General features: G+C 33.3%; 51 protein-coding genes and 3 tRNA genes (1 of these 54 only partly in view). 21 read left to right on the forward strand and 33 right to left on the reverse strand.

Annotation, left to right across the window (positions count from 1 at the left end; genetic code table 11):
- Both capA and HQN62_RS10340 read left to right on the forward strand, forming a co-directional pair.
- Positions 1-299 carry the end of a cysteate synthase gene (gene capA, locus HQN62_RS10335; RefSeq protein WP_116795323.1) on the forward strand. It extends 742 nt beyond the left edge of the window, so 299 of the gene's 1041 nt are visible here — the last part of the coding sequence; its start codon lies off the left edge, out of view; its stop codon occupies positions 297-299.
- 415 nt (positions 300-714) lie between these two features.
- Positions 715-1830 (forward strand): LamG domain-containing protein, encoded by a 1116-nt coding sequence (locus tag HQN62_RS10340; protein WP_173504309.1) that lies wholly within the window; start codon positions 715-717, stop codon positions 1828-1830.
- A gap of 193 nt (positions 1831-2023) precedes the next feature.
- Here HQN62_RS10340 and HQN62_RS10345 read toward each other — a convergent pair whose 3' ends face one another.
- From HQN62_RS10345 to HQN62_RS10375, 7 genes are all read right to left on the reverse strand, one after another.
- Complete coding sequence (locus tag HQN62_RS10345; protein WP_111410375.1) at positions 2024-2734, reverse strand: YebC/PmpR family DNA-binding transcriptional regulator; 711 nt, start codon at positions 2732-2734, stop codon at positions 2024-2026.
- Positions 2735-2822: 88 nt separating this feature from the next.
- Entirely contained in the window at positions 2823-4868 is a 2046-nt protein-coding gene (locus HQN62_RS10350) for a S41 family peptidase (protein ID WP_173504310.1), read from the reverse strand.
- 8 nt (positions 4869-4876) lie between these two features.
- Positions 4877-5959, reverse strand: coding sequence for a glycine cleavage system aminomethyltransferase GcvT (gene gcvT / locus HQN62_RS10355; RefSeq protein ID WP_173504311.1), 1083 nt, complete (start codon positions 5957-5959; stop codon positions 4877-4879).
- Positions 5960-6276: 317 nt separating this feature from the next.
- Positions 6277-6987, reverse strand: a complete 711-nt coding sequence (locus tag HQN62_RS10360) for a hypothetical protein (protein WP_173504312.1) — start codon at positions 6985-6987, stop codon at positions 6277-6279.
- Positions 6988-7707: 720 nt separating this feature from the next.
- Positions 7708-8172, reverse strand: a complete 465-nt coding sequence (locus tag HQN62_RS10365; RefSeq protein WP_173504313.1) for a DinB family protein — start codon at positions 8170-8172, stop codon at positions 7708-7710.
- 154 nt (positions 8173-8326) lie between these two features.
- Positions 8327-8809, reverse strand: coding sequence for an HD domain-containing protein (locus HQN62_RS10370; protein ID WP_173504314.1), 483 nt, complete (start codon positions 8807-8809; stop codon positions 8327-8329).
- Positions 8810-8920: 111 nt separating this feature from the next.
- Positions 8921-9808: a YitT family protein gene (locus HQN62_RS10375; protein ID WP_173504315.1), complete on the reverse strand. Its 888-nt coding sequence runs from the start codon at positions 9806-9808 to the stop codon at positions 8921-8923.
- A gap of 313 nt (positions 9809-10121) precedes the next feature.
- Between HQN62_RS10375 and HQN62_RS10380 the strand changes: the two genes are divergently transcribed.
- The 3 genes from HQN62_RS10380 (at position 10122) to HQN62_RS10390 (ending at position 13132) form a co-directional block, all read left to right on the forward strand.
- The gene (locus tag HQN62_RS10380) at positions 10122-10574 is read left to right on the forward strand and encodes a hypothetical protein (protein WP_173504316.1); all 453 of its coding nucleotides are present in this window, start codon (positions 10122-10124) and stop codon (positions 10572-10574) included.
- A 174-nt stretch (positions 10575-10748) separates the two neighbouring features.
- Entirely contained in the window at positions 10749-11282 is a 534-nt protein-coding gene (locus HQN62_RS10385) for a hypothetical protein (protein ID WP_173504317.1), read from the forward strand.
- The gene (locus HQN62_RS10390; RefSeq protein WP_254454428.1) at positions 11279-13132 is read left to right on the forward strand and encodes an adenylate/guanylate cyclase domain-containing protein; all 1854 of its coding nucleotides are present in this window, start codon (positions 11279-11281) and stop codon (positions 13130-13132) included. Before HQN62_RS10385 ends, HQN62_RS10390 begins: the two co-directional genes overlap by 4 nt.
- A 43-nt stretch (positions 13133-13175) precedes the next feature.
- Here HQN62_RS10390 and HQN62_RS10395 read toward each other — a convergent pair whose 3' ends face one another.
- The 11 genes from HQN62_RS10395 to HQN62_RS10445 all read right to left on the reverse strand — a co-directional run bounded on the left by HQN62_RS10395 (position 13176) and on the right by HQN62_RS10445 (position 24333).
- A complete protein-coding gene (locus HQN62_RS10395) occupies positions 13176-14126 on the reverse strand; it encodes an NmrA/HSCARG family protein (RefSeq protein ID WP_173504318.1) in 951 nt (316 codons plus the stop codon).
- A gap of 167 nt (positions 14127-14293) precedes the next feature.
- Complete coding sequence (locus HQN62_RS10400) at positions 14294-14593, reverse strand: PAAR domain-containing protein (RefSeq protein WP_173504319.1); 300 nt, start codon at positions 14591-14593, stop codon at positions 14294-14296.
- 5 nt (positions 14594-14598) lie between these two features.
- Complete coding sequence (gene vgrG / locus HQN62_RS10405; protein ID WP_173504320.1) at positions 14599-16398, reverse strand: type VI secretion system tip protein VgrG; 1800 nt, start codon at positions 16396-16398, stop codon at positions 14599-14601.
- 98 nt (positions 16399-16496) lie between these two features.
- Positions 16497-16961, reverse strand: a complete 465-nt coding sequence (locus HQN62_RS10410; RefSeq protein WP_116795306.1) for a phage tail protein — start codon at positions 16959-16961, stop codon at positions 16497-16499.
- A 30-nt stretch (positions 16962-16991) separates the two neighbouring features.
- Positions 16992-18569, reverse strand: a complete 1578-nt coding sequence (locus HQN62_RS10415) for a phage tail sheath family protein (protein WP_173504321.1) — start codon at positions 18567-18569, stop codon at positions 16992-16994.
- Between the two features lie 325 nt (positions 18570-18894).
- Complete coding sequence (locus HQN62_RS10420) at positions 18895-19359, reverse strand: Mpo1 family 2-hydroxy fatty acid dioxygenase (RefSeq protein WP_173504322.1); 465 nt, start codon at positions 19357-19359, stop codon at positions 18895-18897.
- Positions 19360-19413: 54 nt separating this feature from the next.
- Complete coding sequence (locus HQN62_RS10425) at positions 19414-19920, reverse strand: GNAT family N-acetyltransferase (protein WP_173504323.1); 507 nt, start codon at positions 19918-19920, stop codon at positions 19414-19416.
- Between the two features lie 63 nt (positions 19921-19983).
- A complete protein-coding gene (locus tag HQN62_RS10430; RefSeq protein ID WP_217362486.1) occupies positions 19984-20562 on the reverse strand; it encodes a peptidylprolyl isomerase in 579 nt (192 codons plus the stop codon).
- Between the two features lie 235 nt (positions 20563-20797).
- Entirely contained in the window at positions 20798-21373 is a 576-nt protein-coding gene (locus HQN62_RS10435) for a DJ-1/PfpI family protein (protein WP_173504324.1), read from the reverse strand.
- Positions 21374-21717: 344 nt separating this feature from the next.
- Positions 21718-22308 carry a hypothetical protein gene (locus HQN62_RS18940; protein ID WP_243412016.1) on the reverse strand — a complete coding sequence of 197 codons (591 nt, stop codon included), beginning with the start codon at positions 22306-22308 and terminating at the stop codon, positions 21718-21720.
- A gap of 165 nt (positions 22309-22473) precedes the next feature.
- Entirely contained in the window at positions 22474-24333 is a 1860-nt protein-coding gene (locus HQN62_RS10445; protein ID WP_173504325.1) for a peptidase U32 family protein, read from the reverse strand.
- Between the two features lie 454 nt (positions 24334-24787).
- Here HQN62_RS10445 and HQN62_RS10450 point away from each other — a divergent pair, with 454 nt between their 5' ends.
- Positions 24788-25384, forward strand: a complete 597-nt coding sequence (locus tag HQN62_RS10450; RefSeq protein WP_116795300.1) for a hypothetical protein — start codon at positions 24788-24790, stop codon at positions 25382-25384.
- A 204-nt stretch (positions 25385-25588) separates the two neighbouring features.
- Here the strand turns inward: HQN62_RS10450 and HQN62_RS10455 are convergent, their stop codons facing one another.
- Positions 25589-26170 (reverse strand): hypothetical protein, encoded by a 582-nt coding sequence (locus tag HQN62_RS10455; RefSeq protein WP_173504326.1) that lies wholly within the window; start codon positions 26168-26170, stop codon positions 25589-25591.
- A gap of 209 nt (positions 26171-26379) precedes the next feature.
- Between HQN62_RS10455 and HQN62_RS10460 the strand changes: the two genes are divergently transcribed.
- The gene (locus tag HQN62_RS10460) at positions 26380-27228 is read left to right on the forward strand and encodes an NAD(P)H-hydrate dehydratase (protein WP_173504327.1); all 849 of its coding nucleotides are present in this window, start codon (positions 26380-26382) and stop codon (positions 27226-27228) included.
- 80 nt (positions 27229-27308) lie between these two features.
- Here the strand turns inward: HQN62_RS10460 and HQN62_RS10465 are convergent, their stop codons facing one another.
- Both HQN62_RS10465 and HQN62_RS10470 read right to left on the reverse strand, forming a co-directional pair.
- Positions 27309-27788 carry a hypothetical protein gene (locus HQN62_RS10465; RefSeq protein ID WP_173504328.1) on the reverse strand — a complete coding sequence of 160 codons (480 nt, stop codon included), beginning with the start codon at positions 27786-27788 and terminating at the stop codon, positions 27309-27311.
- 67 nt (positions 27789-27855) lie between these two features.
- Entirely contained in the window at positions 27856-28173 is a 318-nt protein-coding gene (locus tag HQN62_RS10470; protein ID WP_116795296.1) for a hypothetical protein, read from the reverse strand.
- Between the two features lie 379 nt (positions 28174-28552).
- Between HQN62_RS10470 and HQN62_RS10475 the strand changes: the two genes are divergently transcribed.
- The 3 genes from HQN62_RS10475 (at position 28553) to HQN62_RS10485 (ending at position 30269) form a co-directional block, all read left to right on the forward strand.
- The gene (locus HQN62_RS10475; protein WP_173504329.1) at positions 28553-29005 is read left to right on the forward strand and encodes a hypothetical protein; all 453 of its coding nucleotides are present in this window, start codon (positions 28553-28555) and stop codon (positions 29003-29005) included.
- A gap of 108 nt (positions 29006-29113) precedes the next feature.
- Entirely contained in the window at positions 29114-29908 is a 795-nt protein-coding gene (locus HQN62_RS10480) for a HipA family kinase (protein WP_173504330.1), read from the forward strand.
- Positions 29886-30269, forward strand: a complete 384-nt coding sequence (locus HQN62_RS10485) for a DUF3037 domain-containing protein (RefSeq protein WP_116795292.1) — start codon at positions 29886-29888, stop codon at positions 30267-30269. Before HQN62_RS10480 ends, HQN62_RS10485 begins: the two co-directional genes overlap by 23 nt.
- A 104-nt stretch (positions 30270-30373) precedes the next feature.
- Here the strand turns inward: HQN62_RS10485 and HQN62_RS10490 are convergent, their stop codons facing one another.
- The 7 genes from HQN62_RS10490 to thrA all read right to left on the reverse strand — a co-directional run bounded on the left by HQN62_RS10490 (position 30374) and on the right by thrA (position 37043).
- Entirely contained in the window at positions 30374-30658 is a 285-nt protein-coding gene (locus tag HQN62_RS10490) for a YciI family protein (RefSeq protein WP_173504331.1), read from the reverse strand.
- A 36-nt stretch (positions 30659-30694) separates the two neighbouring features.
- Entirely contained in the window at positions 30695-30892 is a 198-nt protein-coding gene (locus tag HQN62_RS10495) for a YqaE/Pmp3 family membrane protein (RefSeq protein WP_116795290.1), read from the reverse strand.
- A 51-nt stretch (positions 30893-30943) separates the two neighbouring features.
- Positions 30944-31351, reverse strand: a complete 408-nt coding sequence (locus HQN62_RS10500) for a VOC family protein (protein WP_116795289.1) — start codon at positions 31349-31351, stop codon at positions 30944-30946.
- A 26-nt stretch (positions 31352-31377) separates the two neighbouring features.
- Positions 31378-31827, reverse strand: a complete 450-nt coding sequence (locus HQN62_RS10505; RefSeq protein ID WP_173504332.1) for an SRPBCC family protein — start codon at positions 31825-31827, stop codon at positions 31378-31380.
- 329 nt (positions 31828-32156) lie between these two features.
- A complete protein-coding gene (thrC, locus tag HQN62_RS10510) occupies positions 32157-33452 on the reverse strand; it encodes a threonine synthase (RefSeq protein WP_173504333.1) in 1296 nt (431 codons plus the stop codon).
- Between the two features lie 122 nt (positions 33453-33574).
- The gene (locus HQN62_RS10515) at positions 33575-34498 is read right to left on the reverse strand and encodes a homoserine kinase (protein WP_173504334.1); all 924 of its coding nucleotides are present in this window, start codon (positions 34496-34498) and stop codon (positions 33575-33577) included.
- 97 nt (positions 34499-34595) lie between these two features.
- Positions 34596-37043, reverse strand: coding sequence for a bifunctional aspartate kinase/homoserine dehydrogenase I (gene thrA / locus HQN62_RS10520; RefSeq protein ID WP_173504335.1), 2448 nt, complete (start codon positions 37041-37043; stop codon positions 34596-34598).
- 731 nt (positions 37044-37774) lie between these two features.
- Between thrA and HQN62_RS10525 the strand changes: the two genes are divergently transcribed.
- The 4 genes from HQN62_RS10525 (at position 37775) to HQN62_RS10540 (ending at position 42655) form a co-directional block, all read left to right on the forward strand.
- Positions 37775-38860, forward strand: a complete 1086-nt coding sequence (locus HQN62_RS10525) for a hypothetical protein (RefSeq protein WP_173504336.1) — start codon at positions 37775-37777, stop codon at positions 38858-38860.
- Between the two features lie 207 nt (positions 38861-39067).
- Positions 39068-40582, forward strand: coding sequence for a histidine ammonia-lyase (gene hutH, locus HQN62_RS10530; RefSeq protein ID WP_173504337.1), 1515 nt, complete (start codon positions 39068-39070; stop codon positions 40580-40582).
- A gap of 49 nt (positions 40583-40631) precedes the next feature.
- Entirely contained in the window at positions 40632-41276 is a 645-nt protein-coding gene (locus HQN62_RS10535; protein ID WP_116795284.1) for a DUF47 domain-containing protein, read from the forward strand.
- A gap of 29 nt (positions 41277-41305) precedes the next feature.
- Positions 41306-42655, forward strand: a complete 1350-nt coding sequence (locus HQN62_RS10540) for an inorganic phosphate transporter (protein ID WP_116795283.1) — start codon at positions 41306-41308, stop codon at positions 42653-42655.
- A 313-nt stretch (positions 42656-42968) separates the two neighbouring features.
- Here the strand turns inward: HQN62_RS10540 and HQN62_RS10545 are convergent, their stop codons facing one another.
- The 3 genes from HQN62_RS10545 to HQN62_RS10555 form a co-directional block, all read right to left on the reverse strand.
- Complete coding sequence (locus HQN62_RS10545) at positions 42969-43484, reverse strand: DUF421 domain-containing protein (RefSeq protein WP_116795282.1); 516 nt, start codon at positions 43482-43484, stop codon at positions 42969-42971.
- A 97-nt stretch (positions 43485-43581) separates the two neighbouring features.
- A complete protein-coding gene (gene rimK / locus HQN62_RS10550) occupies positions 43582-44952 on the reverse strand; it encodes a 30S ribosomal protein S6--L-glutamate ligase (RefSeq protein ID WP_173504338.1) in 1371 nt (456 codons plus the stop codon).
- A gap of 139 nt (positions 44953-45091) precedes the next feature.
- Positions 45092-47659, reverse strand: a complete 2568-nt coding sequence (locus tag HQN62_RS10555) for an ATP-dependent Clp protease ATP-binding subunit (RefSeq protein ID WP_116795279.1) — start codon at positions 47657-47659, stop codon at positions 45092-45094.
- 260 nt (positions 47660-47919) lie between these two features.
- Between HQN62_RS10555 and gyrA the strand changes: the two genes are divergently transcribed.
- The 3 genes from gyrA (at position 47920) to HQN62_RS10570 (ending at position 53667) form a co-directional block, all read left to right on the forward strand.
- Positions 47920-50538 (forward strand): DNA gyrase subunit A, encoded by a 2619-nt coding sequence (gene gyrA / locus HQN62_RS10560; RefSeq protein WP_116795278.1) that lies wholly within the window; start codon positions 47920-47922, stop codon positions 50536-50538.
- Between the two features lie 40 nt (positions 50539-50578).
- The gene (locus tag HQN62_RS10565; protein WP_116795277.1) at positions 50579-51847 is read left to right on the forward strand and encodes a tetratricopeptide repeat protein; all 1269 of its coding nucleotides are present in this window, start codon (positions 50579-50581) and stop codon (positions 51845-51847) included.
- A 755-nt stretch (positions 51848-52602) separates the two neighbouring features.
- Positions 52603-53667, forward strand: coding sequence for a tetratricopeptide repeat protein (locus HQN62_RS10570; protein ID WP_165818075.1), 1065 nt, complete (start codon positions 52603-52605; stop codon positions 53665-53667).
- A gap of 54 nt (positions 53668-53721) precedes the next feature.
- Here HQN62_RS10570 and HQN62_RS10575 read toward each other — a convergent pair whose 3' ends face one another.
- A complete protein-coding gene (locus HQN62_RS10575) occupies positions 53722-54483 on the reverse strand; it encodes a C40 family peptidase (RefSeq protein WP_116795275.1) in 762 nt (253 codons plus the stop codon).
- A 103-nt stretch (positions 54484-54586) separates the two neighbouring features.
- Positions 54587-55771: an acetyl-CoA C-acyltransferase gene (locus tag HQN62_RS10580; protein ID WP_173504339.1), complete on the reverse strand. Its 1185-nt coding sequence runs from the start codon at positions 55769-55771 to the stop codon at positions 54587-54589.
- 523 nt (positions 55772-56294) lie between these two features.
- On the opposite strand from HQN62_RS10580, the gene HQN62_RS10585 reads away from it, so the two are divergent.
- The 4 genes from HQN62_RS10585 to HQN62_RS10600 all read left to right on the forward strand — a co-directional run bounded on the left by HQN62_RS10585 (position 56295) and on the right by HQN62_RS10600 (position 57369).
- A tRNA-Ser gene (locus tag HQN62_RS10585) sits at positions 56295-56378 on the forward strand.
- Positions 56379-56455: 77 nt separating this feature from the next.
- Positions 56456-56530: transfer RNA gene (locus HQN62_RS10590), tRNA-Pro, on the forward strand.
- A gap of 14 nt (positions 56531-56544) precedes the next feature.
- Positions 56545-56618: transfer RNA gene (locus HQN62_RS10595), tRNA-Arg, on the forward strand.
- A gap of 97 nt (positions 56619-56715) precedes the next feature.
- Entirely contained in the window at positions 56716-57369 is a 654-nt protein-coding gene (locus HQN62_RS10600) for a M15 family metallopeptidase (RefSeq protein ID WP_173504340.1), read from the forward strand.
- Positions 57370-57671 lie beyond the last annotated feature (302 nt).

A 57671-nucleotide genomic window follows, 5' to 3' on the forward strand; every position in this document is an offset into this window, starting at 1 on the left:
ATTTTGATATTATAGATAAATTTATCAAAGTATCCGACGAGGAAAGTGCTCACTCTGCAAGAGAGATCACCAGAAAAGAGGGTTTATTTGTTGGTTATACTTCAGGTGCAGTAATGCAGGCAATAAAGCAATATGCTGAAGAAGGAGAGTTTGACGAAAATAGTAATGTTGTTGCTATTTTTCCTGATCATGGTTCTCGTTATATGAGTAAAGTGTTTAGTGATGAATGGATGAATGACCAAGGATTTTTTGACAGTATTAATGAAGAAGAAGTACAGAAAGTTGAATTTATAAAATAAGAATCAACTTATTCAATATAAAAACTCCGGTTTAGAAATAGCTGGAGTTTTTTTGTGGCTATTAGTGATCTATTTAAAAGACGTTTTTTTTAGAGAAATTTATTTATACCAAAATCCGGACTAAAGATTTATTTTTCAAAAGAATGGACAAGGAAGAACATCTTTAGCGCTAAAATTTTATTTAATCAATAGTTGCAATAATGTTATTTTTTATGTTTAAATAATTCATATATTTCTTTTAAATTTGATAAAAAAATGTAATAATTATAAGTCTTTTTGTTTGTTTTGTGGATTTTAAACGATTTTTTTAACATTTTATCGGGATATTTAGGCTCTTGCTAGATCAATCCTTAGATTTGAGATTAATAAATGATAATCGCAATTATTTATTCCGCAAATTCTAAACCTACAACTTATGAAAAAAATGACACTTCTTACAGTAGTGTTTGTATTTACTTTCTCAATCAACGCCCAAACAGCAATCCAAGAGTTTGATTTTAATGGTACCCTTAGCAATACAAAAAATGAAATTTCATTTTCGGGTAAAGCTACGTTTGTAAATGATAGAGCTGGTGTTCCTAATAGTGCAATACGTCTTTCAAATAGTTATATCGAAGCAATGGTGCTTAATTTACCGCCAGCCAATTCCTCAAGAACAGTTTCCATTTGGGTAAAATATAATGACGTAACAAAAGCAAATTATATTTGGGGCTATGGTTCCTTATATAACGCACGTTATTTTGGTTTATTACAACAAATCGCAACGGATTCTAAATCGGATTTAAATCTCGCTGGATGTGGAGATGAAAACGATGTTATTGTGTCCACCGCAGTTTCTTCAAATATTTGGTACAATTACATAGTAACTTATGATGGGTTTACTTCAAAGATTTATAGAAATGGGGAACTGATTAAGTCCTCCATAAGTCCTAGAAAATTGACTTCAGGTATTGTTTTTTCAATTGGTAAAAAGGGTCCATCTGTAAGTATTAATGCTGATATTGATGATTTAAAAATATATGATGTTGCCTTGTCAGACGAACAAATTGTTACGTTATACAAAGGCAATTCTTCTTTGATAACAAAAAATGTTGCAACAACTAGTATAACCTCCGTAGTAGGAGAAACAAAAACAGTATTGGCTGTCCCGGTAACAGAAAGTAAAATCAGGTCTTCTGAAATTTATTCAATAAAAGGTATAAAAGTATTTGCTGGCAATACTAATGTAATTGACATCAGTTCAATTCTAGATGGAACTTATTTGTTGGAAATCGCTAATAAAACACAAAGTTTAGCTGATAAAAAAATAAGCTCAAATTTGCACAAAATGGAAGAGGCAAAGACTGTATTAACTGTTCCTTTAACAGAAGGAGGAATCAAGTCTTTTGAAATATACTCGCCTAAAGGAGCAAAGGTATTTGCAGCTAATGCAAGTGTAATTGATATTAGTTCGATTCCAGAAGGAACTTATTCGTTGAAAATTAGGAATACAGGACAAAGCCCAAATGATAAAATAATATCGTCTAATTGATTTGATTCGGATCAAAATAATTTAGAGTAGACATAATTAAAAAAGGTTGATGTAGTTATTGCATCAACCTTTTTTTGAAACTTGTCGAATGTAATCTGCCTTTTCTTTGATTAATTAGGTGATTACTTTATGGTAAAAAAAAAAACTCTAGAGAGATTCTAGAGTTTTATAAGTTTTTTATTAGATGAATTTATTATTCTTCCATAGTATGATAAACGTTCATAACGTCATCGTCTTCTTCCATTTTTTCAATTAATTTCTCAACATCGGCCATTTCGGCTTCTGTTAATTTTTTAGTAATCTGTGGAATTCTTTCAAAACCAGAGGACAATATTTCTAATTTTCTGCTTTCTAATTCTTTTTGGATAGTTCCAAAACTTCCAAAAGGAGCGTAAATTAAAATTCCGTCTTCGTCTTCGAAAACTTCTTCAGCTCCAAAATCAATTAGTTCAAGTTCTAATTCTTCTGGATCAATACCTTCTTTTGGGATTCTAAAATTACAAGTATGGTCAAACATGAATTCTACAGAACCTTGAGTTCCCATAGTTCCATTGCATTTGTTGAAATAACTTCTAACGTTTGCAACAGTCCTATTGTTGTTATCCGTAGCAGTTTCAATTAAAAGTGCAATTCCGTGAGGAGCATAACCTTCAAATAATACTTCTTTATAGTTGGCAGTGTCTTTATCGGTAGCTTTTTTGATAGCGCGTTCGACATTTTCTTTAGGCATGTTGGCTGCCTTGGCATTTTGAATTACGGCTCTTAGTCTTGAATTGGCTTCAGGATTTGGACCACCTTCTTTTACCGCCATTACAATATCTTTACCAATTCTGGTAAAGGCTTTGGCCATTGCAGACCAACGTTTCATTTTTCTACCTTTTCGGAACTCAAATGCTCTTCCCATTTCTTATTGTTATTTTGAATTGCAAAAATACAGCTATTCCTTATTTATCCAAAAGCCTATGGAAAATCTTTTGCAAAATAGTGTGTAATTAATTCGGTTTATTTTGTTTTAATGTTTTGTAATCAGCTATAATGGCTATCGCTTCGTTAAGATAGTGATTGGATTTTAAATTATCAAGTTGCATTTTGTTGTACTCGATAAGTGAAGGATAAATTTCAAGTAATGATTTGTTGTATTCTGAATTGGATACATTTAAATTCAAATCATCTGCTTTGAAATTATTGATTTCTTCGGATAAATTGTTAATGTTATTTTGGTTTTCAAAAACTGCTTCCAATGTCATTGGAATTTCAAATTTGGATTTCTTTATTACGGCATCAATCTTCGAATTTAGAGCAATAATGGAATTGAAATAAGGGTCTTGAGCTACTCTAATTCTACTTTTTTGGGCAAGAGATTCAATTAGCTCATTACTTACATAGGGTGTAAAGCGAATTCTTGAATTTAAGCTTTCATTTTTTAAAGCTGTTGGAAATCCGCTTTCTTTTTGAAAAACATCTTGATAGATTGTTGGAATTTGCACATCTGGTATAACTCCAACGGCTTGATGACTTTTTCCGGTGATTCTGTAAAATTTACTGATGGTCAGTTTTACAAAATGTTGATCGTCATTTTTTTCCAAAGGAACAATAGTTTGCATGGTAGCTTTTCCTAGGGAAGTGCTTCCTATCAAAAGTGCTCGGTTGTAATCTTGCATGATTGAGGCAAAAAACTCGCTTGCTGAGGCTGAATTTCCATTAATGATAATAACAATTGAACCTTTGTAAATAACACCTCTATACGGGTCATTTATCACAGATAGTTCTTTTTTATTGTCAACGACTATAGATATTGGTCCGTAGTCAATAAATAAGCCGGCTAATTTTACAGCTTCTTCCATAGATCCACCTCCATTGTCCGTCAAATCAAGAACCAATCCTTTGATATTGTCTTTCATTAATTTAATGGTTTCTTTGGCAACATCTTGGGCACAGCCTTTACTGTTTCCTCCTTCAAAATTTGAGTAGAAACTAGGTATTTTTATGTAACCTATTTTGGAGTCTTTATCAATTATGAAGCTATATACTGTATTTTCTTCGTCTTTTAGAACTTGTTTTTCAATATTTACCTTGAAACTCTTTCCAGAATTTCGTTTGATGGTTAATGTTATATTGGTATTCAATTCTGATGACATTAGAGTAGCTATGGATTCCAGAGAGGAACAGGAAACTTCAAGTGTTTCTTTTTGATTGGAAACTGCAATAATTTGATCTCCTTTTTTGATTTTTCCAGTTCTAAATGCTGGTCCATTAGGGTCTATTTCGTCTACAATAATTTCATTTTTATCATTTAGACTGACGTCCAATCCTAATGAAAGTCTTTCTTTGGATAAAGTAGATACAAAACTTGATTTAGTGTCGTTACTGAAATAATTGGTATGAGGGTCAAAATAGTTGCAAAAAATATTAAAAAGATTGTCTTCGAATGATTTGCCATCGGAAAGTAAAGCATTGATTTTGCAAAGTTCATTTTCGATAATACTCTTTTTGGATGTATGACTCATCGAATTAAAATTGAGTTTCAACGAATCTAAGTTTTTGCTTTTTTCAGAGATATCATTGAATACTTCAAACCTGATTTTTTTATTTAAGGCTTTTTCAACGTCGTTCTCTTTCAAATAAAAATTAAAGTCTCTTTGTTTGAATCGAATCGTATCTTTTATATTGAAATCAATAGTTTCTCGGTTGAGTTTTTCTAAAATGGATTTATTTCTCAGCAGTGATTTTTTATACTCATTTTTTATATCCGTTATAAAAAAGCAATCTTTCTTCAAGATGAGATTATCCAGATTGAGTTTGTATTTCTTGGACAGTGTATCAACCTGTGATTTTAAAAAAATGTTTCTGGAGGGATCTAATTCATCAAATAGTTCATCAAAAAGATAAGCCGATAAACTGTCGTTTACCGGCTTTGGACTAAAGTGCTCTTTTTGGAGTAATTTATTTATTTTGAATAAAATGTCACAACTTGTATCACTATTTTGCGCAAATAGAGAGAATGTAGAAAACAGAAACACAAATGTGATTTTTTTCATAGAAATATTTATTTTTTATAGAAAGGGAGTTTTACCACTTTGGCAGGAACATCATTTTTTCTGATTCGGATATAAATATCACTATCAACTGTACTATTGGCTGTTGTAACATAACCCAAACCAATTCCTTTGTTCATAGAAGGAGACATAGTTCCAGATGTTACAATTCCAATTACAGCTCCAGAACCATCAACTATTTCATAGTCATGTCTTGGTACTGCACGCTCTTGCATTTCGAAAGCTACTAATTTTTTGGTTACACCTTCTTCTTTTTGTTTTTTTAAATTATCAGAATTAGTGAATTCTTTGTTGAATTTGGTAATCCATCCTAAACCAGCTTCTAGAGGTGATGTTGTATCGTTGATATCGTTACCATATAAACAGAATCCCATTTCCAATCGCAAAGTATCTCTTGCTGCCAAACCAATAGGTTTAATATCATAAGCAGCTCCAGCCTCAAAAACTTTGTTCCAAATTGTTTCTACTTGGTCGTTCATGCAATAGATTTCAAATCCACCAGAACCTGTATAACCAGTTGCCGATATGATAACATTAGGGAAACCTGCAAAATCAGCTACTTCAAAATGGTAATAAGCAATGGCTGATAAATCTATAGACGATAAAGATTGCATCGCTTCAACCGCTTTTGGTCCTTGAATTGCCAATAAAGAATAATCATCTGATAGATTTTTCATTTCTACTCCCAAATCATTGTGAGCTGAAATCCAATCCCAATCTTTGTCAATGTTAGATGCATTTACAACCAATAAATATTGTTCTTCTTTCATTTTATAGATAATCAAATCATCTACAATTCCACCTTCATTATTAGGTAAACAAGAATATTGGGCTCTTCCAATAGTCAAAGTCGCAGCATCATTTGAAGTTACTTTTTGGATCAAAGCCAAAGCATTTGGACCCGAGAGTATAAACTCTCCCATGTGCGACACATCAAAAACACCTACTGCATTTCGAACCGTTTCGTGTTCAGCATTTACCCCTTCATAAAGAATAGGCATATTGTATCCAGCAAACGGTAGCATTTTCGCTCCCAAACCCTCATGTATGTGCGTTAAAGCAGTATTTTTCATTGTTTTTTTTATATAATTATTAAAGTGCTAATTTATAGTTTTTATTTTGCGTGGCAAAGCCTATAAACGTTGAAATACTTTACATTCTATAAAGCGTGATTAATAAACGATAATCTGCAATTACGATATTGATTTTGGCGTAACTTTACAGTTGAAAATTGCAGTCGTCTCTCCATAATTTTCAACTATGGAGTTGGGTTTTAGGATTTATCCACGCCCAAAAGCGTGGGATATAGCTTCAATCTCTTACGCAAAAAGGCCAAACAAACTTAAATGATATAAAATAAGTTTGTTTGGCTTTCTTGAATGTGTTTTTTTTATTCTACCGCATTATAGAAAGTCACTTCGGGTTTGCCTATCACACCGGCATCTGTCATAATTTTTTGTAAAGCGGGGTCTTTTAGCCTCGCTTTAGCTTTCTCTAAATCACTTATGGCAAAAGTTACATAAACCATGTTGGGATCATCAATGCTTCTGGAGATGGCTCTGTCTACTAATCCATTCGCCATTCTGGTTTCTTTGCCTTCGGCATCATATACTTTTAACCAAGCATCAAAATCTTTTACTTTATGTCCAACCCGCACTCTTCCTTTTAATGTAGCGGGAGATTCTTCAAACCTTATTACATCGGCATATATGAATTCAGGAGCACTGGTTACACCTCCTTTTTTCATTCGTTCTTTTAATTCAGGATTGGCGGCAAAATCTTTGGCTTTTTGCAAATCTTCCAGATTCAAAAAGACATAAACTTTATTAGGGTTATCCATATCTCTTCCCAAGGCTCTTAATGTTAATCCACTTGCGGTTCTGACACTTTCGTGTTCGTCAAATGCTTTTTTCCAAGTATCAAAATCTTTTACGGTATGGGTTATAACCATAACTTTAAAAGGTTCAAAAACAGGTTCTTCTTTTACTGCTACTTTTTCTGGGGAGCTTTCGGCTGGAATTACTTCTTTATCACTTTCTTTTTTGCAGGAAGTGAAACTTAAGGCTAGCATTGCCACAAACATTGTCAAAATTGTTTTCATCTTTTTTTATTTAATTGGTTGAACTTTAATTACTTTTTTGTAAAATCAAAAATATTTTTAAATAGGACAGAAAGTTGTTTTAGATTAAAACTGAAAATAGATAAAGGAACGTCCGCTTTCTTGGGACCATATCTGTAATAACATTATTGTGGACCCTGCAATTCCAATAAATTAAGATTGTTGTTTGGTTATATTCTTAAAATCATCATGTAAATTGATAATCGTGTTTATGATTTATCAAAGTGCATATTATATAAGAGGAAGGGGAGTCCTTAAAAAATCAATCTTTTTGATTCATCTCGTTTGGGTAGAAATGGTTATTTTAATAAATGTTTTAACAAAAATAATGAAAATAAATTACACAAAAGTATAAATACATGATTTTTAGCTAATTAGAGTTTTGTTTATGAAGTAAGATGCAGGGAAATAACAAAAAAAATGATCTTGTATCGGTGTTAATTATTGCATCGGGATTTAAAAGCTGGGTAAGTAACGAGTTTTTTATCCTAACAGATTTGGAAGACTGTTAGGAATTTCTAGCTAATTATTAGTAAGGAAAGATTGTTTGTTTTAATAAAAAAATATAGATTATTTTAGTTTCTATTTATTTTAAAATGAATAAAATGGATATTGCTTTTTAGAGTAATAGTTTAATATTAAAACATTCAAATACGATTAGTAATTTGAAGAGAAAAATTATTTGTTTTAGTATTTTTTATTTTAACTTTTACTTTCAATAATCTCTTTTATAATATTAATATGGTGATTAGTATGGATTTTAATAAAACGAATTGTTGGCTTCAAATTCAATTGTCCCATAAAAGGATGTTCAAAATAATTGTTAGCAGAAAGAGTGCTTAATTTTTCGAGGTTCATTTTTACTTTTTCAAGATGACTTTTTAATGAATCGGTTGTAAAATTCTCTTCAGGTCTAACCATTCGGGGCGCTTTGACTTTTCCTCTTGGAATTTTATTTAGTGTAAATACTAGAAAACGATTAAGGTTGAAAGTTCTTTTGTAATTCTCGGGATTCGATTTATGAATAGATTCGAGGACTAAGTTCATAGTAAGTAAAGTATGTTCAATATGCCAACCTACAGAAGATTTAGAAACCAATGGATTGAGTAATTCTTGATTAGGTATTTTGTTTTCTAACTCAGTCATTAGTTTTTTTAGTTCTTCCATAATTTTTTGAAATTTAATATGTTTTAGAAAATAATGTCAGAATGCATAATCTGATACGCATTTTGGTTGTGAAAAGTAAATGTAATGGATTTTATCAAATCTACTTAGTTGCATTAAAAAATAAAGAGAATAGAGTTTGATTCATCTTAGCAAACTAACTTTCATTTTTCTGCTCAATAAGTAATTCAAGGTTTTTTTGTTTGGTGGGGTTTCTATATTGAATGCAATACGGAGTGTGGTATTGGTGACTTTGGAGGAACTTAATTTGTATATCATTCCATTCGCTTATGCTGAGATTTGGGTTTGTATGTTTTATTTCAAAATATAGATTGGTTCCTATTCGTTCAAAATTATCAGTACCGAGATATTCCAAGTCGGCATCAGCGAGTATGGATTCTAATTTTGTTTTAGGCTCTTGAGGAATAGAGGTCGCCTGAATCATACCTGCAATGGCCTTAATTTCATTTTTAGTGTATCCAAACTGAGGCAATCTATCTTGAGCCATTAGAATGCTTGCTTCTTCATGTCCATCAGCAACAGAGTTTATAAATCCAGCATCATGAAATAGGGCTGCCGTTTTTATTAATACAACGTCTTCTTCAAGCATGTTTTCTTTGCGCGCAATATATTCGGCCATTCTTATAACATGTTCAGTATGTTTCCAATCATGATAGGTTAAGAATGGCGCTAAGTTCGCTTTTAATATATTAATGACTGTATGACACAATAAATCCCAGTTTTTCATATCCTAATGCTTGGCCTTGTTTCTTAAAATACCCCCTCTTGCTTCTTTGATGTATTGAATGTACATAAAGGCATGCGGATCCAATTGGCTAACTTCTTCCTTTATCCTCAGTAATTCTAATCGGGTTACAACAGTTATTATAATGTCACAATCTGTTTTTTCATGAAAAGCATGCGGCAAATAACCTCTTTCTCCCTTAATAACTGTAATTCCTTTACCAAATTGTTGTACGATTAATGATTTTATCGCCTCACTTTGGGATGAAATAATATGTAAAGATGTGTATTGTTCTATTCCATGGGCTATATAATCAAGGCATTTTATAGCCGAAAAATAAGTAACTATAGAGTATAAAGCGGTACTTATGCCAAATGACCATGCAGCACAAAGAAATAGTGTTGAGTTGATTCCAAAAATAACTTCCGACACGTTAAGACCAATTTTTCGGGTAGTAAATAAGGCGAGTATTTCTATTCCGTCTGCCGCTGCGCCACTTCGAATGACAAATCCCATTCCCATACCAATCAAGCAACCTCCAAATAATGCAATCAATAAACGGTCGGATGTTACGGGCTGAATGTCAATAAATGTCATACTGGCTGCTATCATTAAAAAGGTGATTAAACTTTGTATGGCAAAAGTTTTACCTAGTACAGTTTTACCAATAAATAAAAAAGGGATATTCAATACGAGCACTAAAACACCAAATGGTACATGTGAGATTTCGTGAATGAGTATTGAAGCTCCTATAACTCCTCCGTCCAAAAATTTATTGGGAATCATAAAACCTTTTAAAGCTAATGTAATTAATGCTACTCCAACCAAATTAAGAATGATATTTTTCAGTTCGAATATTTCTCTCCAGTCTATAGGTTCTTGGTTGAATTTCATATTATCTTTGGTTTTAAGAGTGAAGTTGGTATGAAAAATATTTGTACTTAACTAAAATACAATTAGTTATTGTTGTAAATTTAAGAAAAATACTTCTTTTGAATTATTATTTTTTATTTATTTTTTACAAATGCATTTTTTAGCTCTTTTGGTTTTATATTTTCTTGTTATTTGTTAATTTTTAATTTAAAAAGCATTAAATTTGATTATACTTTGATTAAAAATAGTAAAAATCTAATTTTTGCTTCCCTTAAATCGACTTTTTAACCTATAAATTTTATTGGAATTAATTAATCTTTTAAATCTAAAATTTATGAGTAAAAATGTTCAGATAGTTTTGACTGTTGATGCCAGCAGTCTCTATCAAATGTCAAATCCATCCCAAGAAGAAATTGATACTGTGAGTACTTTATCTGATGATAATGATGGCATTTCTGAAAATGGAAAAGTGCAAGGCTTTTTATCAAATGTTTATCTTGGACATAACGTAGAATGGATAGGCTCAACCACAGATGATGGTTATTCTGTGGCAATAGACCGAATCGTTTATGATTTTGATTTGAATGACCCTAATGATAAGTGCTTTTTGGAAGATGACATTACTATCATGGGAACAGGAGGCTGTAATAGCAAAGTTGTAGCGACTATCAAAGACCAAATTGAAATGGCTAAAACACAAAATATTTATAAAATAGAATTTAGTATTCATTACAATAATGTGGCTAAAACCTATTTAATAGACCCTAAACTAATAGCGAATACATAATATTAATAAGGATTCTATTTTGTCGTTTTATGTAAAACCACATTTGGTTTTTATGTTAAGACTAATTTTAAAATTTCTTTTTTAAAAGCTTTTACTCCCAAAATCTGCCATTTTTTAATTTGTTATAATTTTTATGGTTAATAAATATTTATAAACCTGAAATAATAAATTACAATGGACAGAAAACTAAAATTTTACTTGACAGAAAAAGGATTTTTAAAAATACGTTTGTCTAAGGGAGGAAAAGTAAAAATCACCTTAGAAGTTAAAGCCAAAAAACTGTACGAATATTTGAATACAATTATACAGCCAATAGAACCTGCTCAAGATGAAGTTGACCGCCTTTGTAAATTAACGGATGACAATTTTGGAAAAACAAATGATAGTAAAGTGATCGATTTTGTGTCTCATGTTTATCTTCATAAAAATGTAAAATGGGTGGGTAAATCTAATGATAAAGAGTATTCAATTGCTATTGATAGTATTGTATATCATTCAAAAGATAAAGACCAAAATGATGTTGATTTTTTTCATGACACAACTATTATGGGAAGCGGAGGACCAAATAGTTTTGTCGAAGCGAGGGTCAAAGAGGATTTAAGATTGATCAACAAAGAAGATGTATATTCAATGCATTGTAGTATTTATAAGAATGGTTCACATAAAAAAAGTTTTCATATTGATCCAAAATTGATAGGGAATATATGATGGTAAAAAGGTTATTTAGCTATTTCAATAAAATCACAATTTATTTAATGCTATTGTTTTTTCAGCAAATTGTTGTTTTTGCTCAAGATCAAAAAGTAGCGGATAGTCTTGTGAAAATTTATAAAACAAAGAAACTTAATAATTCTGAAAAAATGGAATTGCTAAGAAATTTGTCTTTTAATGAAAGTAACAACCTTGAATTATCATTAAAATTTGCTGAGGAGCTCATTGCTTTATCCAAGGCTGAAAAGAACTATTTATATTTATATAGAGGATATAGTCAAAAGGGTAATAAAAACAGATTATCGGGAAATTTTAATATAGCCTTAGATTCCTATTTTAAAAGTATTGATGCGGCAGTAAAAGCTGACTATGCTCCGGGAGAAGGAAACTCTTATATGTGTATTGCCGATGTGTATTCCAACATGGGCAATAAAGAGAATGCTGAATTGTACTATGACAAGGCTATTCAAATTTTAAGAAAAACGACTAATAGGCTTTCATTGGCGATTGCTTTACTAAATGCCGGAGATGAATATTCGAAGAATTTAAAATTCAATTTGGCCTTAAATTATTTTAATGAGGCCGGTACAATATTCAAGAAGGAAAATTATCTCATTGGTATTGCCTATACTTTAGGGAATAAAGGGATGGTCTTTGCTAAACAAGGAAATGATGAATTGGCAATCAAAAACATAAGTGAAGCTATTTCAATTTTAGAAAAGCAGGAAGACTACTATGGCATATCAGATTACCTTCTCTATATGTCAGATATTTATTTTAAGCGAAAAGAATGGAAATCTGCTCTTGATTACGCAAAAAGAAGTTTGGATATTGCACAAAAACAAGGATTGAAGGATCAAGTCCAAAAGTCAAGTTTAATACTTTCTGAATTGTATCAACAAGCAGGAAACATACCTGAATCATTTACCTATTATAAAAAATACATTACTTATCGAGACAGTGTCAGAAATCTTGAAGAAGTCGAGAAAATGGGGAATTTGAGAACCAATTTTGAGGTTTCAAAGAAGCAGGCAGAAGTCGATTTGATGATTCAACAAAAGCGGACCCAAAAAATAATTGCCATTTCTTCTATCGTTTCATTAGTTCTTGTTTTCTTGCTGGCGATTGGTTTATTTAGAAGATATCGTTTTATCAAGAAAACGAACATTATCATTGAAGAAGAAAGAAAAAGATCAGACACTTTATTATTGAATATTCTTCCGGAAGAAACGGCTCTTGAACTAAAAGAAAGTGGTAAAGTAGTAGCCAAAAGATTTGAATCCGTTACTGTTTTATTTACCGATTTTGAAGGATTTACACAATATGCCGAAAACTTGTCACCGGAAAAACTGGTGGAAAGTGTCGATTATTATTTTTCAAAATTTGATGCGATTATCGAAAAGTATGATTTAGAAAAAATAAAAACATTGGGAGATTCCTATATGTGTGCCGGAGGATTGCCTTTCCCTACAGAAGATCATGCTTATAAAATGATTTTGGTTGCCCAGGAAATTTTAGAATTTGTGCAACATTCCAATCTGGAAAACCCACTCAATCATACTCGTTTTAACATCCGTATCGGTATTAATACTGGGCCTGTAGTTGCCGGAGTAGTGGGAACCAAGAAATTTGCCTATGACATTTGGGGCGATACTGTAAATATTGCTTCTAGAATGGAATCGAATTCAGCTCGGGGGAAAATTAATATTTCTGAAAATACATTTGCAATTATAAAAGACTCTTTTGATTGTGAGTACAGGGGAGAGGTAGAAGTCAAAAACAGGGGGATGATGAAAATGTATTTTGTAAATGGTGCAAATCATATTGATGAAAAACCTAAATTTTAGGAGACAAAAAAAAGACGTTTTCATCTCCTAAATGCATTACAATCTATTCTATTGGTATTTTTGAAGCATTGACGGAAAGCCACATATCAAAATTTTGAAGTTCAGGGTTTAATTCTTTTGCAAAATTTTCATTTCTAGCGCCATTAAAGTCATCGTTAAAATCTCTTTTAAACTGAAACATATTTCCCAGATCATCGGCGCCCGGAAATCCAAAATTGCGGTATGCTTCTGGAGTAACGGGATTAAAAAGTACTTTTTTGTCTAACACTTTTGAAAGTTTTTCGGCCATTTCATTTCCATTTAGTTTTTCTCCTGCAATACCAACGGTTTTTCCGATCAACTCTTTTCCTTTTTTGAAAATTCCATATGCACATTTACCAATATCTTCTGCTGCTATGGCTGGCAATTTTTTGTCATCCATCGGGAATGCGATATAATAATTGCCGTCTTCTCCTTTTTGGGGTCCCATGCCAAAGTGAATGAAATTGTCCCAGTAGAATGAGGTTCTCAAAAAAGTGGTGGGCAGTTCGGCTTCTCTAAAATAGTGATCCGCTTCTCCTTTTCCGTCAAAATGAGGTACTTTGTATTTGCCATGTAGTGTTGGCATTCTGTCATCATCCAATTTCATCCAGTTTCTGGTGTCTTCCAATGTTGACCAAATGATGTGCTGCAAATGAGATTCCCTTGCAGCTTCAATAAAATTGTTCACTTCCTGCAGTTCTTTGTCCACGGAGAAATGTTCCCAGAAAAAAGTAACAAAATATGCTCCATAGGCTCCATCAATTGCCTTTTTAATGCTTTGGATATCATCGATGTTGGCCTCAACTACTTCGGCACCTAATTTAGCGAATGCTTTGGATTTTTCTGAATTAGCATCTCTGGTTACAACTCTTACAGCAAACTCACTGTTTTTGTCTGCCAAAATTGCTCTGGCAAGTCCGCCGCCTTGTGCTCCTGTGGCACCAAACACGGAAATTATTTTTTTATTTTCCATTTTGATTATCTTTTATATTATGAATATAAAATTAATAAAAAATGAATTAATTATCTGATTTTTAGCAATTTGTATTTTGTTTGTGATTTTATTTTATCGATTGCATTAATTACTACGTTTTATTATGTGGTAAGAAGTTGTATTGTAATTGATGTTTTTTCAATTTTCTACCCACCAATCATAACATTAAATGCTCCTAGTACAATTGATCCCCCGTGAGCAGTTTGATCTCCCATTCTTGCTGCAGGAACTCCACCGATCATTACAGTTGATGAACCTCCTATAATTGAATCTGGCGGGCCAACGCAAACTAGCATATCACCAACTCTGGCAGCGGGTAATCCTCCAATTATAACGGTTGGTTCACCTGGACCAATTATTGGCCCACCAACATGAGGAATAGGAGGTAATCCTGATATTACCATTGGGCATTCATGAAAATCTGTAAGTCTTGCTGCTGCTGGCATAGTTATTAGTTTATCATTACCATCGCGCCTTTCAGCGTTAATTCCGCTCCTCCAGATACTTGGGCTGTTGCTCCGCCATTAGCGGTATATTGCATAGTTGCGGTTTCTTTTATATTCATTCCTTTTGTTTCAACATCACCGCCATTGGATTCTATTGAGATACCCATAGTGCCTTTGATGGTGACTTTTTCTTGGGACGAAATGTTTATATTGTTGGGACTCGACATATCAATACCATTACTGGACATTACGATGCTGTTTTGATTTTCATCTTTAATTGTGATTTGCTTGTCTTTATCGCTAATGATGATAGTATTTTTATTAGGCGTGGCAACCGTCCAAATTTTATTTTCATCATCAAATTCAACTGAAATTCCAGATTTGGAAACAATGGCTTTTATTGAATTTTTTTCATTGGGCTCCAATCCTGCAAAAGGTTTTATTTTTGAATTGCTGTACAAACTCCCTAATATTACGGGGAAGCGCGGGTCTTCGTTTAAAAAACCAAGTATCACTTCATCTCCAACCTCGGGTAAAAAAAAGGCACCTGCTCCATTTGTGGAATAAAAATTGGAAAGTCTGGCCCAAATACCAGCTCCATTGGTATTGAATAATGGAACATCTACTAGAATTCGATATTGAGAATCAGGGTCGCCAAATATTTGTTTAACTGTTCCGTTCAAAAGGCCTCTTGCCCCTGGTAATAGACCAGAAGCTGGTGGAGCCATTACATCGGGTTCTTCTGTAAACCATATCGGCGAAAGTCCAAGATTTACCTCGGATATCCAATTACCTTGTGACAGATTATGAACAACACCCGAAATTAGATAATCTCCATTAAAACGATCTCCAAGACCATTAAAAGTCATGTATTTTCCAGGATCAATCAGATTTGTTCCTTGAAATTTGGCTTCGCCTATTATTTTAGAATATTCGCTTTTTACTATTTGTGCCTTGGACCAATTGTTTAAATCAGTTGTTTCCAGTGCAGCCGAAGTTTGCAATTGAAATGTAGAAAGACCAATAACCTCTGACAGTTTTTTTGTCGAAAGGTTTCCGGATCCGGCAATATTAGGGATTGCCTGACTCTTTACTATTTGTTGATTTTTATAATCCCAAGAAGAAGATGTTACATTACCCAGTTGCGTATTGGAATTCAATTTTGCATTAAACTCCATCAGGTTATCTCCATAAGTGACTTTCAAAACAGATGAAGTATTGCTGTCAGGACTATTAACCGTAATCGTGCCATTCAAAGTTGTGACGATTAGTCCATTTGCTTCTGCAAGCGCCAGGATATAATCCCAATCCGTTACATAATATTGTACCTGTTCCGGCCATGTTGTATTTGTTGCCGTCACATCCGACGTTAATCCCGAATAGCTTCCTATAATGGATGAAATGATTTCACTGTCTTTTTTATTGGCATAAGTAAGGCTTTTTCGACCCACAATCATTTTTACTGCTGCATCCCGACATTCAATTTCCAGTGCAGACCCAACTAAATCATCTATTAAAAGTGATTGACTGGTAATTATTCCTTTAAAAATTATTTCGTTTTTAGAATCATATCCCGCTTCAATACTAATAGTAACACCTGGCAGAAAAGTACTTGATGAACTAGCTTCAAATTGTCCCGTATTAGGCTCTCCATCCAAAATTACTATTTTGGCAATTGGGATTCGATTTATTTTCTTTTCAATATGAATTGAGAACACACTCAATTCGTCAGGGATAGTTTCTCCATTAACTTTGATAGAAAACGTTACAATTCCACCGTAAGATATCTCACTTGTTGTACTCATTTAGTTTAGATTTTATATTATTGGATGGAATATTAATTTGTTGAGATTACCTCTAGGTTTAGAGAAGAAAATGCTAAGAGAAAAATATATGATAATCATTATCCATTTGAAATAATTAATTGTTCATGTGCAATTTCTATCATATCAATGGCGACCTCATTTCCGTCTGATTTTAGATCGGTGCTGGTAATTTTTGTTGGCCAAGCGTTGTTTAATGTCCACTGCATAGTTACATTTCCATTTTCGTCCAATAATTTTATTACAATCGTTCTTCTTTTAATTGTATTCATTACTACTTGCTGATGCCAATTCCAAAAAGTATTGTCATTTACAAAAAGACCCCGCTTCATAGTAATATTTCCGTATTTGATAATTCCTGGCATTTTTTCTACAGAGAAAAGCGGGCTGTCATTTTTACGATATTCTATTATTTGGTTTTCAACATCCATTCCTGTTACTTCCTGGAAAGCCACTTTTGCAAGTTCGGTTCCAAAGTCTACTTCAAATCTAAATTTTGGCATTGGCCATGAAGTATCTTCAATGCTGTTATTGTTTGTATCCATAAAAGTATTTTAAAACTTTAAAAAGATTGATTAAGAGGCAGATTCCATTTTTTGTTGCAAAGTAATAAGTATAAACTCTGCAGGATGTGCAACTGCAACTTTTATACTGATAGTCATATAACCATTTAAAATATCTTCTCCTGTCATCGTTGTTCCCAGACCACAATCAACAGAAAATGCATCTGATGCACTTGCACCCTGCAATCCTCCTTGTTTCCAAACATCAGTTAGGAAATTTGCAATGGTCAATTTTACAGCCTCCCAAGTGTTCTTGTCATTGGGTTGGAAAATATAGGCCTGAGCAGCTAATTTACAGGACTGTTCTATGAAAATCATTGTTCTTCTTACAGGAATATATTTCCAATCCTGACTGTTTCCATCAAGTGTTCTTGCTCCCCAAATTAGTATGCCAAGCTCATTGAACACTCGTATTGCATTTATTGATTTTCCAGAAACTACATCAACATTTAAGTTGGCTTGTTGGCTTTCTGATATTTTTATGGGTAATGAAATTGCACCAAAAATTGATTTATTTGCGGGAGCTTGCCACGGACCTTCTTGATTATCGGTCATTGAAATTACACCAGCTATTGCACCACTTGCTGGAAGTATACTTGCAATTCGTTCCACTTCTTTTATAATGTACGAATATTCTAAACTGGCATTCAAGAGCGCATTATTGTTTTGAGTTGTAGTTAATGTACTTGCTGGATTTTGAATGTTTGCAATAATTGCCGCAATATTAGGGTTTGGATTACTCGCAGGATTAATGACAGAACCTAATTGTTTTACGTCTCCACCAAATAAGTTGGTATAATCAATATCCTGTTTCTGCATTATATCGGTTCCAATAAAAGGATAATAAGCCATACCATAATTTAATCCAACCGAACCTGTATTTATTCTAAAATTTGAAATGTCCTGTGTGTATAATACTGGATCAGGATCATTACCTCCAATAATATCAAAAATCGACATAGCGGTTTGCATTTGAGTGCATTGAAGTAACATACTTTCCATAAGTTCTCCATTCTCTGAAAGACTAAGTAAAGTGGCTTCTGGACAAATGTAAAGTGTAGGTTCAGGTTCGTGTACTAATAATTGCAAGCCTTCAAGTAAATCATTTAATACTACATTTGGATTTACTATTTGGGTGTCAATATCCATCGGTTTCTTAGAAGACGGTCCATAAGTACCGACGGATACAATATATGCTTCACCACCACCATTTTCATAAAAAAGTTTCACACTATTATAAAGGTAATAAATGGTGTAAGGGTCGGGTACTATAGAATAATAGGCTTCGAAAATCAACATAAAATCTCCTTTCTCAGGTTGACTTTTTTGTTGAACTAAATAATATTCCGGACTGTACTGTTTAGTTGGACTTGCAGGAAGGGGATGATCAGGTAGGCAAAATATGTCCTGAAAATCGGCGAAAGAAGTGATTTTTACGGGTACATTTAAATATGATTTTCCTTCGTGTAGGGCCTGAGGAGTGTATCCTATGAATGCTGGTATTGCTGTGGGTACTCCAACCGCAGAATTCTGAAATGCATTTATTTCATTAATGAAAACTCCTGGTGTTGGTCTGTTTGTTAAGTCCATTGGTTTTGTTTTTGGTTAACGCTATTAATTAATAAGAAATTTAGTTGTCTAAAACCTTATTATTAATTGATTAGATTGAGTTTATATTTCAATGCGGGGTGAGTAAAAGTAATAATTTATTTACTATAACAAAATGACTTCTCTAAGTTTTTGCGATTTTTTATTTTTTAAAGTATTGTAATCTAGTAAGTTATTTGGAGGTAAGCTTTTTTTAATCTTTAAAAATGATTTCTGTTAAAATTTATTTTTAAAAAAAAGTCCTAAAACAATGAATTGTTAAAGGACTACTATAAGGAATTTTTTTTTTTGAAGATATGTGAAACGGCTATTTTTTAGAAAATAAATTTTGCACAACCCAAGCTGGACCAATCATCAAAAATTGGATATCTTTCAGAAATGATGGTTTTTTGCCTTCGATGTTATGACCATAAAACTGTCCAATCCAAGCCACAACAAAAACACCAATTGAGAATGCCCAAAGAGGGACGAATTGCCCGATGTAATAATTTAGTACCAAACAAAGTAAAGAGAAAACGATAATCTTGATAGCCATAGACACTGACAATCTGATGTAAAAGATAGAAATAAATATTAAAGCTACAAATCCCCAGTTTTCAATAATAGGTTGGTTTAAATGAAAAATAGAATTCAATATTCCACTTGGGATACTCATCAATAAACCCAATACAGAAAAGAATATAGCAGGAACACAAATATAGTGTATAGCCTTGTTTTTTGGATTTTGGTGACTTACCGCATATTCTTCAAACCATTGGTCTAATGTTTTCATAATTCGTATTTTTTCTACTAATTTATAAAATAATAATTAATAGAGATAAATGCACTAAAGTATTTTTTCTAAGACCATAAATTCCAAATGTTGGTCTGTAATAATAGCATCATAATCATTGAGTAGGAAAGGTTCTCTAACGCCAGTATCTACATATCCATAACGGTTGTACCATTCAATCAATTTTTCCCTAATGGTAATAACGGTCATTACAATTTTGGTTAAGCCCAAGGATAATGCATGAACTTCGGCTTCTTGTAATAGTTTTTTTCCAAGGCCTCTATTTTGCAATTCAGGTGAAATGGCTAGCATTCCCAAATAGAGTTTATTTCCTTTATTAGAAAGCAAAACGGATCCAATGATTTGATTATTTTCAGTATATTTTAAAATCGTATTGTCTTTGTTTTTAATTATTTTCTCTAACTCATCTAAAGTGATTCTTTTGCCTTCTAAAAGATTCGCTTCGGTGGCCCATCCTTTTTTGGAAGTTTCACCACGGTAGGCAGAGTTAATTAATTTTTCTAAAGCAGATGCGTCTTCTAGTGTTGCAATTGTAATCATAGCGCTAATATATTCTGGTGTTTTTATTATAAATAATTGAAAATTTAAACAGTATTCAATATCTTATTTCTTTCTTGTTATGGAGACAATCCGTATTTCGGGTTTGAAATATTGATCCTGCTCGGGATGAAGTCGCTGAATCTTTTTTACGATTTCCATGCCCTTTATAACCGAACCAAAAGCGGCAAATCCTTGTCCATCTTTGTTTCTTTTTCCAGCATAATCTAAAGAAGGTTGATCATTTATGCAAATAAAAAAATTAGTGGTAGCCGAATTGGGTTTGTCTCTTGCCATAGAAAGGGTCCCGTTTTTATGACTTATTCCCGTTTGCTTTGTAGTTTCAAGCGGGATAGGTGCAAACACTTTTGTAGAATCAATTTCACCTCCCTGTATAACTTCAATTTTTATCGAATCTTTGGGTTGATTATTTAACGTCACGGCTCGAAAGAAGCTGCAGTTGTCGTATAAATGTGCATCAACATATTTTAAAAAATTGGCAACCGTAATCGGAGCTTTTTCGGGATATAATTCTACCGTGATTTCACCTAACGAAGTGGTAATGTTGCATACTTCCTTTTTTTGTGCCGAAACCGACAAGATCACAAAAAGCATTACAATAATGGTTAGGGAAATTCCTTTCATTTTCTGTAGTATGTTTATATTTTACTTTTTTAAGCTATTTGCAATAGTTTCCAAAGATAAAAAAAGTGTACTATAAAAATGAATTACTCAGTTTATTGTAGCGGTTTTATCCCTGTAGCATCATTTAAAAATGAAAGAGCTACAACAAAATAAACTCTTGCTGTAGCTTTTATATGGTATTATTTAAACTAACTATTTAATTCCTTTCTTTGAAAACTTAATTGGTAGGAAAAAATTAAATTACAATTTTGGTTCCCATAACTTTTAAAAATTCTCTGATGAAACTTGGGTGTGCGGGCCAAGCGGGTGAAGTAACCAGATTTCCGTCTACATAGGCTCCATCTACAGGAATGGATTGAAATATTCCACCGGCCAATGTTACTTCGGGACCTACGGCTGGATAAGCGGTTAGTTTTCGTCCTTTCACTACATCGGCAGCAGTTAAAATCTGAATACCATGACAAATGGCCGCGACTGGTTTATTGGTGGAGAAAAAATGCTTAGTGATTTCAATCACTTTTTCGTTCAATCTTAAATATTCTGGAGCTCTTCCTCCTGCAATAACCAATCCATCATAATCATTCACTTTTATGTCACTAAAGCTATAATTCAATGTGAAGTTGTGTCCCGGTTTTTCGGTATAGGTTTGGTCTCCTTCAAAATCATGGATGGCCGTTTTTATGGTGTCTCCCTTTTTTTTGTCGGGACAAACGGTGTGAACGGTGTAGCCAACCATTTCTAACATTTGAAAGGGAACCATAGTTTCATAATCTTCGGTGAAATCGCCTGTCAAGAACAATACTTTTTTCATTTTACACTATTTTAAAGTTTAATAAAAATTTTTGACGAACAAAAAATAGATTGGGTTATACTGTTTTTTGTATAAGTAGAATCTGATTTTTTTGCTCTTATAAAGTTAAGAAAAAAATGTATTTAGTTATTTGGTTTTTAGTTATTTAAATTAAATAATGTCATGGTATTTCTTTCGACTGATCTTTGATTATAAAAAAGAATCAATTAATCCGGATGCTCGTGTTTTGCGTGAGTGATGGAAGTGGAGCTCTTTTTTTGTCCTGTTTTTTTACGGGACAAAAAAAAGCGGGAACGTACAGCACGACCCGCAGTTTTTACGAAGGGACACGCCCAAATAAAATTTTATTGACCAGAAACAGTTGCGGGCGGAGTAGTTTCTGTAGGAGTTGAAGCAGGAGTCTCGGTTGTTGTAGGTGGGGAAACAATGTAATTTGGAGCTCCTTGTGGACTTGCGGGTTTAGCGGTAGCTACCGGAGAATTTAATGGTGATCCTACTGGAATATCACAACGGTGTCCTGGCTGACCGTGAGGAGGATTCATACCTTTCGCTGTAGTCAAAGATTGCCCCGAAGTTGAAACGACTTGTGGAGTTGTTGAATTAGTGGCAACCGGAGAATTTAAAGGTGCGCCTACAGGAATGTCACAACGGTGACCTGGCTGACCATGGGAAGGATTCATTCCCTTGGCAACTTTTACAGGAGCAGCTACAGTTTGTGTTTGAGTTTGAGTTTGTATCTGATTTGCTGTGTTTTTATTTACACCATTTTGCTGATAAAGTGCACTGGGTTGGGGAGCAGTTGCCGTTTGATTTTGTTGCTGATTGGCAACTTGATAAAATGGAACAATTACTTTAGGGGCTTTGTTTTCAGCTTCATTTTTGCAAGAAATCAATACGAATGCTATAATGAATAGGGGAGTTAACAGATTTTTCATGGTTTGATTTATTGGTTTTGACAAATTTAGGATTTTAAATAATGCGCTCCTTAATTGAAGTTTGCTTTTTAAAAAGAATTCAAAATGTGGTCATAAAAAAACTACAAAATAAAGGTCACTTTACTCTGTAGTTTTTTATTGAAAATAAATCTAGAAAATAGTACTTTAATCTTCTTCGATTTCAAATTCGGCGTCTTTTTCCCAAATTTCCATTTCGCAGGGCTTGCAGTTGAATTTTAGTTTGTATTCCAATTCCCCCTGTTTCAATACCAAAGGCTCTTTCAATTTACCTTCCATAGTGTCTTTATGGTATTTTGGACATTTGGCCAACTCGTATTTGATGCAGTATTTGGTAGTCATCACACGCGATTTTCCTGGATCCCATTGCAATTCGAATGCTTTCTCGATTTCGGTCACTCCATGTCGCTCATAAAACTTACGGGCCAATTTATTGGAAACATTATACATGAAATCCAATTTGGTTTCTGGGTAGAGATGAGATGTTTTTTCGATTTTACGTTCTTCGCGTTTGTAATTTTTCAAACGGATTTCAGATAGTTGTTCGTAAACTGTTCTGCGCATTTCATTGATTTTTGAAATAGGTAAAAACCAATTATCCGTAAACTGAACGGTTATTTCATCGGCGGTGTAAGGCGTAAATCCTGTTTTGGCCAATTGCGCTTTGATGTTTTCCTCGATGGATTGATTATTTTTGGTTTGTTCTTTTGGATGAACCAATTGAACAGTACTCACGTTTCCATCTTCATCTGTTGCAAGTAACTCAAAACCAGTTTCGTTTTCGTATAATAACAATGAAGTACTTATTTTTCTAACGGCACTATCTTCTCGTTCTACGATTTTGATAAAAGCGGCATCATTGTTTCGATAAATGAAAGTACCTTCTTTTACTTCTTTCAATACATTTGGATAAGCCAAACCATTTTCGACTTTATTTACGTAAATACCGTCGGCTTCGTTATTTTCATTGATGTAGCACAAACCGTCACCATTGTTCAATACATGGCCATTTTCAATTTCATAGGCATTTCCAACGGTTCGGATTAATTTACCGATGTATTGTCCTTTAGATTTTGGACTTTCCCAAGAACCAATAGTGGCGTGACGCTCGTTAACAAAATAATCGGTATAACCGCGGTTGAAAGTACGATTCAAAGCTGAATCAAAAGTGTAGGTGCATTTTCCCGATGAAGCTTTGGTGTATTTGTCATTATCAGCCAAGAAAGCATCCAGTTTTTGTCTAAGGTAAGAGACGTTGTTTTTTACATAAACGATATCTTTTAAACGTCCTTCAATTTTGAAGGAACAAACTCCAGCTTCCACTAAATTTGGAATTTCGTTTGAAACATCAAAATCTTTGATTGAAAGTAAGTGAGTGTTTTTAATTAGCGTTTCTCCATGACCATCAATTAAGTTGTATGGTAAACGACAGTTTTGGGCACAAGAACCACGATTGGCGCTACGTTCTCCGTTAGCAACACTCATATAACAGTTACCGCTGAAAGAAACACATAAAGCTCCGGTAACAAAGAATTCTAACTCCACATCAGTTGCGTTGCTGATTTCTTTGATTTGGTGTAAATTCAATTCACGAGCCAAAACCACACGTTTGATTCCGGCATCGGCCAAAAATTTCATCTTGTCGGCATCTCTGTTGTTGGCTTGCGTACTGGCATGTAAAATGATAGGAGGTAAGTCCATTTCCATAATAGCCATATCCTGAATGATAAGAGCATCAACTCCAATATCATACAATTTCCAAATCATCTGACGGCAAGTTTCCAATTCGTTATCGTACAGGATAGTATTCATAACCACAAAAACAGGAACATTGTATAAATGGGCATATTGCACCAAGGCTGCAACATCTTCAATAGAGTTGGTGGCATTGGAACGGGCACCAAATTGGGGAGCTCCAACATAAACGGCATCGGCACCACTGTTAATGGCTGCTATACCATGAATTAAATCTTTTGCGGGGGCTAAAATTTCTATTTTCTTCTTCATCAGTTGATGATCATTTTATAATTTCTAAAAAGCTATTTGCTTGTGTGTTCACAAAAAGCGTGCAAAGTTCTTATAAATATTTCAAGATTTCTAACCCAAAATGATTTTTTTTGAATGGTAAGCGAAAAAGTAAGACTAATGCTAAAGAAAAGAATGGAGTTTAGAAGAATTGATTTCTAATTTTTTATATATCCCAATGCATTGGTAATTAGCATTTTTGTGTTATAGGGGAAATTTAAATTGGTTCAGGCATATGAGTATTCTTTTTCTTTTAGAATTGAAAAAATAATTCCGTGAGTTAATTTTAGAATCACATTTCTTGAGAAAAATGCAATAAATTCCATGAAAAGTCTGTTATCTAAATAGAGTCCGATTGTATTTGTTAAATGGTTTTGAAAATATTCAAATTAATTAAAAGTATAGCAATTGGAACGCTAATAAATAATTCATTTATATGAAAAGGATATTGTTTTTTGTTATTATGATTGGCATATCCTTGAGCGGATATGCCCAGGAAGAATTTAATGCTAAATACAAACCAATTCCACCCAAAGAAACCAAAAAGAAAAAAGAGATTCCTCCTAAAGAAATCTCACCAAAAGTTACGCCGCCTGATATTGTGAAAAAACCTGATTCTTCGTTAGTTGATCCAAAAAAGCTTTTTAATGACATCAATTACTATAAAAAAGAGGCTAATACAGAAGGTGTTTATTATAGAAAAAATCAATATTTAGGTAGTATAAAAACTAAATCTTTAACATCTAAAATACGTTATCGTGATGCTGCGTTTTTGGATGGGGACTACATAAGAGTATTTTTAAATAATAAAGTAATTGTCCCGGAGGTTGTTTTGGAGGGCGATTATAAAGAATTTGAAATAAAGCTTGAGAAAGGTGTTAACAGAATAGACATTGAAGCTTTGAATGAAGGCTTTGCTCCTCCCAATACTGCACAATTTGAAGTTTATGACGATAAAGGAGTTAGCGTAATGTCTGACCAATGGAATGTTGGAAAGGGTTATAAAGCAAGCATAATAATTGTAAGAGAATAGAAGTTGTTTTTTTGGTCTTAATTAATTTTTTGCAGATTGAGACATTTTTAGAAAGAAAAACTACTGAGTGAAAACTTATTTCTCAGTAGTTTTGATTATCGATGTGATGTTTTGTCGTAGAATGTAACAGGGTATGTACACATCGAAAGCTAGGGAAGAATTATAGATAGTGGCAAAGCCAAAGTTATTCTTGCAAACAGATTTTTATTTTCGCTCCTCCAGAATGGTTTTATATGCTTGGGTTTTCATTTCGATGAAGTTGTCTAAATAACCAATTTGGTAAACAACAAAATCAGAGGCGTATTTTTTCTTGTCAAGGGTAGCAAATAGATTCAATCGTATTTGTTCTGTTTGTTTATCAAATGCAGATTGGTCCAATTGCATTAAGGACTCGTAATCAAAATTTTCTTCATTTTTGGAAAAAGTAGTTACAAATTCATTTTCTGTAGCACCTTTTCCGCTAAAAGCCATTGTTTTTCCAGGGGCTTTAGCATCAACAGTAATCTTTAGATCATATCCATTATTTAGATAGATCCCATTAGGGAAAACATTCGAACAATTGCTTACATAATATTTATCAGCTTTTACGTTTATCGTATCTTTGAAAACACCGTCGCTATCCGCTTTGATGACTTTTTTGAAATTTGGATTTTTGTACGAGATAATAACCAAAGAATCGACTTCAAGGTTGGCGATTTTCACTTTTAGAGAGGCGTAGTTCTTGGATTGGCTATTGGCATTAAAAGCAAAAAGTAGTGCAATGACGATTGGGAATAGTTTTTTCATTAAAATATTTGTTTTGTTAATATATCGCAAAAATATTTTAATTTCACGTCTGTAATGTTAACCGAACAATAAGTTAATGTTTACAATTGATTTCTGAATCTGCGGAGTATAGTTGAATGATTGCCTGTAAGAGATTTTAGAATTTAAAACAAGATATAATTTAAAAATTTGGTTTCAGAATTTCGTACTTTTAATGGAAAATACATCTTATGAATAGTCCTATTCTGATTGATCGTAATGAAATTCTAAAACGCTACAAAACCATTGACAAATATACCCACAAAGGGATGCAGGGGCATACTTTGATCATTGGCGGGAGCTATGGAAAGATAGGTGCTGTGTGTTTGGGATCGAAAGCGGCGCTGAAAACGGGTTGCGGATTGGTTACCGCTTTTGTACCGCAATGCGGGTATGATATTGTACAAATTTCCGTTCCCGAAGTGATGGTGGTGACGGATGACCATGAAAAGTATATTTCGGAGATTGCCCTGAATTTGGATGTCAATGCAATAGGGATAGGTCCCGGAATGGGACAGAAAATGGCAACTCAAAAAGCACTTCACGATTTTCTGTCGAATACAAGTCTTCCGCTCGTTATCGATGCCGATGCCCTGAATATTTTGTCACATAACCCGTCTTGGGTAGCTTTGGTTTCGCCTAGAACTATTTTGACTCCGCATCCAAAAGAATTAGAACGATTGATAGGGAAATGGTATACCAAAGAGGAAATGTTTGGCAAGGCTGTCGTTTTTTCGCTAGTAAATCAAGTTGTGATTGTGATGAAAGGCGCGCCAACTTACATTGTTGACGGCGAAATGATTTATGTAAATACAACTGGGAACGCTGCTCTGGCCACAGCCGGAAGCGGCGATGTCCTGACAGGGATGATTACGAGTCTTTTGGCGCAATCTTATAAACCTATCGATGCAGCTATTCTAGGCGTATACCTTCATGGTTTAACCGCCGATATTGCTTTGCCAGAAACGGGTTATCAGTCTTTTATTGCTTCAGATATTATTGCAAATATTGGGAGAGCCTATTTGAGTTTGGAAAATTAAACGTTAATAAATTATTTGCGTACAAAAAAGAGACAAGAATTAATGACTTGTCTCTTTTTGGTTTCTTTTAAAAGTTCTGTTTAATAGGTGTATGTCATAACTTCTATTTTTGAATCGGTTTGTTTGGTAATCACTACAAAAGGAAAACCCTGTTTTGCGGCCTGTTTTTTTATATTTGTCGAAGCTTCTGCAATCCAATCTGATTTTGTGAATCCTTTTGGTTTGTGAATTATGGTTTTTAAAATCGCTCCTTGCTGTAAACCAGTTGTTTGATCTTTTGTTAAAAATTGTACTTTTTTATATCCTGCCTTTCCAGAAACATCTATTTTGTTGTTATGAATAATTAAACTGTTTGTTTTTTTATCAATTACTTTTTCAATGGCAAAAAGACTTATTTCATTTAGGGTACTGTTTCCAGGAACTGAATAATAAACCGTGTTGTTTTTGGTGGTTACATAATTTACTTCAAGTTTTTCTCCATTTTGTTTTACAATAATATGAGCGTCAGCAAATAGAAATGAGGTAAATAAAGTGAGTGCAATCGTGAATATCGTTTTCATATATGTTTGAATTTTAATTTAATTGTGTAAAAATTTTTCCGAAGCTAATTAGTTTCGGAAGTTGATCTTAGGCAAATAAATGAAATTCGGGAGGTGGATTTGATAAATCCAAGATTACCGATTGTGGTAGGGCAGTCCCCTTACTAAAGTAAAAGTCTGTTGAAACTATAGTTTGAAAAGGAATGTTAAAAGGAGTTGGAAAGTCTAAAATTATTTCAATTTTTTTCTCCTCCACTTCCGATTTGTTTTCTGGCATTGCTTCCTTTTTATCGGTAATTTTTTTTTCGGTGGATGTTTTTATAATATTTGAAACAGACGGCGTAACCCAAGAAAGGGTTAGTAGTAAGCAAAGGGTGTAAAGTGCTATTCTACGAGCTGTTTTCATATTTGTAAATATATATTTAAACGTCAATAAAGTCAAAGGATTTTAACAGAGTTTTGTCTATTATTTCATTGAATAATTAATTGCTTTAAAAAAAGCATTATTTAGGGATATTGCCTTTTCAGGAGCAGAGGTGATGTCTTAAAATATAGCTATAATTTCAATGATGCCCTATTAAAATTGACATTGATATCTATTAGTGAATTGGTAAAACTTAAATCTTTTTCAATTAATAGTTTTTTGTCAGCGATTTTTGTTTTTTTTCTTCAAATAAGTAACCAACTGGTATTTAATTTGGGAAGAAGTTTGTTGGAAATTACAAAAAAAAGCCAAGCTTGTTTATTGATATTTTATATTTGCCCTGTCAATTTATTCGATGGAAATGGGAACAAATAAACATATAGTGAAAAAAATGTTTTTTGTGGTGGCTGTGATTTTTTTGCTGCATAGCTGCAACAAGAGAGAAAACAGTTCTATTAAAAAATTTTACAAAGCTTCAAAAGGAGATTCAACAGCTTATTTATCATTAGTTTTTACAAAAAATACTTTTTATGGTGAATATGAAATCCAATATGGACTTTTAGGAAAAGATTCTGGAGCCGTTCGTGGAAATCGTATTGGAGACACATTGAGAGGTGACTTTTGTTACAGATCTTATGGTGGAGACATAAAAAGAGTCCCTTTTGTTTTACTGGAAAAGAATCAAAAATTAAAACAGGGAACAGGAATAATTTCGACCTATATGACAATACCCTTCTATGTGAAAGGGACATTGGAATTCAAAGAATCTAATTTTTTATTTAAACCAATAGAAAAAAGTCAGTCAAGTAAATAATTTTTTGTGGATTGCTTTTTGTTTACAAGACAAAATAAGCAACCTTATTCCAGAAAGTGTGAATCGAAGAGCAGTAATTTGTAAATTTGTAGTTCGTAAAATCATACTATGAGAAAACCACTTGAATTAAGAACCGTAAATGTTACGCGCTATATTTCGCCTCTGCGGGAAGGTGGTTCGTTGCCTGCTCTTGCCGAAGCGGATGATGATTTTAAATATGTTTTGAAATTTAGGGGTGCGGGACACGGCGTAAAAGCTTTGATTGCCGAACTCATAGGCGGTGAAATCGCAAGAGTTCTAAATCTTAAAATGCCCGAATTGGTATTTGCCAATCTCGACGAAGCCTTTGGCCGTACCGAAGGGGATGAGGAAATTCAGGATTTATTGCAAGGCAGCCAAGGGCTCAATTTGGCACTACATTTTTTGTCGGGAGCCATTACTTTTGATCCCGTTGTGACAAAACTGCCTGCGGACTTGGCTTCGCAAATAGTTTGGTTGGATGCTTTTATTACCAATGTTGATCGTACTTTCCGAAATACCAATATGCTTATTTGGCACAAAGAATTATGGCTCATTGATCACGGAGCGTCACTTTATTTTCATCATTCTTGGAATACTTGGGAAACGCATGCCAAAAGTCCTTTTGCCTTAATAAAAGACCATGTTTTATTGCCTCAAGCAACCGAATTGGCAGCAACTGATGTTGCTTTTAGAAAGTTGCTTACCAAAGAAATACTGCAGGATATTGTCGATTACATTCCGGAAGATTGGCTCCATTGGGAAGATACCGAACAAACTCCTGACGAAATTAGAGCCGTTTACTTTCAGTTTTTATGGACGAGATTGAATCATTCAGAAATTTTTATAAATGAAGCCCAAAATGCAAGAGAAAAACTTATATGAATATGCCGTTATTCGCGTTGTGCCAAGGGTAGAACGCGAAGAATTCCTGAATGTAGGCATTATTCTGTTTTGCAAAAGCGCCAAATTCATAAAAATGCTCTATTCTGTTAATGAGGCTAAATTGCTGATGTTTTCGGAAGATTTTGATTTGGAACAACTCGAATTAAACTTAGCCTCTTTTCAAAAGATCGCAGATGGAGGAAAAGGCGGAGGACCAATTGGCGAGTTCGATATTCCGTCTCGTTTTCGTTGGCTGACCGCTATCCGAAGTTCGGCGATTCAAACTTCCAGACCGCATTCGGGTTTTTGTACGGATTTGGATAAAACCATTCAACGCTTATTTGAAGAATTGGTTTTGTAACTCCAATTATTTTTATAATTTGAGCGTAAACCCAAAATAGAAAATAGTAATTGTTTTAGGCTCTTTTTACAAGTAATGAAGAAGGTTTTATTAAAGTTTTTTCTTTATATAAAAAGAGCAAAGTCTTCATCATATTTGGTCGGGATTACTTCGGTAATCTCATAGTCAGCGATTTCATTTTGATAAAAAGGATCTTGCTTAATAATTTCCTGAAGGGTATCTCTGTCCACATTACGAACTAATATGATACCTCCTGTTCTTGGATTTTTTCTTCCTGAAAAAATGAATTTCTTTTCCGAATAATATTTGTCTAAAAATTGAATATGTGCTTCGATAAATTTATCTACTTCACTGATGTCTTTTTTATAGGATAATGAAATAATAAACATATGGAGTGTTTTCTAGTTATGCTTTATTACTGTCCGCTATTTTACTTTCAATGCTCTAATGAGCTTATTGTTGCGTTTATCAGCTCTTGAGTTTTGCAATGAAATAACAGCCCAAATTGCTGCGGGAATCCAGCCAATTAAAGTTATTTGCAAAATCAGGCAGAGAATAGAGGTGAGTATTCTGCCTCTCAAAAAGAAAGAAACAAACGGAAAGAATATTGCAATTAAGGTCATAGTATTTTTGAGTTGTCTGAAAGTCAATTATTTGTTTTACGTTATGTCTTCCTATGCTGTTGGGAATTTTGAAATATCCATATAGAAAATTTCCCAAGTGTGTCCATCAAAATCTTCGATAGTTCGCTGTTGCATAAAACCATAGTCTTTCATTTCACTCGGCTCTGTTCCGCCTGCATTTAGTCCATTTGTCATAATGCTGTTCATTTCATCAACACTTTCAGTCGATAATGAAAAAAGTCCTGCTACGCTTGATTTTGTGTCTGCAATAGGTTTGGTAGCAAAGCCTGAAAACTTTTCGTGTGTCAAAAGCATCACAAAAATGTTTTCACACCAAACCATGCACTTTCCACTGTCGTCCGAAAATTGAGGATTGTTTGTAAAGCCTAATGCAGTATAAAAGGCCATCGATTTTTGCAAATCAGTTACTGCTAAATTGATAAAAATTTGTTTTGCCATTTTTTTAATTTTTTAGTTTTATTAAGTTAAGCATCTGGAATATTTGGTTCTACCAAACGTTTTAATTTATCTAATGATTCCTGCCAGCCTAAATAACACATTTCAGTTGGTATTGCATCAGGTATTCCTTCTTGTGTTGCAAAAAGTTCTGTACCGCATAGTACTTTTCGTAGTTCGATTGTGGTAATCATTTGTCCCGGTAAATTTGGGTCGTCAAACACGTCTGTATATTTTAATCGTTCATTAGGTATAATTTCCAAATATTCGCCACCAAATGAATGACTACTACCTGTAGTAAAATTGGTAAACGACATTTTGTATTTCCCGCCAATTTGCATATCCATACTATGTACTTTGCAGACAAAACCATAAGGCGGTAACCAAGACGCCATTGCATCCGCATCTGTGAATGCTTTATAAACTTTCTCAGGAGGTGCTGTGAAGACTCTGTGAAGTGTAACTTTATTATTTGCCATGGTGTTCTTTTTTAAAGAGTTAAATTTAATGTTTTTTGGATTAAATTTTTCTAGTTGGCTAAATTTTTTGTTTGTAGGTGAGTGTTGTTTATTATAAAGGCTAATGTTTATTTGCTACAGTGGGTTGTTATTTTGATTGTAGATATGTTTTGTTTGCTCAGCGCGTGTGGTGAAGCCGGGAGATTTTGGTAAGCATAACAGTGAATACTTAGTTGGGCTGAGATTATTTTTGTATAAAAAGTAAAACCATTTAAATTTCACTAATCACTAGCAAAACTTAAATGGTCTTATATTACTTATATGGTTTGAAAACCTTTTTTTTGAAAGAATTATTTTGAATTCAAGAAAGCCTTCAATTCATCATAAGTTGAGATTTTTACGCTCACTTTCTTTTTGTTCATCACGCTTTCTATTTGTGTTGGTAGAGGCAAAGTAACTCCTAAAGCTGGTTCCACCACATCCAAAAACTTAATAGGATGTGCCGTTTCTAAGAAAACACCAATTGCGTTTGGTATGTTTTGTAATTCTTTTTTCAATCCTAAATAACCAACAGCTCCGTGCGGTTCGGCGATATAGCCTCTTTCGTTATAAATGGCTTTTAACGCAACCAGAGTTTCTGCATCGGTAAAAGTGTATGAAGTAAAATCTTTTTTGAATTGCTCCAAATCGTTTTGGTACATCTCCTGAATACGAACGAAGTTGCTTGGATTCCCAACATCCATAGCATTCGAAATAGTGGCAATAGATGGTTTTGGATCGTAAATTCCGTTGGCAAGGAATCTAGGAACCGTATCATTTACATTGGTGGAAGCCACAAAATGCTCGATAGGCAATCCTAATTTCTTAGCAATAATACCCGCACAAATATTTCCGAAGTTTCCGCTTGGGCAAGAGAATACTAATGGTTTGTTTTGTGCTTTCAATGCTTTGTAAGCAAAGAAAAAGTAAAACATTTGTGGTAACCAACGCGCAATATTGATTGAATTGGCAGAGGTCAGGTGAATGTGCTCTAAATCTTTATCGAGAAACGCTTTTTTGACCATGTCTTGGCAATCATCAAAAACACCGTCTACTTCAAGTGCCTTTATATTCTGTCCCAAAGTTGTTAATTGTCTTTCTTGTATGTCACTCACTTTTCCCGAAGGATAAAGAATCACGACATCAACACCATTTACGCCAAGAAAACCACTGGCTACAGCTCCTCCCGTATCTCCGGAAGTCGCTACAAGCACTGTATTTTTATTGTTTTTGTTGTCTTTGTTGAAATAGGCTAAGCAACGAGACATAAATCTTGCACCTACATCCTTGAACGCCATAGTTGGACCATGAAATAATTCAAGGGAATAGATTCCGTTTTCAACTTCCACCAATGGGAAATCAAAACACAAAGTTTCGGCTATGATTTGTTTTAAAGTTTCTGCAGGGATTTCGTCTCCCACAAATTGTTTAATCGCTTCAAAAGCAATTTCTTCGTGAGATAAACTTTCGATTCTATCAAAAAAGCTTGGTGCTAATGGTGTTAAGGTTTCTGGAAAATACAATCCTTTATCTGTTGCTAATCCTTGAATTACTGCTTCCTGAAAAGAAACGTTTGGTGCATTGTGGTTTAAGCTGTAATATTTCATTGTGATTTTTGATTGTAGATTAACGATTTTTGATTTAAGATTTCCGCAACAGAAGTTACATCACAAATCAAAAATCGTTAATCATAATTCTTAAATTATTTTAATCTGCTAACTTTTTACTGCTAACTTATTATTTTCATTCCTTCATCATTCACTTTAGAAACGTGAATTTCATAAGGTAAATTCATTTCTTCGTAAACGGCACTCATTGCTTTGGCAATTTTATCGGCGTTTTCCTTTCCTTTGCTTAAGGCAAAAATTGAAGGGCCAGAACCCGAAATTCCTGAACCCAAAGCTCCATTTTCATAAGCGGTCTGCTTGATTAAATCAAATCCCGGAATCAGCATAGAGCGAATAGGTTCTATGATTTCATCGTGTAAAGAGCGACCGATTAACTCATAATCCTGAGTATATAATCCTGCTACCAATCCGCCTACATTTCCCCATTGGGTAATGGCACTTTTTAGGGATACAGTTTGTTTCAATACCGAGCGTGCATCCGATGTTTTTAGTTCAATTTGTGGATGGACCACTGTGGCGTATAATTCTGATGGGCTTTCAATTTTGATAATATCCAAGGGATTTGAACATCTTACCAATGTAAAACCTCCCAAAAGGGCAGGGGCAACGTTATCTGCATGGGCATTGCCACTGGCTAATTTTTCACCTTGCATGGCAAATTTCACCAATTCTTTTCTAGTGAAAGGTCGTCCTAGCAATTCATTAATGCCAAATACAGCACCCGCAGAGCTGGCAGCACTACTACCGATACCGCTTCCTGCTTTGATATGTTTGTAGATTTGAATCTCAAAACCAAATTCAGTTTCGATTTCCTCCAACATCGCCAATGCAGCAACGCCAGCAACATTATTTTCAGTTTCCAATGGTAAATCTGCACCTACAATTTTAGTAATACGAACTCCTTTCACATCTGATTTACGAACAATCATTTCATCGCCGGCAGTGGCTAAACAAAGTCCAAGTACATCAAAACCGCACGAAAGATTCGCAATGGTGGCGGGACAAAATATTTTTATTTCAGTCATTGTTATTTTGTTTCAGGTTTAAAGTTTAAAGTTTCAGGTTTAAAAGAGGTTTGTTTGAAGACGTCTTAACTTGAAACATTAAACTGGAAACTAATTTTTAAACATTTCCTATTCTAATCACATCGGCAAAAATTCCAGAAGCTGTAACCGCTGCTCCTGCACCAGCACCTTTTATCAATAACGGTTGATCAACGTAACGATCGGTGTAGAATAAAACGATATTGTCTTTTCCTTCCAAATTGTAAAATGGATGATCTTTCGGGATGAATTGCAATCCTACACTTGCTTTTCCATTCTCAAATTGAGCCACAAATTTTAGTCTGCTTTCTTTTTGATTGGCTTCTGCCAAAATGGATTCAAAGTGTTTTGCATGTTCTTTTAATGAAGCGAAAAAAGCCTCATTATTAGTAGTTCCCATACAGTCTTTTGGAAGGAAAGATTTGTTTTCAATATCTTTAATTTCCATTTGATAACCGCTTTCACGAATCAAAATAAGTATCTTTCTAGCTACGTCAATACCACTTAAATCAATCTTTGGGTCTGGCTCTGTAAATCCTTGAATTCCAGCTTCTTTTACCACGTCATGAAAAGTGTTGTTTTCATCAAAATTATTAAAAATAAAGTTTAAACTACCTGACAAAACGGCTTGTATTTTGTGTACTTTATCACCAGAAGCGATTAGGTTTTTTACTGTATCTATAATTGGTAATCCAGCTCCAACATTAGTTTCAAAAAGGAAAGGCGCATTGAATTTACGAGATAAACTTTTTAGGTTTTTGTAATTATCATAAGCCGATGAACAAGCAATTTTGTTGCAAGTTACTACAGCAACGTTTTGTTTTAAATACTGATCGTATGTTTTTGATACTTCTTCATTGGCAGTGATATCCACAAAAATACTGTTACGTAAATTGAGCGCTTTTACATTCGCAATAAATTGTTCTCTGTTGGCTGTTTCTCCTTTTTCAAGAAGCGATTGCCATTCTTTCAAAGGCATTCCGTCTTCATCAAAATACATTTTTCTGGAGTTGGAAACTGCAATTACTCTTACGTTTATTTTTAAATTTTCTCTTAAGAATTTTTTCTGTTGATGGATTTGTTCGATGAATTTCTCACCTACATTTCCAACCCCCATTACAAATAGGTTTAATTGTTTAGTATTTTCTTCGAAGAAATTTTCGTGTAAAGTATTCAACGCTTTTTTGACATCTCTTTCATTGATAACAACTGAGATGTTTCTTTCCGAAGCACCTTGTGCAATCGCACGAATATTGACATTGTTTTTTCCTAAAGTGCTAAACATTCTTCCACTCAAACCTTGGTGATTTTTCATGTTTTCACCTACCAAAGCGATAATGCAAAGATTTTGTTCTACAATACAAGGATCAATTTTGTTTTGTGCAATTTCTATTTGAAAAGCTTTATTGATAGCTATTTCAGCAGTTTCGGCATCTGAATTTAAAATACCGATACATATAGAATGCTCGGATGAAGCTTGAGTAATAAAAATTACGTTGATGCTTTCATTAGATAAAACTTCAAATAGTCTTTTGGAAGAACCAGCAACTCCAATCATACCGGAACCTTCTAGGGTTATCAAAGTAATGTTGTCGATGTGACTAATTCCTTTTACTGGGTTTGTATGTGGTACAATAGTATTGGAAATCAAAGTTCCTTCGGCTGTTGGCTCAAAAGTATTCTTAATGAAAATAGGAATATTTTTTCTTAAGACAGGCTGGATTGTTGGCGGGTACAGAACTTTGGCGCCAAAATGAGACAATTCCATCGCTTCTTGGTACGATATTGTAGCTATTGGTTGCGCTTGTTTTACAATTTTTGGATTGGCAGTAAACATTCCGTTTACGTCTGTCCAAATTTCTAAATCTGTTGAATTTAATGCTCCTGCAATAATAGCTGCTGTATAATCCGAACCACCACGTCCTAAAGTAGTATTGATACCATCTTCAGAAGTGGCAATAAAACCAGGCATCACAACTACTTGGTTTTCATTAGATGCAAAAAAATCTGCAATAAGCTGGTTTGAAAGTTCAAAGTTTACTGCTGCTTTTCCAAATTGATTATTAGTTTTAATCAGTTCTCGGCTGTCTTTATAACGGCTGTTTTTTAATTTTTGTTTTAAGGCTTCGGCAATAATATAAGAAGATAATAATTCTCCAAAACTTAGAATGGTATCCAGAGTTCTTGGAGATAATTCTCCCAATAGAAAGCAACCATCAAGCAATGTTTCTAAATGATTTATGATTCTTTTGATATGACTTAACAATCCACTTTGTTCACTTACGGGAATAAGTTGTTTAAGTGCTTCTAAATGTTTTTTCTCGATTTCGGTAACAATATCTTTAAAGCTTTCATCATTTGCAGCCGCTTTGGATGCAGCCAAATGCAATAAATCGGTTACTTTACTCAAGGCGGATACCACAACAACAAGCTTTTCGTCTTGTGCTTTATTAATGACTATATCTAAAACTAATTTTATGTTTTCTGCATTGGCTACCGAAGTTCCGCCAAATTTTAATACTTTCATATGTAGATATTATTATGTATTTGTTTTAATGTAATTTAGTATCGCTATTTTAAATCTAAACGATATTTATATTGTGTTTTATTATTTTAATTGCAAAAGGCTTCTATACACCCATGACTTTCTTTCTTTAAGAAAAAAGTACAGCAACTGGATTATATGTAAAATGTATACCCCTAAGGGGTAGTAGTTGTAGTAGATGTAGTTTTAACAGCAAGTGCAACCCAAATTTGAGTTGTTATCGAAGGATGATATGTGCTGTTAAAATTTTTCATTTTTGATTTTTCAAAAGTACAGTTTTTCATCAAAAAATAAAGCTTTGTGAGGTATTTTTGCGAATAGTTTAATATTTAAAATCAATATGGATTCAAATTTAATATTGTATAATTTATTTCTTTGTTTATTGAGATTATCTTTGATTTATTCTCTTTTTGGAAGTGATTTTCTATGATGATTTTCTTTAGATTAAGTTACAACTTGTAGTAAAATAGGCTTGTGTATAATGTTGTAATGATGAAAATGAAAATTATAAGTTTTTTAAATTCGTTATTTTCTGCTCTTAAGAATTATTTAGGGACATTCATCGTAGTGTGATAATTATTTTTTTTTTGATCATGATTTTAGATTTAATTAATAAATTTAAGTTTTTATTAATGTAAAGTATTTATTCTGTTTTTGCCAGTAATTGTAAAAATTATACTATTTTGGCTAAAAATAATTCTAAAAATATTATAATGAAAAAACAGATTGCATTATTATGTATTGCTTTTTTTACCCTAGTATCTTGCAGTAGCAATGATGATTCGCCAATTGTTGTACCATCGGCAACTACAGCTCAAGCGGTTTTAGATGGAAATTCAATAAATGTTACTTGGCCAGTTGTAGCAGGTACAGGAATTACATATAATATTTATAGAAATGACAATCCAGTAAAAATTAATTCAACTCCACTTACGGAAGCAAAATTCACAGATGTTTTAACTACTACAGGAGCTTTTACATATACTGTTACAGTAAATTTGTCAGGTCAAGAAAGTCCAAAAGGTATTGCTTCTGAAAAAGTAGTATTGGAAGTCCCTAAAACAAGAACTTTTGAAGTTTATAATTATGATGTTAATAATGTAATGACTACTGAATACAAAAGCTTTTCTACTTTTACTTATGATCCAATCAATATTACTAAATTAATTAGTGTTTCAAGTACCTATTTGAGTTCTGGAAGCACTACACCGACAGAGGATAATAAAGACATATACACTTATACAGGAAATTTAATAACAAAATTGGAGTCAGTAGATAAAGCGGGTGTTGTTCAGAGTTCGACGGTATATTTATATAATGATAAAAATAAAATGATTTCTCTTACGAATACTCAAAATGTTACATTTATTTATAGGTTATTATTTGATTATAATGTTGATGGTATTGTATCTAGTACTGAATATATGACTTTTTCAGGAGTTTTGGAACCATCTGGCAGATCAAATGTTTATACCGTTTTGAATGGGAACTTGATAAAAGAGGAATCTTCTATTGTGAATATCGGTAGTCCTCTCCAAACGAGTACTATTGAATATAGTCTTGATACTAAAAAGAACCCGTTTTCTAATGTTTTAGGATTTTCTAATTATACTTTATGGTGGTCAAACCAAAATAATGAAATTAGTTCTGTAAGTAATAATAATACATCTTCAACTGTACATACTACGAGAAACGAGATTACTTATAATTTAAATGGTAGTATATTAATCAATAAATTGTATACAAAAAGTGGAACTAACCCGGAAAAACTTTCTAGTATAAACACTTATACTTATTAATAAAATTGGCTTTATTTAGTTGTGAAACTTAATCTAATTTGGAATACAATATCACAAAAGCAACTTGTTTAGAGTTGCTTTTGTAATTTATTATATCATATGTTTCTTGTTTTATTTTTTATTTCACTCTAAATTTTAAATTATTATCAAAAATCATTGCTTTTTAATATTGATTTGTAGAATTTTGAACTCTTAAATTCAAACAAAATGGAGAATACACATTATATAAGTACCGAATTGTTTTCTTTCGAAGTCTTACAAGAAATTATTTCTCATAATAAATCAATTGCTCTTTCAGAGGCTGCAAAAACGAATATCCTTAAGTGTAGAAAATACTTGGATACTAAAATGGCCTCTCATTCTGAGCCTATTTACGGAATCAATACTGGTTTTGGATCTCTTTGTAATGTAAAAATTTCAAATGAAAACCTTTCTAAGCTTCAAGAAAACCTTGTAAAGTCGCATTCTTGTGGAACAGGGGAGGAAGTGCCAAACGATATTGTAAAACTGATGCTGTTGCTTAAAATTCAATCTTTAAGTTATGGACATTCTGGAGTACAATTGCAAACAGTGGAGCGATTGGTTGACTTTTACAATAATGATATACTGCCTGTTATTTATACTCAGGGTTCACTTGGAGCATCTGGAGATTTAGCACCTTTGGCACATTTATCATTGCCTTTGTTGGGTGAAGGAGAAGTTTGGTTTGAGAATAATAAAGTGCATTCAAGCGAAGTATTGAAACATTTTGGTTGGGAACCTATTGTCTTAAAGTCAAAAGAAGGTTTGGCATTATTGAATGGAACTCAATTCATGAGTGCCTATGGTGCACATATCTTAATGAAAGCTAACAAGTTTTCATTTTTAGCCGATTTAATTGGAACAATATCATTGGAAGGTTTTGATGGCAGAATTGAACCTTTTAATGAATTGATACATTATATCCGTCCCCACAACGGTCAAATTGCGACAGCGAAAAGAGTAAAGGAGTTTCTGGATGGAAGTCAAATTATCGAACAGCCTAAAACGCATGTTCAAGATCCATATTCTTTCCGTTGCATTCCACAAGTTCACGGTGCTTCAAAAGATGCTTTTGATTATGTGAAAAAAGTATTCAAAACGGAGATTAATTCGGTAACCGATAACCCAAATATATTTATAGAAAGTGACCAGATTATTTCGGGTGGAAATTTTCATGGACAGCCTTTGGCTTTGGCTTTAGATTTTATGGCAATTGCTTTGGCAGAACTAGGGAGTATTTCTGAGCGTAGAACATATCAATTGATTTCTGGATTGCGTAATCTTCCGGCGTTTTTGGTTGATAATCCAGGATTGAATTCAGGGTTTATGATTCCGCAATATACTGCCGCAAGTATTGCAAGTCAAAATAAGCAACTGGCAACTCCTTCAAGCGTAGATAGTATAGTTTCGAGTAATGGTCAGGAGGATCATGTGAGCATGGGAGCAAATGGAGCAACCAAATGTTTGCGTGTGATGGATAATTTGGAACGTATTTTGGCTATCGAATTGATGAATGCTTCTCAGGCGATCGAATACCGCAGACCTTTGCAGTCAAGTGATTTTATAGAAATGTTTTTAAAATCTTACAGGAGTGAAGTTCCTTTGGTAAAAGAAGACAGAATTCTTCATTATGATATTGAGAAAACAGTGTCTTTCCTGAATAGTTTTCAAATCGAAGAGGATTTGTTAACATTAGCTTAACATTAGCTTTAAATAATGAAGTAATTTTGCACTACTAAAACATAAACAAATGTCATTAAATAGTATTTTTCAATTTTTAGTTCCAAAAGACAAAAAATTCTTTCCTCTTTTCGAAGAAGCATCAAGTAATTTAATCGAATTGGCTTCAATTTTGCACGAAGCCGTAAATCTTCCATTGAAAGAAAGAGAAGTTCTTTTTCTTAAAATAGATGAATTAGAACAAAAAGGTGAAGACATTACACGTCAAACCAATTTAGAATTGAGTAGAAATTTCATTACTCCTTTTGACAGGGAAGATATTCACTCCCTAATCACTTCAATTGATTATGTAGCCGATTATCTTCATGGTGCCGCTTCAAGAATGCGTTTATATCAGGTGGATAAAATCACGAAGTCAATTCGTAAAATGACAGAAATCAATCTAGAGGCCTGTCAAAATATTGATGTTGCGGTAAAAGAGTTGAAAAACTTGAGCAATATGAAAACGATCACCAACGCTTGTGCTAAAATAAATAAGTTGGAAAACAAGTCGGATATGGTATATAACAAAGCTGTTTTTGAGATTTTCGAAAACGAAACCGATGCCAAAAATATCATTAAATATAAAGAAGTGTTGTCAGTTTTAGAATCAGCAACTGATAAATGTAAGAGTGTTGCCAGTGTTTTAGAATCTATTACAGTAAAACATTCTTAATTTAATTCTATTCATTTGAAGATATTGATATGACTTTACTCATAATTATTATAGTTCTAGCATTAATTTTTGATTACATCAATGGTTTCCATGATGCTGCAAATGCTATTGCTACTGTTGTTGCAACCAAGGTTTTATCGCCTTTCCAAGCGGTACTTTGGGCAGCTTTTTTTAACTTTTTGGCTTACTGGGTTTTTGGCTTGGGTGTTGCAAATACCGTTGCAAAAACGGCCGATTCAAGTCAAATTGATTTAGTCGTTATCCTTGCAGGTGTTGTAGCGGCAATTGTTTGGAATTTAATTACTTGGTGGCAAGGAATTCCTTCCAGTTCTTCACATACTTTGATTGGCGGTTTTGCCGGTGCTGCGATTGCTCATGCAATTACAGTGCATGGTTTTTCAGATTATATTTTAATTGAAGATGGAGTTCAGCACACTAGACATTGGTATGATATTGTAAGTTGGTACAAAGCAGGAAAAGATGGTGGTATGCCTTCTGGAGTAGTGATTATTATTGCATTTATAGTTCTTGCCCCTTTGTTAGGAGCCTTTATGTCGTATTTAATTTCTATTTGGTTGTTGAATGCTTCCAGAAAAAGGATTTTGCCTAAATTGTTTACAATTGGATTAATGATATTGTCAATTTGGTTTGTTTATAGCCAAATGGTTCCGTTCGAAAAAATCGAAAAACCTCGTTTTGAATCTTCTGTTTTTTGGAGTGTTGTATTTGAATCTCATAATATTAAGTGGTTTTTGGTAGCTTTTATAATACTTTCGATTTCAACATTTGCTTTAGTATTTAGTAGTTTAAATTTACACAAAGCGGATGCAGTTTTGAAAAAAATGCAATTACTGTCTTCAGCAGCTTTTAGTTTAGGTCACGGTGGAAATGATTCACAAAAAGTAATGGGAATTATTGCTGCGGCTGTGGCGGTTTATATCAAAACTAGCGGTGTCGATATTATGAATCTTCCAGATTGGTTGCAAGTAGTTCTTCCAGATGATGATAAAGGTATAAAAGGAGCAATGCCTGAATGGATTCCATTGGCTTGTTATACGGCTATTGCTGTTGGAACATTAAGTGGGGGTTGGAAAATTGTGAAAACAATGGGTTCTAAAATCACCAAAGTGACTTCTTTTGAAGGAGTGGCTGCTGAAACCGCGGGAGCTTTGACGCTTTATTTTACAGAACATTTTAAAGTGCCGGTAAGTACAACGCATACTATTACAGGATCTATTATTGGAGTTGGATTAACGAAACGTATTTCAGCTGTTCGTTGGGGTGTAACGGTGAGTTTACTCTGGGCTTGGGTACTAACGATTCCTGTTTCAGCATTATTGGCTGCGCTAGTATATTGGTTTCTGAATATATTTTTGTAAAAACAATACACATTATATAAAACCATTCGTATTCCGAATGGTTTTTTTTATGCCTTAAAATTTACTTTTATATTTTTTGGAGCAAAGACCTGTTCAGCAATAATCAGCAGTTCTCCAGCTGTCCACTGTATTCCCGATTAATAAAAACTACGGCAAAAAAGCCTTGTTTTTCTATATCGGGAGATGCCGTTTCCATCTGGGCTAAATGACTAGTTTAGTGCTTTTATCAGCTTTTCAAAAATTGAAATTTAATTCTATTCTGATAGTTGCTGTTTTGGAAGAAAATAATTTTCAGAAGATTTTATGGAAACCTCTAATTGCCTTGGATTAAATTTTTATGGTTTTTTCTACGCTTGTAATGGGTTTGCTTTAGCGTATTTCCGCCTGTTATGATACTTATGTTCCCGTCAATTTCAAGCATTGCCAGTTTTACATCCTTAAAAGATTCTACCCCATGCTCTCTCATGGCTTCTTTCAATTCATCCGAAGTGATGTCTAACTTACTCAAGTTTTTGAAATCTAAAGTTCCGTTGTGAATTAGAATTTCTGGCTTTTCAAGCATGAATTCACCGAAATTTTGGTAACGGTACATTAGTTTCTTTAAGATGAAATTAATCCCAAAAAGTATTGTTGCTGCTGCTAGACCTCCCCAAAGTGTTGTGTTGTTTCCGACCATCGCATTTTGAACGGAGTTGCTTATCAGTAGAATCAAAATCACATCAGCGGTATTGAGTTGGGATAATTCTTTTTTACCAAAAATACGCAACGCAATAACCATGAATAAATATACAGCTGCACTGCGAATGACGATGTCTAGGTAGGGATTCATAGTTTAGATTTCAGATTTCAGAATTTAGAATTTAGAATTTAGAATTTAGAATTTGCCATTGATATTGTCATTGATATTGTCATTGTTATTTCCCGCTCTATTTTATCTTAAAGTTTTTCTCAATCGCTTTAATCATTTCTCCGGCAATATCTTTATTGGTAGCACCTTCAATTCCTTCAAGCCCTGGTGAAGAGTTTACTTCAAGTAATAAAGGCCCTTTTGCGGAGCGGATAATATCCACACCAGCAACTTTTAAATCCATTGCTTTGGCCGCTTTTATGGCAATCCTTTTTTCTTCAGCGGTAACTTTAATTACCGATGCTGTTCCACCCAAATGGATATTGGCTCTAAATTCACCTGGCATGGCTTCTCTTTGGATTGCGGCAACAACTTTTCCATCAATTACAAAACAACGGATATCTTTTCCGTTGGCTTCTTTGATGAATTCTTGTACCAATATATTAGCATTAAGACTTTTGAATGCGTTAATTACACTTTCTGCCGCTTTTTTAGTTTCAGCCAATACAACACCCTTTCCTTGCGTTCCTTCCAGTAATTTTACAATGAGAGGAGAACCTCCAACCATTTTGATTAAATTATCAGTATCTAATGGAGAATTGGCAAATCCAGTCGTTGGGATATCTACACCGTGATTTAATAACAATTGCAAAGAAAAAAGTTTGTCCCTCGATTGTGTGATAGCTGTAGATGAGTTTAAACAATACACTTTTAAAGCTTCAAACTGTCTAGTTAAGGCACAACCGTAAAAGGTGATACTCGGCCTAATTCTAGGAATAATAGCATCAAATTGATTTAATATTTTTCCACCGCGGTAATGAATTTCTGGAGTTTTGGCATCCAGTTTCATGTAGCATTCTTTGATATTCAAAAAATGCATTTCGTGACCACGCATTTCTCCAGCTTCCATAATTCTTTTGTTGCTGTACAATTCAGGATTACTTGCTAAAAGGCCTATTCTTAAACCTGAGCTTGCTTTTTCTGAATTTTTATATAATTCAACAAGACTTTCTGTGGTAGGTTGTCCTAAAAGATATTTTTGTTCCGGGTCAACCAATATTCTTCCGCTCATGGCTTCTCGTCCCAAAAGCATTCTAAAGCCCATTGAATCACGATTTGTAAGGGTCATTTCAATAGGCCATTTCGAATCTCCAATGGCAATATTAGTCTGAATTACATAGCGGTGTTCTCTAAAGCCACTAGAACTTTTTACAATCCTTTTGTCAACCATAGGAGCTTCACAATGGATAACAGTTTTTATATTGTTCTGTATAGGATTTATGTCAAACTTCACCCAATTCGCATCATTTTTTATAAATGGTGCAATATTGATTGCATGCAAAGCAGATGTTTTTGCGCCAGAATCGACACGAGCTTTAATTGTAGGTATTCCTAATTCTGGAAAAGAGCACCATTCTTCGCTACCCAGTATGACTTTATTTTGAAACATAAATTAATTTTGTTGATCTTTTTTATAACTATCAAATGTAGATATTTGTTTTTAAAAAAATACGATAATATCCTATAAAAAACAAACCCGTTATGTTATTAAAACGTAACGGGTCTGTTATGTAATATTTTATTTTAAATTATTGATTAGTAGGTTCTTCAGCTTGGTTTCTTGGTTCTTCGGCTTTATGAATATTTACCGTTAATTCTTGAGAACCATCTTCGATATCCATAAAGATTTCATCACCAGAAGCAATTTTTGAAGTGATAATTTCTTCAGCCAATGTATCTTCAACATATTTCTGAATCGCTCTTTTTAATGGTCTAGCGCCAAATTGTTTGTCAAAACCTTTATCGGCGATAAATGCTTTGGCTTTATCAGATAATTTTAACTTATAACCCAGCTCTTCGATGCGGTCATAAAGTTTTTTCAACTCGATTTCAATGATTAAATTGATGTCTTCTTTTTCTAAAGTGTTAAATACGATTACGTCATCAATTCTGTTCAAAAATTCGGGTGCAAAAGTTTTCTTTAAAGCGTTTTCAATAACGCTTTTAGAATTATCATCGGCTTGTGCAATTTTAGCAGCAGTACCAAATCCAACTCCTTGTCCGAAATCTTTCAATTGACGAGCTCCAACATTAGATGTCATAATGATAATAGTATTCTTGAAATCAATTTTTCGACCTAAACTATCGGTTAAAAAACCATCGTCAAGCACTTGTAGCATCATGTTGAAAACGTCTGGATGTGCTTTTTCAATTTCATCGAGTAAGACCACACAATAAGGTTTTCTGCGAACTTTTTCAGTTAATTGTCCACCTTCTTCGTAGCCTACATATCCCGGAGGCGCTCCAACCAATCTTGAAATCGCAAATTTCTCCATGTATTCACTCATGTCAATTCGAACCAGTGCATCCTCCGAGTCGAATAATTCCTTCGCAAGAACTTTGGCTAATTGTGTTTTTCCAACACCTGTCTGACCTAAGAAAATGAAAGAACCAATCGGTTTGTTCGGATCTTTCAATCCAGCTCTATTTCTTTGAATTGAACGAGCGATTTTTAAAACAGCCTCGTTTTGTCCAATTACTTTATTTTGAATAAGTTCAGGCAATTTGGCTAGTTTATTGCTTTCTGTTTGTGCAATACGATTTACCGGAATTCCAGTCATCATTGATACGACATCAGCAACATTATCTTCGGTAACCAATATTCTATTGTTTTTAGAATCTTCTTCCCATTGCTCTTGTGCTATGGCTAAATCTTTTTCTATCTTTTTTTCATCATCACGAAGTTTAGCTGCTTCTTCATATTTTTGTTTTTTAACAACCAAGTTTTTCAATTCGCGAACTTCTTCCAGTTGTCGTTCCAAATCTAATATTTGTTTTGGAACATCAATATTGGTAATGTGAACTCTTGATCCAGCTTCGTCCAATGCATCAATGGCTTTGTCTGGTAAAAATCGTTCAGACATGTATCGATTCGTTAATTTAACACAAGCTTCAATAGCTTCGGGAGTGTAAATTACATTATGATGATCTTCATATTTGTTTTTAATGTTGTTCAAAATAGCAATAGTTTCTTCAACAGAAGTTGGTTCTACAATCACTTTTTGAAAACGTCTTTCAAGTGCGCCATCTTTTTCTATGTATTGACGGTATTCGTCTAATGTAGTTGCGCCTATACATTGAATTTCACCTCTTGATAATGCAGGTTTGAACATATTGGAAGCGTCTAGTGAACCTGTTGCACCTCCAGCGCCAACAATCGTATGAATCTCATCTATGAAAAGAATGATATCGTCATTTTTTTCCAGTTCATTCATAACGGCTTTCATTCTTTCTTCGAACTGTCCTCTATATTTGGTTCCGGCAACTAGGCTTGCTAAATCAAGAGTTACTACTCGTTTATTGAATAATATACGGGAAACTTTCTTTTGAATGATTCGCAAAGCAAGACCTTCTGCAATAGCAGATTTACCAACTCCTGGCTCACCTATTAGCAAAGGGTTGTTCTTTTTACGGCGGCTCAAAATTTGAGAAACACGTTCTATTTCTTTTTCGCGTCCTACAACAGGGTCTAATTTTCCCTCTTCTGCCATTTCAGTTAAATCTCTTCCGAAGTTGTCAAGTACAGGAGTTTTAGATTTTTTATTTGATTTATTGGCAGGATTATTGAAATTACCTTCCTTGAGGCTGTCATCTTGTCCTGAATCGTCATTGTAGGATTCGTTTTTTGGCAAGTTTTCTAAAAAATCGTCTTCGTTTGGAGTCATGTTGATGTATTGTTCTTTAGCTACGTCATAATCTATTTTAAGTTTATTCAATAGCTTGGTTGTAGGATCATTTTCGTTTCTCAAGATGCACAACAGTAAGTGTGCAGTGCTGATTGATGAACTTTGGAAAACTTTTGCTTCTAAAAAAGTAGTTTTCAAAGCGCGTTCTGCTTGACGTGTCAGATGTAAATTTTTCTTTTCTACACTAACATCAATGCTAGGGCTGGCGGGGCTTAGGATTTCAACCTTTCTTCTTAAATGATCAAGATCAACAGACAGGTTGTTAAGGATGTGAATTGCTTTACCATTTCCATCCCTTAGAATGCCAAGCATCAAATGTTCAGTACCTATAAAGTCATGTCCAAGGCGCAGAGCCTCTTCTTTGCTATAAGTAATAACGTCTTTTACTCTAGGTGAAAAATTATCATCCATATTGTTTGGTATTGTTATTGTAAATTTAGTGAATAAGATTATCAAAAGCAAAAATCATACCTTTAAATACTCCTACCGCTAAGTGACAAAAAAAATGATGACCATATAGTTAAAGCCTACTTAATTTATTAACTAAATCCCAATAAAAATTTGTTAATAAATCGAATAAATTTCTGTCTGTTTATGAGTGAAAACATATTGAGAAAGGTTATATTAGCGGGATTTTTTAAAACAAAATAATTTTAATTTAAGTATATATTATGTCTGAAGGAGAAAAGTTAATTCCTATTAACATTGAAGATGAAATGAAAACAGCTTACATCGATTATTCGATGTCAGTAATTGTATCAAGAGCGCTTCCAGATGTTAGAGATGGCTTGAAACCAGTACATCGAAGAGTACTATTTGGAATGCATGATTTGGGAGTTAATTCAAGATCTGCCCATAAAAAATCCGCAAGAATTGTCGGGGAAGTTCTTGGAAAGTATCACCCTCATGGTGATACGTCTGTTTATGATGCCATGGTTCGTATGGCGCAAGAATGGAGTATGCGTTATTTATTGATTGATGGTCAGGGTAACTTTGGATCTGTAGATGGTGATAGTCCAGCAGCAATGCGTTATACTGAGGCAAGAATGCGTAAGATTTCAGAAGAAATTCTAGCAGATATAGATAAAGAAACAGTTGATTTTAAACTGAATTTTGATGACACATTAGAAGAGCCGACAGTTATGCCGACTCGTGTTCCTACACTATTGATAAATGGTGCTACCGGAATTGCAGTAGGTATGGCAACAAATATGCCTCCTCACAACTTAACTGAAGTGATTAATGGTACGTTAGCTTATATGGATAATAATGACATAGAAGTTGACGAGCTAATGACGCATATCAAAGCTCCTGATTTTCCTACTGGAGGTATAATATATGGTTATGAAGGAGTTCGTGAAGCTTTTAAAACCGGAAGAGGTAGAGTAGTGATGCGTGCCAAAGTAGGTTTTGAAGAAGTGGATGGCCGTGAATCTATTATTGTTACCGAAATTCCATACCAGGTTAATAAAGCAGACATGATTAAACGTACTGCAGACTTGGTTAATGAAAAGAAAATCGATGGTATAGCTAATATCCGTGATGAATCAGATAGAAACGGAATGCGTATCGTTTATATATTAAAACGTGATGCTACACCGAATGTGGTTTTGAACACACTTTATAAGTTTACACAATTACAATCTTCTTTTAGTGTAAACAATATTGCAATTGTAAAAGGTCGTCCACAAATGTTGAATCTAAAAGATTTGATTCATTATTTTATAGAGCACCGTCACGATGTTGTTACTCGCAGAACGCAATTTGAATTGAAGAAAGCCGAAGCAAGAGCTCATATTTTGGAAGGTTTGATTATTGCTTCTGATAATATTGACGAAGTAATTGCGTTAATTAAAGCATCTAAAAGCACAGAAGAAGCAAGAGAAAAATTAATAGAAAGATTCAATTTGTCTGATATTCAATCTCGTGCAATTGTTGAAATGCGTTTGCGTCAATTAACTGGTCTGGAACAAGATAAATTAAGATCAGAATATGATGAGATCATGAAGTTAATAGAGCATTTAAAAGCTTTATTAGCAGATGTAAATTTAAGAATTGCACTGATAAAAGAAGAACTAACAGAAATTCGCGATAAATACGGGGATGAACGCCGTTCTCAAATTGAATATTCAGGCGGAGATGTAAGTATTGAAGATTTGATTGCAGATGAGAATGTGGTTATTACGATATCTCATGCGGGTTATATTAAACGTACAAACTTATCCGAATATAAAACACAAAATAGAGGAGGAGTTGGTCAAAAAAGTGCTGGTACAAGAGATCAAGATTTCTTGGAACACATGTTTGTTGCAACGAACCATCAATATATGATGTTTTTTACGCAAAAAGGGAAATGTTTCTGGATGCGTGTTTACGAAATTCCGGAAGGAAGTAAAACTGCAAAGGGTAGAGCTATTCAGAATTTAGTGAATATCGAAAGTGATGATAAAGTAAAAGCTTTTATCTGTACTCAAGATTTAAAAGATAAAGAGTATATCAATAGTCATAATCTTGTAATGGTGACCAAAAAAGGACAGGTTAAGAAGACTTCATTAGAGAAATATTCTAAACCAAGGGTTAACGGTGTTGCTGCAATTACAATTAAAGAAGGTGATGAATTATTGGAAGCTAAATTAACTAATGGTGAAAGCCAAATCATTTTAGCGGTTAAATCTGGTAAATTGGTTCGTTTTGAAGAAACCAAAACACGTCCAATGGGAAGAACAGCTTCTGGAGTTCGTGGTATTACTTTAAAAGACGAAACTGACGAAGTGATTGGAATGGTTACTGTAAATGATATGAATAGTGAAATTCTGGTAGTTGCTGAAAATGGTTATGGAAAACGTTCTAGTCTAGACGAATATAGAATTACAAACCGTGGAGGTAAAGGAGTTAAAACTCTTAATATCACTGAGAAAACGGGTAAATTAATTTCTATAAATGCGGTAACAGATGCTGATGACTTGATGATTATCAATAAATCTGGTTTGACCATACGAATGGCTGTTGAAGATCTTAGGGTTATGGGAAGAGCAACACAAGGTGTTAAATTGATCAATATCAAGGGTAATGATTCAATTGCAGCTGTTACTAAAGTAATGAAAGATGATGCTGCAGAAGTGGTAGTAGATGAAGATGGGAATGTTATTGAAGATGCAGCAATCGAAAGAGTAAAACCTGTTTTGGAAGTGCTAGAAGATGATGGAGCAATTGAAGAGGATGAGGAAGAGGATGATGAGGAAATAGAAGAAGATGACTCAGATGAAGATGATGCTGATGATGAGGCATAATTAAACAGTAATAGAATAAATAAATATAAAATAGATTAATATGAAAAGTAGATATGTAATAATAGCGTCAGCATTATTTTTATCAGTAGCAAGTATTGCTCAAAAAAATGAAATAAAAGCTGCTGAAAAAGCATTAAAAGCGGGTAAGTCCGATGAGGCTATTACAATTTTAACAGGAGCAGAGTATTTGTCTGTCAATGCGCCTGATGCTGAAAAAGCACAATTCTTATTTGTAAAAGGAAATGCACATTTGGATTTGGCGAATAAAAATGTTGAGGCAGATAAGAATTTAAGTCTGGCGGCGAAAGCTTTTCAAGAATTATTGGAAGCTGAAAAAGCTTCTGGAAAAGCAAAATATTCGACACAAGCTGCAGCATCAATAGCTGAAATTAAAGGTAAATTAATTAATTCAGCAATTGAAGATACTAAAGCTAACAAGGATGCAGATGGAGCTAAAAAGTTGTATGAAGCTTATTTGTTAGAGAAAAAAGACACTATCAATCTTTATTATGCGGCATCTACTTACGTAAATGCAAAAGATTATGATACTGCTCTTAAGCTTTACGAGGAATTAAAAGTTTTAAACTATTCTGGAAAAGCAACTTATTATTATGCCGTAAATAAGGTAAATAATCAAGAAGATTATTTTACTACTGCTGCTGATAGAGATAGATTGGTAAAAATGGGGACTCATGAAAAACCAAGAAATGAAAATGTGCCTTCAAAAAGAGGTGAGATCTATAAAAATGTAGCTTTAATTTATGTGCAACAAGGAAAAATGGATTTAGCTAAAAAAGCAGTTTCTGATGCTAGAAAAGCAAATCCAGAAGATACTTCGTTAATTTTGACCGAGGCTAATTTGTATCTTGAGTCAAAAGATATGGTTACTTATAAAAAACTAATTTCTGAGGCATTAGAAAAAAATCCAAATGATGTAGATTTGATTTTTAATTTAGGTGTTGTTAGTGCTGGAGCGAAAAACTATGCTGAAGCTGAAAAATTCTATACTAAAGTTATGGAATTGGATCCAAAATACATCAATGCTTATATTAATATGGCTGCAATGAAATTGGATGATGAAAAAGGTATCATTGATGAAATGAATAAACTTGGTAATTCTGCTGATGATATGAAACGTTATAATGTTTTGAAAAAGAAACGTGAAGACTTGTTTAGAAGCACAATTCCATATCTAGAGAAAGCGGTAGCATTAGATCCTAAAAATGTTGATGTAGCAAAAACATTATTGAATGTTTACAGTGCATTGGAAATGACTACAGAATATAAAACTTTGAAAGCAAAAATGTAATTTTGACCAAATAGTTAAATTAAATCCTGCTCGAGCATAATCGACGCAGGATTTTTTATTTTACTTGTTTTTTTAAAGAAAAACACAAACAATTGAGCTTCTTTCTTGGTTTAAAACTAGAATAGGAAGTATATGTCGATTTTAACAGGATATTATATTGATTTATTATTTTAAATATCTTAAGGAATGTGAATTGATGTTTTGGTTTATGTTGAATAAAGTTATTATAATGCAATAATACTTTGAAACTGTATGATTTTTTTTTGAATAAAATGGAAAACAGTAGAGTTTGCCTCATTTTACGAAATCGTTATCTTTTTGTTAAAATTTATTAATATTTTATTTGTGCAATCAAAAAATAATTTTATTTTAGAGAAAAATTATGAGTTTAGAAATCGATATAGTTGACTGAAAGCTTATGTAAAGTAAGTATTGTTAATTGTGTAAAAATTAAAATTTGTAATTTGTGAAATTAATTGCTTAAAAATTGTTTAACTAAAAAAAAATAAATATGCCAAAAACTACTTTCTTCTAAAATGTCAAAAAAAAAACATTTACAAGCGGTAAAAGTTATTTTAAAACTTTACTGAATTAACTTTTTAATTTGCATTTTTAAGCCCTTTTAGTGTTTTATTCTCCTTTTTTGTTTAGTGAGTATTATAGTCTTTTTAAACTTTGGAACGAGTAAGATTTGATTTTTGCACTAATTTCTATATATAATTAAACCCCTAATATTAACAACTAAACTTAACCTAATGAAAAGAAAATTTGTAATGCTATCAATAGTGTTATTGATAAATGCTGGTGTGTATGCACAAAAGGATCAAATTAAAACTGCTCAGTCAGTTTTTGAAAGTGGAAAATCTCAAGATGCATTGGGTATTTTGAAAAAAATCGAATATTTGATTTACAATTCAACTGATGAGGAGAAATCTGATTTCTATTTATTGAAAGGTAATATTTTAAAAGACTTAGCTTCAAAAAATATTGACATGGCTAATAATCTTTCTTTGGCAGCTGAGGCTTATCAAGAATTGATTAAAGCGGAAAATGAGGCAGGGAAGTACAAATATTCTTTACAAGCAAATACAGCTTTGAGAGAGATGAAATCTACTCTTGTTAATGGTGCAGCAGATGATTATAAAGCAGGAAAATATAAAGAAAGTGCTGAAAAAAGTTATAAGGTCTATTTATTTGATAAAAAAGACACTTTAAATTTATTTAATGCAGCTTCTTCATCGATGACGGTAAAAGATTTTGATTCAGCAATTAAATATTATGAAGAATTAAAAAGAATTAATTATTCTGGAAAAGGGATAATTTATTTTGCCACAAATAAAAAAACAAAAGTTGAAGAAAGTTTTGCTTCTGCAGCCGTTAGAACAGCAAGTATTACTGCAGGGTTTCATGAAAAACCTAGAGATCAGTTTTCACCATCTAAAAAGTTAGAAATTAATAAAAATTTAGCTTTTATCTATCTTGAAAAAAATGATGCAGTTAAAGCTGAAATTTGTTATAATAAAGTTTTAGAGTTAGATCCAAATTATATTGATGCATATATCAATTTAACATATGTTAAATTGGAATCTAAAAAGGCTTTAGTGGATCAGATGGCGGCTTTGGGTAATACTCCAAAAGAGATGGAGCTTTATGATCAGTTGAAAGCTAAAAAAGATGATTTGGTAAGAAGTGTGATTCCATATCTTAAAAAAGCATTGGTTATTGAACCTAAAAATCAAGATGTTTTGAAGTCTCTTTTAGGCGTTTATAGATCTTTGGATATGACTAATGAATATAATTCCTTAAAAGCAAGTATGTAGCTTTGTGATTGTGACAAATAAAAAAAATGCTAGAAAATTTTTCTAGCATTTTTTTTATATAATTTTTTTAATTACTCTTAGTTTATGAGTGTGTTTGTTTATTTCGGCATTATAGATTCCTAAATGATCTAATCGGTCAATTCTTACTTTTCCGCTGGCGTGAATAATATAGTTGTTTTCCATTATTATTCCCACATGAATTATATTTCCTTCGTCATTGTCAAAAAAAGCCAAATCACCAGGTTCGCTTTCTTCTATAAAACTTAATGCTTCTCCTTGAGTTGCTTGTTGTGATGCATCTCGTAATAACTTATAGCCATTTAGTTTGTAAACCATTTGCGTAAAACCGGAACAATCTATTCCAAAAGGTGTTTTTCCTCCCCATAAATAGGGGGCGCTCAAATACATGAAAGCTGAATTTAGTAAATTATTTTTTGGTTTTACTCCATTAATTTTGGTTCCTTCGAAATCAAAATTACTTGTGTTGATTTCAGGATAATTTAAAAAAGACAGGGAAGCTCCAAGTGGTATGGGAATTAATAAATTGGAAGGTGCTATAATGTATTCTATCAAATCGCCATTAAGGATGATTGCGTCCGACGAAAGTTGGTTGAAGCAAGATTCTGTAATAGGTTGAAATTGTTTGGTATCTATCCAGCCTTCGTATTCATCATATTGCATTTTTATATAAGACCATTGTTTATGTTGTTCCAAAACTTCAAAATGTTCTCCAAATAAGACTTGAGAAACAATTTCACTTTTATCACTAGCTTCGGCACGAAGTGGAATCATGGCTAAATTACAAATCCCAAACATTTATATAAATTAGAAATTAAAATAATACGAATCAAAAATATCTGTAAAAATAGTAATTTTCAATTCGTATTATTTAATAATTGTATTTTATTTAAAGTGATATTTATGAAATGTTTCGTTCAATAACAAAGGCAGAAGCTCCGCCGCCGCCGTTACAAATAGCAGCTGCTCCATATTTTGCATTATTTTGTTTCAAAACATTTAATAATGTAACAATTATTCTAACCCCTGAACAGCCAAGAGGATGTCCTAATGATACGGCTCCGCCATTAACATTTACTTTTTGATTGTCTAACCCAAGTATCTTTGAATTGGCTAGTCCAACTACTGAAAAGGCTTCGTTGAATTCAAAATAATCAATTTCATCTAAAGTCAGATTGGCTTTTGCTAATGCTTTAGGGAGTGCTTTTGCAGGACTCGTTGTAAACCATTTAGGTTCTTGGGCAGCATCTGCATAACCTCTTATATATGCTAATGGTTTTAAACCTAAAGAAATTGCTTTTTCTTCACTCATCAAAATAACTGCGGCTGCACCATCATTTATCGTTGATGCATTTGCTGCGGTAACGGTGCCGTCTTTTGTAAATACTGCATTTAGCGTAGGTATTTTTTCTAACGATACATTAGTGAATTCTTCATCTTTTGAAATGAGTATCGGCTCACCTTTTCTTTGAGGAACGGCTACAGGAACTATTTCGTTATCAAATTTTCCTTCACTCCACGCTTTAGCAGAACGCTCGTAAGATTGTATTGCAAAATTATCTTGTTCTTCTCTTGATATTTTATATTCTGCTGCGCATAGGTCAGCAGAAACCCCCATGGCATTGTTATCATACGCGTCTGTTAATCCATCTTTTTGCATTCCGTCGACCATTGTGCTAGGACCAAATTTGGTTCCGCTTCTTAAGTTCATATAATGCGGAATTAAACTCATATTCTCCATTCCTCCGGCAACAACAATTTCTGCGTCTCCACATTGAATGGCTTGTGATCCTAACATTAGAGCTTTCATTCCAGAAGCACATACTTTATTGACAGTTGTACAAGCGACATTATTTGAAAGGCCAGCATAAATGGCAGCTTGACGTGCTGGAGCTTGACCTACGCCAGCTTGCACGACATTACCCATAAAAACTTCGTCAACTAAATTTGAATCTAATTGTATTTTTTCTAGCGCACCTTTAATGGCTATTGCTCCTAATTTTGGTGCGGTAATTGTAGATAATCCTCCCATAAAACTGCCGATAGGTGTTCTAACAGCAGAAACGATAACAACTCTTTTGCTCATGTTTATTATATGTTGATTTATTATAGCAAATTTAAACTTATTTTGTAAAATTCAAATTTTTATTGAATTTAAATTAGGATATATTTAACGAATCTCTGTTTTTGGGTTTGTTTTTGTTTAATTTACTAATAAATGAGATTGCCCATTTTCGAGGTATAAATAATTTTAATTAAAAAAAAATGCACTAGCACGCTTTGTTTTATGGTTCTCCATTATGAAATGTCTTTGTTTGTTTAGTTATGATTTTATTGTATGCTTAAAATAGTAAATCATAAAAATGGGAGCGATGGGAAGTTTAAATTAATATTTAAAAACAATTTACTAGCTCGTTTTAGTGACAATAGACCGTTTTTAGTTTTTTAGTGGAAAAAATGATTTTTTAGGCGCTAGTTATATCTTTGATTGTGAACTCATTTGAATAAATAGTAGAAAAATATGAAAAAAAAGTTCTAAAATAGTTGTGAGAAACGTAAACATGTCTTAAGTTTGCAACCGCAAAACAGGACACGTTTCCTGAGGTTTTGGAGAGGTGCCAGAGCGGTAATGGAGCAGATTGCTAATCTGTCGACGAGTAATCGTCGCCAGGGTTCGAGTCCCTGTCTCTCCGCAAGTTATTTGTGATTAAGAATCAAAGCGAGATTCAATATTTATTATATTTTCATAAATAAATTGATAGATTGTTTTCGGGGTGTAGCGTAGCTCGGTTATCGCGCCTGCTTTGGGAGCAGGAGGCCGCAGGTTCGAATCCTGCCACCCCGACTAATAAAAATAATGGACGCATAGCTCAGCTGGATAGAGCACCTGCCTTCTAAGCAGGCGGTCGAAGGTTCGAATCCTTCTGCGTTCACAAGAAAGCTCCTATTGTAGGGGCTTTTTTTGTTTTTAGAGGGTTTTACTTTTTTAATCCTTTTAAATTTCCTTATTTTTATGGAAATTTATTAGTTATGACTTCTTATTTCAAGCCTCTATTCTTTTTTCTTTTTCTACTAAACCTACTTAAATGTAATTCACAAACTATTACAAATGCATCAGCGACTATAGTTGCAATCAATGATACCACTTTTGTTAATTTAAAAGACTTCAGTCAAGATTTCATGTATGATATGAGGTACGCTACAGATGACAATTTTTTGAAATCTAAAGTATATGATTGTGCCGAATGTTATTTGCGTTATAAAACCGTAAAAGAGCTAATTTTGGCCAATAAAAGATTTATGAAGAAAGGTTTTAAAATAAAACTTTTTGATTGTTATCGACCTTTAGACATTCAAAAAAGAATGTGGGCTATAGTTCCGGATCCTACATATGTTGCAAACCCAAGCAAAGGTTCAATCCATAATAGAGGAGGGGCTGTAGATATCACATTGGTTAATTTTGAAGGTAAAGAATTGGATATGGGAACTTCTTTTGATTTTTTCGGAAAAGAAGCCAGTCATGACTATCGTGGTTTTTCAAAAGAAATTTTAAATAATAGAAATCTGCTGAGAAAGGTTATGGTTAAGGAACATTTTAATTCGTTTGATTCTGAATGGTGGCACTATAATTTGAAAGCTGGTTTAAATGACAGAGTTTCCAATTTTAAATGGGATTGTAATTAGGTTTGTTTATTATCATAAAATTTTTCTTTTTTTACTTCAAAAAAATCTTTTTTATTGTATTCTTACTCTTAAGGAGTTACGAAATGGTTTATTTAATCAGCTCTTTTTCTTGTTAAAATTTATTTGTGTTAACTATCTAAAGTCTTGCTAGTTGTGAATTTTGAAAGAATTAACGCTAAAATAAGTGTAAAACATGCATTTCATCGATTATATTGTTATTTAATTGATTTATATATTTACTTTCGCGCTTTAAATCATTTAAAAACAATGATTTATAGTTCGATTAAATTAACCCCCATATT

This window comes from Flavobacterium sp. M31R6, assembly GCF_013284035.1.
Lineage (GTDB): Bacteria > Bacteroidota > Bacteroidia > Flavobacteriales > Flavobacteriaceae > Flavobacterium.

What these genes read in the sequence shown, in the direction of transcription:
- HQN62_RS10340 (WP_173504309.1), top strand. Translation starts at nt 715, where the DNA reads ATGAAAAAAATGACACTTCTTACAGTAGTGTTTGTATTTACTTTCTCA.
- HQN62_RS10345 (WP_111410375.1), bottom strand. Translation starts at nt 2,734, where the DNA reads ATGGGAAGAGCATTTGAGTTCCGAAAAGGTAGAAAAATGAAACGTTGG.
- HQN62_RS10350 (WP_173504310.1), bottom strand. Translation starts at nt 4,868, where the DNA reads ATGAAAAAAATCACATTTGTGTTTCTGTTTTCTACATTCTCTCTATTT.
- gcvT (WP_173504311.1), bottom strand. Translation starts at nt 5,959, where the DNA reads ATGAAAAATACTGCTTTAACGCACATACATGAGGGTTTGGGAGCGAAA.
- HQN62_RS10360 (WP_173504312.1), bottom strand. Translation starts at nt 6,987, where the DNA reads ATGAAAACAATTTTGACAATGTTTGTGGCAATGCTAGCCTTAAGTTTC.
- HQN62_RS10365 (WP_173504313.1), bottom strand. Translation starts at nt 8,172, where the DNA reads ATGGAAGAACTAAAAAAACTAATGACTGAGTTAGAAAACAAAATACCT.
- HQN62_RS10370 (WP_173504314.1), bottom strand. Translation starts at nt 8,809, where the DNA reads ATGGCCGAATATATTGCGCGCAAAGAAAACATGCTTGAAGAAGACGTT.
- HQN62_RS10375 (WP_173504315.1), bottom strand. Translation starts at nt 9,808, where the DNA reads ATGAAATTCAACCAAGAACCTATAGACTGGAGAGAAATATTCGAACTG.
- HQN62_RS10380 (WP_173504316.1), top strand. Translation starts at nt 10,122, where the DNA reads ATGAGTAAAAATGTTCAGATAGTTTTGACTGTTGATGCCAGCAGTCTC.
- HQN62_RS10385 (WP_173504317.1), top strand. Translation starts at nt 10,749, where the DNA reads ATGGACAGAAAACTAAAATTTTACTTGACAGAAAAAGGATTTTTAAAA.
- HQN62_RS10390 (WP_254454428.1), top strand. Translation starts at nt 11,279, where the DNA reads ATGATGGTAAAAAGGTTATTTAGCTATTTCAATAAAATCACAATTTAT.
- HQN62_RS10395 (WP_173504318.1), bottom strand. Translation starts at nt 14,126, where the DNA reads ATGGAAAATAAAAAAATAATTTCCGTGTTTGGTGCCACAGGAGCACAA.
- HQN62_RS10400 (WP_173504319.1), bottom strand. Translation starts at nt 14,593, where the DNA reads ATGCCAGCAGCAGCAAGACTTACAGATTTTCATGAATGCCCAATGGTA.
- vgrG (WP_173504320.1), bottom strand. Translation starts at nt 16,398, where the DNA reads ATGAGTACAACAAGTGAGATATCTTACGGTGGAATTGTAACGTTTTCT.
- HQN62_RS10410 (WP_116795306.1), bottom strand. Translation starts at nt 16,961, where the DNA reads ATGGATACAAACAATAACAGCATTGAAGATACTTCATGGCCAATGCCA.
- HQN62_RS10415 (WP_173504321.1), bottom strand. Translation starts at nt 18,569, where the DNA reads ATGGACTTAACAAACAGACCAACACCAGGAGTTTTCATTAATGAAATA.
- HQN62_RS10420 (WP_173504322.1), bottom strand. Translation starts at nt 19,359, where the DNA reads ATGAAAACATTAGACCAATGGTTTGAAGAATATGCGGTAAGTCACCAA.
- HQN62_RS10425 (WP_173504323.1), bottom strand. Translation starts at nt 19,920, where the DNA reads ATGATTACAATTGCAACACTAGAAGACGCATCTGCTTTAGAAAAATTA.
- HQN62_RS10430 (WP_217362486.1), bottom strand. Translation starts at nt 20,562, where the DNA reads ATGAAAGGAATTTCCCTAACCATTATTGTAATGCTTTTTGTGATCTTG.
- HQN62_RS10435 (WP_173504324.1), bottom strand. Translation starts at nt 21,373, where the DNA reads ATGAAAAAAGTATTGTTCTTGACAGGCGATTTCACCGAAGATTATGAA.
- HQN62_RS18940 (WP_243412016.1), bottom strand. Translation starts at nt 22,308, where the DNA reads ATGAAAAATCTGTTAACTCCCCTATTCATTATAGCATTCGTATTGATT.
- HQN62_RS10445 (WP_173504325.1), bottom strand. Translation starts at nt 24,333, where the DNA reads ATGAAGAAGAAAATAGAAATTTTAGCCCCCGCAAAAGATTTAATTCAT.
- HQN62_RS10450 (WP_116795300.1), top strand. Translation starts at nt 24,788, where the DNA reads ATGAAAAGGATATTGTTTTTTGTTATTATGATTGGCATATCCTTGAGC.
- HQN62_RS10455 (WP_173504326.1), bottom strand. Translation starts at nt 26,170, where the DNA reads ATGAAAAAACTATTCCCAATCGTCATTGCACTACTTTTTGCTTTTAAT.
- HQN62_RS10460 (WP_173504327.1), top strand. Translation starts at nt 26,380, where the DNA reads ATGAATAGTCCTATTCTGATTGATCGTAATGAAATTCTAAAACGCTAC.
- HQN62_RS10465 (WP_173504328.1), bottom strand. Translation starts at nt 27,788, where the DNA reads ATGAAAACGATATTCACGATTGCACTCACTTTATTTACCTCATTTCTA.
- HQN62_RS10470 (WP_116795296.1), bottom strand. Translation starts at nt 28,173, where the DNA reads ATGAAAACAGCTCGTAGAATAGCACTTTACACCCTTTGCTTACTACTA.
- HQN62_RS10475 (WP_173504329.1), top strand. Translation starts at nt 28,553, where the DNA reads ATGGGAACAAATAAACATATAGTGAAAAAAATGTTTTTTGTGGTGGCT.
- HQN62_RS10480 (WP_173504330.1), top strand. Translation starts at nt 29,114, where the DNA reads ATGAGAAAACCACTTGAATTAAGAACCGTAAATGTTACGCGCTATATT.
- HQN62_RS10485 (WP_116795292.1), top strand. Translation starts at nt 29,886, where the DNA reads ATGCAAGAGAAAAACTTATATGAATATGCCGTTATTCGCGTTGTGCCA.
- HQN62_RS10490 (WP_173504331.1), bottom strand. Translation starts at nt 30,658, where the DNA reads ATGTTTATTATTTCATTATCCTATAAAAAAGACATCAGTGAAGTAGAT.
- HQN62_RS10495 (WP_116795290.1), bottom strand. Translation starts at nt 30,892, where the DNA reads ATGACCTTAATTGCAATATTCTTTCCGTTTGTTTCTTTCTTTTTGAGA.
- HQN62_RS10500 (WP_116795289.1), bottom strand. Translation starts at nt 31,351, where the DNA reads ATGGCAAAACAAATTTTTATCAATTTAGCAGTAACTGATTTGCAAAAA.
- HQN62_RS10505 (WP_173504332.1), bottom strand. Translation starts at nt 31,827, where the DNA reads ATGGCAAATAATAAAGTTACACTTCACAGAGTCTTCACAGCACCTCCT.
- thrC (WP_173504333.1), bottom strand. Translation starts at nt 33,452, where the DNA reads ATGAAATATTACAGCTTAAACCACAATGCACCAAACGTTTCTTTTCAG.
- HQN62_RS10515 (WP_173504334.1), bottom strand. Translation starts at nt 34,498, where the DNA reads ATGACTGAAATAAAAATATTTTGTCCCGCCACCATTGCGAATCTTTCG.
- thrA (WP_173504335.1), bottom strand. Translation starts at nt 37,043, where the DNA reads ATGAAAGTATTAAAATTTGGCGGAACTTCGGTAGCCAATGCAGAAAAC.
- HQN62_RS10525 (WP_173504336.1), top strand. Translation starts at nt 37,775, where the DNA reads ATGAAAAAACAGATTGCATTATTATGTATTGCTTTTTTTACCCTAGTA.
- hutH (WP_173504337.1), top strand. Translation starts at nt 39,068, where the DNA reads ATGGAGAATACACATTATATAAGTACCGAATTGTTTTCTTTCGAAGTC.
- HQN62_RS10535 (WP_116795284.1), top strand. Translation starts at nt 40,632, where the DNA reads ATGTCATTAAATAGTATTTTTCAATTTTTAGTTCCAAAAGACAAAAAA.
- HQN62_RS10540 (WP_116795283.1), top strand. Translation starts at nt 41,306, where the DNA reads ATGACTTTACTCATAATTATTATAGTTCTAGCATTAATTTTTGATTAC.
- HQN62_RS10545 (WP_116795282.1), bottom strand. Translation starts at nt 43,484, where the DNA reads ATGAATCCCTACCTAGACATCGTCATTCGCAGTGCAGCTGTATATTTA.
- rimK (WP_173504338.1), bottom strand. Translation starts at nt 44,952, where the DNA reads ATGTTTCAAAATAAAGTCATACTGGGTAGCGAAGAATGGTGCTCTTTT.
- HQN62_RS10555 (WP_116795279.1), bottom strand. Translation starts at nt 47,659, where the DNA reads ATGGATGATAATTTTTCACCTAGAGTAAAAGACGTTATTACTTATAGC.
- gyrA (WP_116795278.1), top strand. Translation starts at nt 47,920, where the DNA reads ATGTCTGAAGGAGAAAAGTTAATTCCTATTAACATTGAAGATGAAATG.
- HQN62_RS10565 (WP_116795277.1), top strand. Translation starts at nt 50,579, where the DNA reads ATGAAAAGTAGATATGTAATAATAGCGTCAGCATTATTTTTATCAGTA.
- HQN62_RS10570 (WP_165818075.1), top strand. Translation starts at nt 52,603, where the DNA reads ATGAAAAGAAAATTTGTAATGCTATCAATAGTGTTATTGATAAATGCT.
- HQN62_RS10575 (WP_116795275.1), bottom strand. Translation starts at nt 54,483, where the DNA reads ATGTTTGGGATTTGTAATTTAGCCATGATTCCACTTCGTGCCGAAGCT.
- HQN62_RS10580 (WP_173504339.1), bottom strand. Translation starts at nt 55,771, where the DNA reads ATGAGCAAAAGAGTTGTTATCGTTTCTGCTGTTAGAACACCTATCGGC.
- HQN62_RS10600 (WP_173504340.1), top strand. Translation starts at nt 56,716, where the DNA reads ATGACTTCTTATTTCAAGCCTCTATTCTTTTTTCTTTTTCTACTAAAC.